We start from the raw sequence: 56,772 nt of genomic DNA, 5'->3' as shown, positions 1-56,772 counted from the left end.
CGAAAGAGACATCGGCTTGAACCCCAGATGTTGGGGGGCAAAGGCCGAGCGGACGCGATGGGAATCCGGCGGACGAGCCGCGGAAGTGCCAGCGCACCACCGGGACACCCCGCCCAGGGACGTTACATGCTGTCGCGGCAGGTCTCCTGGCTCGCGGGTCAATGCCTCCGTCCGGCCTTCCCGAACCGTTGCGGGTTCAGTGACGCGGAATGGACGTCGGCTCGCCGCTTACAGTTGCGGGGGCAGCTCCGGTTTTGCCTGGTCCCCAGACGCAGGACCGATGGCGCACCGAATTCCCTCTTAGCTCGCGAACCCCATGGATTCGAGAGACCGTGACCCCTAGATATAGATGTGCGACCTCAGTTCATGTCAATGGGTTGGGTCTCATCTTCGATCGAGACCAAGAATGGGGTCAGACGCGCCCGGCGCGCCACGAGGGCGCGCTCCCGCTTGCTCCTTGGCAACATGCGGCGCGCGAGTGGCGGATTCCGTTGGGAGGAACCCCGGCATCGCGCCATAATCGCGGCGCGCGCCCTCCCCCGCGGCGTGCCGAACTCCCGCTGAACTCCGTGCCGAGCGCGCATGCGACATTTCCTGCCGACACCCTTGGTTCACCGGCGCGGCGCGTGCCCCCGCGCCCGCCAACCGATTTCCGGAGCGGCGGAATGACCGGAACGGCCGCCGCCGCGGATGGCTGGGCTCTCGGCGGCGGCGCCGAGCCGGTGGTGATCGGCTTCTATCTGGTTCCCGGCTTTCCGCTTCTTTCCTTCTCGGCGGCGATCGATCCGCTGCGGCAGGCGAACCGCCTGAGCGGGCGCGCGCTCTATCGCTGGGTGCTGATCTCCGCCGACGGTGGACCGGTGCGCAGCAGCGCGGCGGTCGACGTGGCGGCGGATGGCTCGATCGACACCGCCCCGCCCTGTCACCTCGTCATCGTCTGCGCCGGTCTGGACACGACGGCCCATTACAGCCGCCGGCTGTTCAGCTGGTTTCGCCGGCTCCGGCGGCAGGCCTGCCGCCTCGGGGCGATCAGCACCGGCGCCTATCTGCTCGCCCGCGCGGGGATGCTGGACGGCCGGCGCTGCGCGGTCCATTGGGAGGCGGCGGCGGAATTCCAGGACGCCTTTCCCCGCTGCCTGCTGACGCGCGACATTTTCAGCGTCGACGGGCCGTTCATCACCTCGTCCGGCGGCACGGTCACGCTGGACATGATGCTCTACATCGTCGAGGCGGCGCATGGCCGCCCGCTGGCCGCCGCCATTTCCGAACAGCTCAACCACTCGCGGATCCGCCTCAACGACGAGGCGCAGCGCATGCGCCCGCAGGCCAAGTTCGGCATCACCCACGCCAAGCTGTGCGAGGTGATCCGCCTGATGGAGGAGCATATCGACGCGCCGCTCGACCTCGCGACGCTGGCCGGGCGCGTCGCGCTCTCGCGCCGCCAGCTCGAAAGGCTGTTCGGCACCCATCTCAAGGACACGCCGTCCGGCTTCTATCTCCGGCTGCGCATGGAGCGGGCGCGCGCACTCATCACCCAGAGCACGCTGGGCCTGCCCGAGATCGCGCGGAACTGCGGCTACGAGACCCTGGGCCCGTTCGGCCGGATGTACCGGCGCCAGTTCGGCAGCACCCCGGCGCAGGCCCGGCGCGGTGCCGGCCTGTAGCCGCCGCGCCGGGCCGGCGATGCGCTTGCGCGCATGTCGCGTCAGGAATGTTGGATGTCGCGTTACAGCATATCGGCACGGGTGCGATTCGTCTTAATTGCCCGCACAGATCGGCACCCCGAGCCACGCTGCCCGCTCCGCGGACGATGCCGGTGAAAGAGGGCCGAGATGGCCGCCAGCCTGTCCATTTCCGCTTGTGAAAGCCGGCATTCTCCATGTCGAGGCGTCTCGCGTCCGCAGATTTCGGCCCGATACGGGCCATCCTCCCGCTCGTGCTCGCCATCGCCATCGTCACGGCCGGCAGCGGCCTGCTGACCACCCGCACGGCGCTGGAACTCTCCCTCGCCAAGGCCAGCGTGGGGGCGATACGAAGCGTCATCACCGGCTATCCCCTCGGCTTCCTGCTGGGCTGTGCCTTGGCGCGGCCGCTAATCGCCCGCATCGGCCATGGCCGGGCCTTCCAGCTGATGGCGGCGCTGACCGGCCTTGCGACGATGCTGTTCCTCGCCTCGTCGGAAGTGTGGGTCTGGACCGGGCTGCGCATCGTCAACGGCTTCGCCATGGCGGTGATCTTCACCGTCGCGGAAAGCTGGATCAACCTCGATTCCGGGCCGCGCAACCGGGGCTCGCTCATCGCCTTCTACATGATCATGAGCACGCTCGGCCTTGTCGCGGGCCAGTCCATGATCAATCTCGGCGACCCGACCGGCGCCGGCCTGATCCTGCTCGCCGCGTTGATCTGCCTGGCGGCCGCCCTGCCCTTCGCGGTGGACGGGCGCATGCGGCCGGCGGGCTATGATCCCTCCCGCGCCGAGCCGGCCACCGACGAGGTCGTCTCCTTCGGCCGGCTGCTGCGCATCACCCCGCTCATCGTGGTGCTCGCCGTGCTGCAGACCGGTATGACGAACATGAATTTCGGTGTGCTGGCGCCCATCTACGCCACGCATACCGGCCATCCCGCCGGCACCGCCGCCGCGCTGGTGATCGTGTTCAGCCTCGGCGGCTTCATCGCGCAGTTTCCCGTGGGCTGGCTTTCCGACCGGATCGACCGGCCGCTGATCCTCGCCGGCGCGGGCCTCATCGCCGCGCTGTGCTGCCTGGCGACGGCGCTGTTCGGCCATCTGTCGACGCCGCTGCTGTTCGTCCTGCTATTCGTCTATGGCGCGACGACGCTGTGCATCTATCCCGTCGCCATCGCCTATGCCGGCGCGACGGTCGAGCGGCGCTTCGTGGTGGCGGTTTCCGGCCGGCTGCTATTCGTCTATTCGATCGGCGCGGTCATCGCCCCGCCCCTGTCCAACGAATTGATGGCCCGCATCGAGCCGGCGGCGCTGTTCCTGTTCCTCGGCGCCATCTCGCTTGTCGTCGGCGTGGGCGGCGTGGCGGAATTCGCGCGCTCCCGGCGGAGAACGGCCCGATGAACGGCCATGCGACGCCTTTCACCGACCTATGGACGCGATAGCGCCCCTTTGGGAGACCGACGCATGAGCGTGAACGATGGCAGAACCGGCGGCCCGCCGCGCGACTATGCCGGCTATGGACGCTTCGCGCCCAAGGTGCGCTGGCCGGGCGGCGCCAAGGTCGCGATCAATCTCGTGCTGGTCTACGAGGAAGGCTCGGAAATCGACTTCGCCACGGACGGCGTCAATGACAGCTGGGGCGAATATGGCCTGCCCTCCATCGACAGCGGCCGCGACCTCGGCACCGAGACGCATTTCGAGTTCGGTTCCCGCGCGGGCGTGTGGCGGCTGACGCGGCTGTTCGACCGTTATGATGTGCCCATCACCGTCTCCGGCACCGCGGTGGCGCTGGAGATGAACCCCGGACTGGTCGGCTGGATCCGGCAGCGCGGGCATGACGTGCTCGGCCACGGGCTGCGCTGGACCGAATACTGGACGCTGCCGCGCGAGGAAGAGCGCCGGCAGTTGCAGGAGGCCATCGCGCTGTACACGCGCGTGCTCGGCGCACGCCCGCTCGGCTGGAACTGCCGCTCGCGGCCGAGCATCCATACGCGTGATCTCCTCGTCGAGGAGGGCGGCTTTCTCTATGATTCAGACCCCTGCAACGACGAACTGCCCTATTTCGTCGACGTTCGGGGCAACCGCCTGCTGGTGGTGCCCTATTCCAAGACGTTCAACGACAGCCGCTATCTCATCGCGCCGGGCTATTCCAACCCGGGCGATTTCGCGCGCGACTGCTGCTGCGCCATCGACTATCTCGCCGACGAAGCCGAGGAGATCGGCGGGCGGATGATGACCATTGCCGTGCATGCGCGCTGGACGGGGCAGCCGAACCGCGCCTCGGGCCTGCGCGATGTCATCCGGCACGTGCGGACACGCGGCGACGTCGCCTTCCTGCGGCGCGCCGACATCGCCTCCTTCTGGCTCGATCATCACGCGGACGGGCCGGCAACATGAGCCCGGCCCGATGACGCGCGTCGATCTCCTGCTGGCCGGCGCGCGGGTCGTGCATGCCGACCGGGTCGCGGCGGCGGATGTCGCCGTCGCGCACGGGCGGATCGTCGCCCTGCTGCCGCCGGGCACGCCGATCGCGGCGGGCCATGTCGTCGACCTCGCGGGGCGGCTGCTGTTTCCCGGCCTCGTCGACGCGCATGTGCACCTGCGCGAGCCCGGCCTGACGCACAAGGAAGACATCGCCTCCGGCACGCGCGCGGCGGCAGCGGGCGGCGTGACGACGCTGCTGGTCATGCCGACCGACGAGCCATGGACGCAGGCGCCCGAGCACCTCGAACAGAAGACGGCGCTGGCGCGGGCGCGCGCCCATGTCGATCTCGGCTTTCAGACGACGCTCGCCCGCGAGGGCACGGATCCTTCGGAGCTGGCCGGGTCGGGCGCCGTCTCCATCGAGCTGTTCACCGCCGATGTGCCGGCGCTGTTCCTGCACGACACGCTGGCGAGCCTCATCGCCGCGCTCGCCCGGATCGGTCCGGCCGGCGTCGTCGCGGGCATCTCGCCGGGGGACCAGTCGGTGCTCGACGCCGCGGAGAGGCTCGGCGGGGCGTCGATCGAGGCGTTCGGCGCCAGCCGTCCGCCGGCCGCCGAGGCGATGGGCGTCGCGCGGGCAATCACCGCGGCGGCCGCCACCGGTGCGCGCGTGCACATCCGGCAGGTCAATTCCGCGCTCGGCCTCGCCACGCTCCGGGCAATGAAGCCGCTCGCCGACGTGAGTGCGGAGACGACGGTGCAGAACCTGCTGTTCACCGCGCAGGATTATGTCCGTCTCGGTGCGGCCATCAAGGCCTCGCCCCCGTTCCGCCAGCCGGCCGATGTCGAGGCCCTGCGGGCGGCGGTGCGCGATGGCACGATCGACATGGTCGCCACCGACCATGCCCCGCACAGCCCGGCCGAGAAGGCGGCGCACTACCCGCGCTTCGGCGACATTCCCGGCGGCATGCCGGGCGTGCAGACCCTGCTGCCGATGATGCTGCATCTCGCCGCGACCGGCGTGCTCGCCCTGCCCGATATCGCCCGGCTCTGCGCCGCCAACCCGGCCGCCCGCTTCGGCCTCGGCACGCGCAAGGGCCAGATCGCCGAGGGCTTCGACGCCGACATGGTGGCGGTCGATCCCGCGCGGGCGAGCACGATCCGTTCGGGCGACCAGCTCAGCAAGGCGGCGGCGACGCCGTTCGACGGCGTGCGCGTGCCCTATCATGTCGAGAGCGTGTGGCTGGCCGGACGGCGGATCGCGCAGGATGGCGTGCCGCTCGGCCCGGCTCTCGGCCGGGTGGTCACGCCCCGGCGGGACGGGCGGCCCGCGTGAGCGAGGCGCGGATGAAATCGGCGGCGCGGCGCCGGCCGGACAGGCTCGGCTCGATCACCACGATGTGCCGGGCATAGGCCGTGCCGGAAGGCGGGGCGAGAAGCGTCACGCCCTCCCCCGGCAGCCCGGCCCAGGCCGGCACCAGCGCGTTGCCCAGCCCTTCGGCCACCAGCAGTGCGATGGCCTCCAGCGCATCGAGATCGCACAGGACGGGCGGCGCGATCCCCATATCGGCCATGTAGCGCGCCACCAGCCGGCCGCCGAAGCTCGACGGCTCGTAGCGGATGAAGGGATGGGCCGAGGCGTGGCGCGCGATGGCCTCCGGCGGCAGTTCGTCCCGCGTCATGTAGACCAGCGGCTCGCTGCGGATCCGCGTGCTGGCCAGCGTCTTGGGCAGGGCGAAGGGTGGCTCGACCAGGATCGCCATGTCGAGATCGCCGGCGATCAGGCTCTCCAGCAGGGCGGAGGATGACCCCGGCACCAGCCGCAGCCGGAGCCGCGGCGCCCGCGCCGCCGCATCGCGGATGGTGGCCGGCAGCAGGCCGGTAAGCGCGGTGGAGATGGCGCCGATGCGCAATTCGCCGGTCGGCTCCTCCCCCGCGACGTCGGCCCTCAGCGCTTCGCTTTCGCGCAGGATCCCGCGGGCGCGCGGCAGCAGGGCGAGACATGCCTCGGTGGGCCGCACGGTATGGGCGCCGCGGGCCAGCAGCGTGCAGTCCAGTTCGCGCTCCAGCGCCTGGATGCGCTGGCTCAGGGCGGCGGCGGTCAGCTTCTCCCGCCGCGCCGCGCCGGCGATGGAGCCGGTTTCCACCACGGCGATCAGGCTGCGGAGAAAGCGCGTATCCAATGGTTTTTCCTGTGCTCAGACCCAGATGGACGGCGGTTTTTCTTGAGGTGGCATGCTTTAGCATGGGGTGAACGCGTGCAGGAGGCCCCATGAAATCGCTGTTCCACCTCGCCTATCACGTCACCGATCTGGATGAGGCGCGCGCCTTCTATGGCGGCGTGCTCGGCTGCACCGAAGGCCGCAGCACGCAGACCTGGGTCGATTTCGACTTTTTCGGCCACCAGATCTCGCTGCATCTGGGCGAGCCTTTCGCGGTGACGCGCACCGGCAAGGTCGGCGACCATATGGTGATGATGCCGCATCTGGGCGTCGTGCTGCCGCTGGAGGGCTGGCTCGCGCTGGCCGAGCGGCTTCAGGCAGGCGGCATCGCCTTCGACATCCCCCCGGTGATCCGCTTCGAAGGCGAGCCGGGCGAGCAGCGCACCATGTTCTTCTTCGACCCGAGCGGAAACCCGATCGAGGTCAAGGGCTTCAAGGATTTCGACAGCGTCTTCGCCCATTAGGGCGCCGCGTCCCCGGCCCGGCCCCGCGACTCCATGCCGCCGGGCCGGGAATTTCCGCCGGCCCGGTCAGGCGCGCAGCCGCGCGCCGGCCGCGTCGAAGGGCGGCGCGTCGAGCAGCACCGCCGCGTGATCGCGCCCGAGAATGGCGACGGTGAGCCGATCGCCCGGCGCCGCGCGGCCCGCCTCCACATAGCCGAGCGCCAGCGACATGCCGACCGAATAGCCATAGGCACCGGAACTGACATGGCCGACCGGCGTGCCGTCGGCGAGGAAGATCGGCTCGCCCCCGGTGGCGTCGGTGCCCGCGGCCTCCACCTTCAGCATGACAAGGCGCGAGCGCGCCGGCTTGTCGGCGATGGCGAGATAGGCATCGCGGTTGAGGAAGTCGCCCTTGTCGAGCTTGACCAGCCGGTCGAGCCCGGCCTCCTGCGGCCAGTATTCCGGCGAATATTCGCGGCCCCAGCTGCCATATCCCTTCTCGATGCGCAGCGAGGCCAGCGCCCGCCCGCCAACCGGGCCGGCCCCCAGTTCCCGCCCGGCATCCAGCAGCGCGCCGTAGAGCGTCGTCTGGTCGGCCTCGGCGCAATGCAGTTCCCAGCCGAGATCCCCCGTGAAGGAGACCCGCAGCGCGGTGACATCGACCCCGGCCACCTTCATCCGGCGCGATTGCGCGAAGGGAAAGGCCTCGCTGGACAGGTCCTGGTTGGTCAGGCGCTGCAGCCATTCGCGCGAGCGCGGGCCGGCCACGCTGAAACCGCTCATCGTCTCGGTGATGGAGCGGAAAGAGGTGCCCTCCGGCAGTGGAACGGCCTTGAAGAAGCGCTGGTGGTAACGCTCGGCCATGCCCGAGCCGATGACGAGATAATCGTCCTGCCCGATGCAGGTCACGGTGAAGTCGCCAGCAATGCCGCCGCGCTTGCCGATCAGCGGCGTCAGGCAGGAGCGGCCGGGCGCGCGCGGCATGCGGTTGGCGAACACCGCGTCGAGCCAGGCTTGCGCGCCCGGGCCCGTCACCGCGTAGCGGGCGAAGTTGGAGATATCGATGATGCCGGCGCTCTCGCGCAGCATGCGGGCCTCGCGCCCCGCCGGCTCCCACCAGTTCTGCCGTTCGAAGCCCGTCGTCTCCTCCCGCGCCTCGCCCTCGGCCGCGAACCAGAGCGGGTGCTCCCAGCCATAATTGAGGCCGAACACGGCGCCGAGCGCCTGCTGCATCGCATAGGCGGGCCGGGTGCGGACGGGGCGCCCGGCGGCGCGTTCCTCATTGGGAAAATGGATCTTGAAGCGGTGGCTGTACTGGTCTTCCACCCGCGCCTTGGTGAAGGCCTTGCCGGCCCAGGCACCAAAGCGCGACAGGTCCCAGCCGAACATGTCCATCGAGGGCTCGCCCTCCACCATCCATTCGGCGGCGAGCCGGCCGAGGCCGCCCGATTGCGAGAAGCCGGGGATGATGCCGTTGCAGCAGAAATAGTTGCTCAGCTCGGGCACCGGCCCGAACAGGGCGGCGCTGTCCGGCGACCAGATCATCGGGCCGTTGATCACGCGGCGGATGCCGACCGCGCCGACGGCGGGCACCCGGTCGATGGCGCGCATCATGTTGGGCTCGATGCGGCCGAGATCGTCGGGGAACAGTTCGTGGCCGAAATTCAACGGCGTGCCGTTCTCCGCCCAGAAGCGCATGTCGCGCTCATAGGCGCCGACCAGCAGGCCGAGGCCCTCCTGGCGCAGATAATATTCGCCGTCGCGATCGGCGACCGAGGGCAGGCGACGGCCGAGGCCGGCGATTTCGGGGATCGTTTCGGTGACGAAATACTGGTGCTCGGTCGGGATCAGCGGCAGTTCGAGCCCCGCCATCGCGGCCACCTCGCGCGCCCACAGGCCGGCGGCGTTGATCACCCATTGCGCGCGGATGTCACCCTTTTCGGTGCGCACGATCCAGCCGCCATCGGCCTGCGGCTCGGTGCCGATGACGGGGGTGAAACGGTGGATCTCCGCCCCCATCTGCCGCGCGCCCTTGGCATAGGCATGGGTGACGCCGGAGGGATCGACATTGCCACCCTCGGGCTCGAACATGATGCAGCGAATGCCGTCGAAATCGACCAGCGGATGCAGCCGCTCGGCCTCGTCGCGGCTGACCTCGTGGAAATTCATGCCGTAACGCCGGGCCTTGGCCGCCTGCAGGCGCAGCTGGTGCTCGCGCGCCTCGGTCTGGGCGAGATAGAGCGAGCCGGGCTGGAAGATGCCGCAGCTCTGCTCGGTCTCGATCTCCAGCTCCCGGTAGAGCTTCATCGTGTAGTGCTGCAGCCGGCTGATATTGGTGGAATCGTGCAGGCCGTGAATATTGGCCGCGGCATGCCAGGTCGACCCGGAGGTCAGTTCGCTGCGCTCCAGCAGGACGGAATCGGTCCAGCCGAGCTTGGCGAGATGGTAGAGGATCGAGCAGCCGACCAGACCGCCGCCGATCACCACAGCCTGTGCATGAGTGCGCATGGAGGAACGTCCTTGTTGGATCGAGAGTCGCACCGGGCGGTGCCGGCGTGGTGTCATCCGGTGCGACGCGCGCGGGCGCGCCCGGCTTGCGTTCGGTCTCAATAGCCGCGCTGGGGATCGACGACGTTCGCCAGCGCCTCGCCCCGGCGATAGGCGGCGAGATTGCGGGAAAACCGCTCGAAGGACCGCGCCGACCATTGCGCATCCGCCGATGAGCAATGCGGGGTGACGAGCACCTTCTCGTGCGTCCAGAACGGATGTCCGGGCGGCAGCGGCTCGGTGAGGAAGACATCGAGCGCCGCCCCGCGCAGGCGCCCGCCATCGAGCGCGGCCAGCAGCGCCCCTTCATCGACCACCCCGCCGCGCGAGACGTCGATCAACACCGCCGTGGCGCGCATGGCGGCGAAGGCGGCGGCATCGACCAGCGCGCGCGTCGCGGGCGTCAGCGGCAGGCAACAGGCAATGTAGTCGGCGCGGCCCCACAGGTCGGGCAGGTCCGCAGCGGCGTGCACCTCGTCGAATGACGCGGCTGGCGCGGGCCGGGCACGGACGCCGAGCACCTTCATGCCCATCGCCTTCGCCCGCTGCGCAATGGCCTGCCCCGTGCCTCCCATGCCGAGCACCAGCAGCGTGCGGCCCTGGATGGGCTCCGGCTGGTGCGACGCCCATGCCTGTGCGCGCTGCGCGCGGGCGAGAACCGGAAGGCCGAGCGAGAAGCTCAGCATCATGCCGAGGATGTATTCGGCCATGAGATCGGCCGCCACGCCGGCCGCGTTCGTCACCGTTACCCGCGCCGGATCCCAGCTGTGGAGGTGATCGGTGCCCGAGCCTCCCACCGAAATCCACCGCACGCCGGCACTGCCGAGCAGCGCCGCGCGGGGAAAGGGTTCGTCGCGCATGAACCGGGTGGAATAGACGACCTCGGCCTCGCTCGCGCGGATCGCCTCGGCGAGGCCGTGATGGCTGTCGCAGATGGCAACCGGCAGGCCGGGGTGCTCGCGGGCGAGAATTTCCCGCCCGATGGCCGGCTCGTCGCTATGGATCAGGACGGACGGACTGCGCATGAAGACCCCGCTCACGCCGCGCGGCCGGGGCGGCGCCCGGCAATGACCGCCGGCCGCCGCCGCGCCGCCGGCGGGGGCGGAAGGTGACGGGCGGTGGGCTCATCCCGACGGAGGGCCGATTTCAGGAGACCGAAGACCATCTCACGCTCTTGTCGTCGAGAAGGCGCGGCGAGCCTGCCGCGTCGGCGTTTCTCGATCGTCATGCTCCGACCCGGGGCACCGGCCCCGCGCCACACCTGGCTTCTGCACACATGAACTCTAGGCGCCGGAAAGGTGGCGATCACGCAAGATCGCCGGGGGCTATGGCCTCGAAATAATCGTGGGAGGCGTGGCAGCGTCCACGGCATGCCCGGCCTCACGATCCACGCGGGTGAGAACGCTCAGCCATCGAACGCGATCACGAACGCCGTCAGCAGCGCGATGGCGGCGGCGAGATCTTCCATTTCCATGGCCTCGTCGGGATTGTGGCTACCGTTCCGGTTGCGCACGAAGACCATGGCGGTCGGCACGCCGGCTTCGGCGAAGGCGGCGGCATCGTGGCCCGCGCCGCTGGGAATCGGGGGCGCGGCAAGCCCACAGGAGGCGGCCGCGCGCGACAGCCCTGCCATCAGCCCCGCATCCATCGCCGCCGCGTTCCAGTGAAAGATCGGACCCAGTTCGAAGCTTACGCCACGGCGGGCCGCGATGTCGGCGCAGATTTCGCCGATGCGGCGCTCCAGTCCTGTCAGGATCGCCGCGTCGATGCTCCGCAGATCCAGCGTGAAACCGAGATCGCCGAGCACGCGGCTGCCGCCATGCTGGGCGGGATCGGATTCGACACGGCCGAAGGTGATGGTCGCTTCGCCCCCGCGCTGCTCGATCGCGTCCCATTCCCGCTCCAGCGCGGTGACGAAATCGTTGAAGCCGAGCACCGCGTCGTGCCGGGCGAAACGCGGCTCGGCGCCGGAATGGGCATAGCGGCCGACGCAGCGCGCCGCCGTGTAGCGCAGCCCGCCGGCAATGCCGGTGACGATGCCGATGGGCGCGCCGGCGGCGACAAGCCGTGGGCCCTGCTCGATGTGAAGCTCGATGAAAGCGGCGATGTCGCGCGGGGCGATCTGCACGATGCCCCGCCGCACCGGCTCGGGATCGAAACCCGCCTGCGCCATGTGGTCGGCGAGGCTGCGGCCGGTATCGCTGCGCAGTGCCTCCAGCGCCTCCGGCGGCAGACGGCCGAGCGCGGCGAGGCTGCCGGGATAGGCCAGCGGAAACCACGCGGCCTCTTCGGCGCGGGTGATCAGCACGGTCAGGTCACGCGGCAATCGGGCGCCCTGCGCGACGAGGTTCGCCATCACCGCGATGCCGCCGGCCACGCCCGCCGCGCCGTCGAAATTGCCGCCATGCGGCACGCTGTCCGCATGCGAGCCGATGAGGAGAGCGGGAAGCTGCCGCTGCCGTCCCGGCAGCGTCAGGTAGAGATTGCCGAACGCGTCGACGCGCCGCTCCGCCCCCAGCGCGACCACCGCCGCGCCGAGCCGCGCATGGGCATAGTGCTCGCCCTCCCCGAACGCGGCGCGGGTAATGCCGGGCGGATCGGCCGTGGCGCTGGCGAGATCGGCGAGGAGTTCACCGGCAAGGCGCACGCCGGCGAGGCGCGCGCTGGAATCGGCAACACGCTGGGTCATTGGCACATTGCCCGCCACGACTTCGGTGATGGGACGCGCGCAGGCGCCCCTTGGAGCGCCCGGCGTGGCGGCCCGGGCGGGCCGCGACGCCGGGCGGGAAGCCGCGTCAGGACATCCAGACCTTGACGATGTCGATCTCGCGCGAGGGATGCGCGGCATAGCCATGCACCTTGGCGCTCGACAGGTTGTAGACCGGCCGCCAGACCGGCTGCACCATCACCGCGTCGTCCTGCAGGATCTTCTCCACCTTCTCCATCTTCGCCTTGCGCGCCTCGACCCCGACGGTCGATTCCGCGTCCGCCAGCGCGGCGTCGAAAGCCGGGTTGGAATAGTGGCTCTCGTTCCACGGCACGCCGCTGCGATAGGCGAGGCCAAGCGTCATCGTGCCGAGCGGGCGGTGGCTCCAGGAGGTGATGCCGAACGGCGTATCCTTCCAGATCTCCCAGTAGCGGGTGGTCGGCACGACATTCACCGCCAGCTTGATGCCGGCATCGGCCAGCTGGTCGCGCAGCGCCTCGCACACGGCCTGATGCCACGGGCCATCGGTGTTGCCGCAATCGATGGTGATCGCCAGGCCGTCGGCATGGCCGGCTTCCTTCAGCAGCGCCTTGGCGCCCGCGACATCCCGCTTGAGCGGCGGCAGCGGGAAATATTCCGGATGGACCGGCGCGACGTGGAAATTATAGGCGGGCACACCGCCTTCCGGGAACAGCAATTGCTGGATCGCGTCATTGTCGGCCGCCTTCACGATCGCCTGCCGCACGCGGATATCGTCGAACGGCTTCTTGTCGTTCTGCATGCGGCAGCACACGGTCTGCGCCGACACGGCGGAATAGATCTTCACGTCGGGCAGCGACTTGGCCAGTTCGAGCTGGTCCGACGTCAGTTCATAAATGGCGTCGACCGTGCCGGAGGCCAGCGCCGCGGTCTGGTTCTCCAGATCGAAATTGAAGAAATGCACCTCGTCCAGATAGACGTCGCCGCCCCAGTAGACGAAATCCTTGCCATCCGTGGTCTTCTTCACGCGCTGGAGAATGCAGCGATCGCCAACCGCGAGTTGCTTGAGCGTGAACGGGCCGGTGCCCAGAGGCGCGTCCGAGAACGGCGCCTTGAAGGAGGGGTGCACGATCTGGGTGGGGTATTGCGCGCAGTCCTCCGGCACCGACAGGACCGGCCGCGCGAGGTTGAGCTTCACCGTGTGCGTATCGATGACTTCGATGCCATTGGCGATCGGCCGGCGCATGGCCTTGCCCTTGGCATCCTTCTCGCCCGTCTCCTCGGAGAGCGAACTGAAGGTCGACAGGCCGATATTGGACGAGCCGAGCTTGGAATCGCACCAACGGCGCAGGTTGAAGGCCACGTGCTCGGCCGTCAGTTCCTCGCCATTGTGCCACATCACGCCCTTGCGGACGCGCAGCACCCAGGTCTTGAGGTCGTCGGAAGGCTCCCAGCCCTCCAGCAGCATCGGCCGGGTGATGTTGTCGGGCCCGAGCAGCGCGAGGTGCTCGATGATCGGGCGGGTCTGGTTGGACATCTCGTTCCAGCTGTAGAGCGCGGGGTCGTCCAGCTTGGCCACCCGCTGGCCGATGCGCAGCACGCCGCCGGCCTTCGCATCGGGATCGATCTTCGGCCATGGCATGGCGACGGGCGCCGTGTTCGCGGCCATGGCGGGGCTGACGAGGCCGGCCATGGATCCGGCGGCGCCTACCGACACGCCGAGCAGCGCCGCCATCCGGACGAAGCTGCGACGGTCCATCTGGCCATCATCGAGCTGACGCTTGAGTTCGCGGATGAGCGGCTTGTCCTGAAACCCGGTCATTTGTTCCCCTTTTTCATCTGATTGCGGAAGGTTCATGCGACGCGTGGACGGCCGGAACGATGGTTGCCGCGGAGCCTGCATCGACACGGAAGGCGGACGATGCGCGGCGCGGACGCACCACGCCGACATGTTACCGCGATCGCGATCGACCAACCGACCGCGCGCCCCGCACGCCGGGCGCGCCGAGCCTTCCAGATCGTCCGGATTCCGCGTCGTTGCGTCTTTTATGGCTCGATTGACCCAAGCCTATCGTGGGCAAGCGCGCAATCACGCAAGAAATTTACGGCCATTGCCCCGCTTTTTTTTGCGCTGCGAAAGGGATGCGCATTGCCGGCGGGGAATGCCATCACTAGGCTCGCACGGATGGCCTGTCACCCGGATACCACATGAAGCCGCCGGCTCCCCTGAACTATATCCGCTCCTTCGAGAGCGCGGCGCGCCATCTCAGCTTCACCGCCGCCGCGCAGGAGCTGGGCTATACGCAGGCGGCGATCAGCAGCCATGTGCGGGCGCTGGAGCAGTATATCGGGCGCCAGCTGTTCATCCGCTACCCGCGCAGCCTCAAGCTCACCGACATGGGCGAGGCGTTCCTGCCCACGCTGCGGCAGGCGCTGGCGGAAATCGACAATGCCACCGAGGCCATCGTCGCCAAGGGGCGCAACCGCACTGTCGTCGTCACCTGCCCCGTCAGTCTCGCGGAAAACTGGCTGGCCGCCGTGATGGCGCCTTTCCACGGCGTGCATCCCGCCATCGAGGTGGTGCTGCAGGGCACGGTCTGGGAGGACACGGACGAGCAGCTCTCCGACCTCACCATCGCGATCCGCCGCTTCGACGACCAGCCCTCTTCCGGCACCTTGCTGTGGGATGACGAACTCGTGCTGGTCTGCTCGCCCAGGCTGCTGGCGGGCGATGCGCCGCTGCGGACCGGCGCCGATGTGATGCGGCAGCCGTGGATCCAGGTGCTGGGGCGGCAGGAATGCTGGCAGATCATGGCCGAGGCGCTGCATCTGGGCACCGCCGAACGCCCGCGCAGCCTCGCGGCGAACTCCACCAATGTGGCACTGGAACTGGCCGCCCGCGGGGCGGGTATCGTCGCCACGCAATGGTCGCTGGCGCAGGTCTATATCGAGCGCGGCCTGCTGGTGGAGCCGCTGCCGGTGCGGCGGCCGAGCCCATGGGCGTATTATCTCGTCGAAAATCCGCTCTCCAAGGGCAATTACTGCCGCGCGGTGCGGGAATGGATCGTCGCGCACGCCGCCGCGAACAAAGCCAACCCGCCGCGGGCCTGACACAGACTTAGCAGGCAGTTATTTTCTGATTCCTTTATTGTATTTCGTACAATTCGCTGCGAAAATAATGAAGTCGTGAATACACGACTGATGTCGAATGCAAAATCGAGCGAAGCACAACAATTACATTGCGATTCTATGTTAAAGAATAATATTTGATAGAAATTGCGATATAAAATCATATCTCTTAAAATTGAGAGAATTAAATGATTAATATTGAAATGTTATTAATCATATTATTGATTATCATTGGTTCTGTGTGCGCATTCCTTATTATTCTTATAAAAATATACTCAGATAAGATAATTGTCTTAAATAAAGAAAAATCTACAATGGTGATAAATAATGTTTCATCTGAGTTTAAGCATCAAAATAATGACATAGAAATACCTAAACTGTACTACGATTATGTTCGAGATGAAATAGAACATGAAGATAATATTACAAATCAACGATTAACATGGGCGATTACGTTCCAGGGTTTTCTTATCGGAGCCATCGGCGTTCTTGTTGGCTTCAATTGGACAGGCGGGGATGCCGTCATCGCCCTACGTAAAGTTATTCTGGCCGTGCTTCCCGTTATGGGCATCTCGTTTGGGATCATCGCGCTTGGCGGAATATGGGCATCTCGAAAGGCCATCGAAAAAGTCAAAGAAGATTGGGAAGAGCGAAACAACGTTTGGGGTCTTTACCCGAACCGCGTGCCGCAAGCCTATGGTCAAGGGAGCGCCTTCAACGTTGGCACGGGTTACGCTGTCTGGATCGCAAAGCTGTTCATTGTCACATGGCTGGTCATCCTGCTGGCGCAGATTATGTTCATCCTGAAGATCACGATCCCACATTGCGAGACCCAGTCCGTTGATGTCCTACGGTGTATTTTCACCGATGTAGGTTCGCATGAAGCCCGGTTGAACCTATAGGCGCGAAGTTGCGCTGATGTGGCCCCGCGCCCTACCCGCCCCCCGTATCCGGGAAGGCGGGGCCGCCGGCGCCGAGCCGGGCGGCGACGCGGTCCATTGCCTCGGCGGGCCCCACTGTCACCCTCAGGCAGTGGCCAAGCCCGTAGCCGTCCATGCCGCGCAGCAGCAGTCCCTCCGCGCGCAGCGACCTATCGGCGGCGCGGCACGCGCGCGGGCAGTCAAAGGGAATGAGCAGGAAATTGGCGTGGCTGCGGGGCGGCGCGAAGCCGGCAGCCCGCAGCGCGGCGGCAAGCGCCTCGCGCGCCCGGCGGGTCTCGGTGACGATGGCGCGCATATGCGCCCCGTCGCGCATCGCCGCCGCCGCCATGGCCTGGCTCACCGCGCCGATATTGTTGGGGTTGAGCAGCTTGCGGGCTTCGGCGCCGATCGCCGGGGGAAACAGTCCCCAGCCGACGCGGGCACCGGCCAGCCCATAGGCCTTGGAAAAGCTGCGCAGCAGCACCGTGCCGCCGCCGGCCACGAGATCGAAAACCGGACGCCCCTCCTGGTCATCGAACTCGCCATAGGCCTGGTCGACCACCAGCAGCACCCGCGCGGGCAGGCCGGCGCGCAGGCGGACAATCTCGGCATTGGCGATGCGCGTGCCGGTCGGGTTGCCCGGATTGCAGACGAAGACGATCCGCGTGTCGGGCCCGACCGAGCGCAGGAGGGCATCGACGCACACCGTGTAATCCGTCTCGTCGGCACAGACATAGCGGGCGCCGGACTGCCGGCAGGCGGTGGCGACGAAGAGATAGCCGAAGCGCGAGCCGAGCACCGTGTCTCCCGGCCCGCTGAAGGCCCGGATCACCGCGCCGATCAGCTCCATCGACCCCGCCCCGCAGAGAATGCCCTCGCCCGGCACGTCATGCACCGCGGCGATGGCCGCGCGCAGGTCGCTCCAGTCCGGGTCGGGATAGAGCGCGCCGCAGGCCAGCGCCGCCGCCCCCGCCGCCAGCGCCTGCGGGCTCGGGGGAAAGGCGCTCTCGTTCTGCGCCAGCGAGATCGCCCCCTCCGGCACCGGATCGGCCAGCGGATAGGGCGCCATGGCGGCCACGGCCGGGATTGGTGCGATCATGCGCGAGACATTTCCGCGAGCGAGACTGAAGCGGCGAGGATCAGCCGATGGTGATGGCGAGATCCGTGACCGGCCAGCTGGAACAGGCGAGGATATAACCCTCGGCCTCCTCCTCCGGCGTGATGCCGCCATGATGGCGCAGCGCCACGCTGCCGCGATCGAGCTTGACCATGCAGGTGCCGCACAGGCCCTCGCCGCAGCCGCAGGGGATGATGACGCCCTGGCGCAGGCTGGCCTGCAGCACCGTCTCGTCCGCGCGTATCGCCAGTTCCCGCCCGGCCGCCCGGAGATGGAAATCCCCCGCCGGGTTCCCGCTTGCCGAAACCTCCGCAGGGATCGCCGGCGCGGCGACGCCCCCGCTCTCCGTGTGGAAGCGTTCCGTGTGGAAGCGCTCCGTGTAGAAGCGTTCCTTGCGTCCGCCCTCCGCCGCGTGGATGAGCCGGACTTCCTGCATGAAGGCGGCGGGCCCGCAGCAGAACACCTCGCGCACGGCGAAATCGGGCACCATGACCGACATCAGGCGCCGGTTGACCCGTCCGCGATAGCCGAACCAGCCGGCACCGGGATGGCTGACGGTGATCGACGCCGCGAGGTTCGGCATGCGCAGTTGCAGGTCCGCCAGCGCCGGCGCGAACAGGATGTCGTCCTCGCGGCGGGCGGCGTGGACCCAGGCGACATCCGCCTCGGGATCGGTCCGCGCGAGTTCGCGCAGCATGGCGATCAGCGGCGTCACGCCCGAGCCGGCGGAAATGAAGGCAACCGGCCCGCCGCTGCGTGCCGCCAGCGTGAAGGCGCCACGTGCCGCCCGTGCCGGCAGCGTCATGCCGGGCGCCAGCCGCTCATGCAGCCAATGGGTGGCCCCGCCGGGCGCCTGCGCCTTGATGGTCATCTCGACGGTGCCATCCGCGCCCGCCCCCGAGATGGAAAAGCTGCGCCAGTGCCTCTCGCCGGCCAGTTCGATGGCGAGCATCATCGCCTGTCCCGGCACGACGGAAACCGCGACGCCCTCGCCGGCGCGGAAGCGGAAGGTCTTCACCCCGGGCGTCTCGGGGCGGATGTCGATGCAGGTGAGCCTGAGCCCGGCCGTCCCGGCCGGCATGTCGATGGTCATGCGGCTCACTCGGCGGCGATGCGGTGCGCGGGGCCGTGCACGTAATCGGACATCTTGCCGTAGTACCATTCCGCGAAATTCTTCAGCATGAACTCGGACGGCGCGAAGGGACCGGGGCGGTAGGCCCGCGACTGGATGCCCTGGTGATTATGCTCGGCGAGGATGCGGTCCTCGTCATTGGTCTCGGTCCACACCTCGGTCAGGCGATTGATGTCGTAATCGACACCCTCCACCGCGTCCTCATGCACCAGCCACGTGGTCTTCACCGCGGTGCGGTTGGGGCCGAGCGGCAGCACGCGGAAATGGATGATGTGGTCGGCGAGGAAGTGGTTCCAGTTGTTCGGCACGCGGAACATGCGCACCGAGCCGAGATCGGGCTCGGTGAAATCCGCCAGCAGCTTGTTGCAGGCCGGCGCGCCGTCACGGGTGAAGGACACGCAATCCTCGTTGAACGGCAGGCGGATGCAGCGGAACTCGACGCCGCCATCGGCCGGTTTGTGCGGCAGGGCGAGGCGATCCCAGCGCGCGGTCGAGGTGTCCATCAGGTTCTTGAACGTGGCATTGGCCGCCGGGTCGTCCGGCAGGGCGAACTCCACCAGCGTCACCAGCAGCGCCGGGTGATTGCCGGCGCAGTGATAGCATTCGCGATTATTCTCGATGACCAGCTTCCAGTTCGCCTCCTCGATGATGGTGGAGGAAAACGCCACCTTGGTGCGGTCCGGCTGGTGCGGCGCGATATAGGGCGTGACGGTGTCGCGGAAACGCGCGAGCGAGGGCGGGTTTTCGGCGACGTTGACATAGACCATGCCGCAGATCACCTCGACGTGCACCGGCACCAGCGCGTAGCCGCTCTTGTCGAAATCCGCCGGCATCTGCCGCGCGTTGATGAGGCGGCCGTCAAGTTCGTAGACCCATTGATGATAGGGGCAGACCAGCCGGTTGGCCCGGCCGCTCTCCTTCAGGCAGATACGCGAGCCACGATGGCGGCAGGTGTTGAAATAGGCTTTCACCTCGCCGTCGCGATCCCGCAGGATCACCACGGAATCGCGGCCGATTTCCATCGTCACATAGTCGCCGGGCCGCTTGATCTCCGCCACGCTGCAGGCGAACAGCCAGTCCGAGGCGAAGACCGCCTCGAGGTCCGCCTGAAAGATCTCCTCGTCGACATAGAAGGCCTGCGGCATGGAGAAGCCGGAACGGCGTTCGTTCAACAGGCCGGCAATTCGCTGTTTCAGCATTCAACCCCCATCGGACTGGGACCGCATGGAACCGGACCCCCGCACGGCGAGCGGGTAGGCTCGGGGCCGGATATCGCTCATTCGCCGGCAGCATAACGCCGCGCCGGGGAGGCCTCGCAATCAAATAGGGCGGGGGCAATGACCCGGATTTAATTGAGGCAACCGCTGTCCGGCAAGACACTCCTTGTTCGGCATGACCCGCCTTGTCCGGCACGACCCGCCTCCGTGCGGCGAGGCCCTGCCGGATCCGAGCCGGCGGGTGCCAGAGGCCATGCGAGCGGTCGCGCCGCGCTCGGCGCCGCGCCGCTTGCCAACGGATCAACCGGAAGGGCGCACCGGTAGGCGGTATCCGCTTGATCCTGCATGAACGACCGCGAGCCACGGGGAAGCAGGGGGCGGGAGGGCATGAGGCGCCACGGCTGCGGGCTGGCCAAAGATTCAAGGGTCAATGACGACGAATTCCTCGCGTGATCAGCGATGAAGCACAGCCTAATTTAACGCCATGAGAATCGGAATTGCCGCCATGGCCCGGAATTTTCGCGCGTCAGACGTTGAGCGCCCCTGCCCCGCGCCGCATCTGGCCAGCGGGTCGCGCCGCGCGCTGAAACAGGCTGGCCGGGCATGAGCGAGGTGGCACACGCGGATGTGGTGATCATCGGCGGCGGCATTGCCGGTGCGGGCGCCGCCTATGAGATCGCCAAGACCCGCTCGGTCATCCTGCTGGAGCGCGAGAGCGTCTGTGGTTATCACTCCACCGGCCGCTCGGCCGCGAGTTTCACGGAGAATTACGGCACCGGCCTGATCCGGCGCCTCGCACTCGGCAGCCGGCCGTTTCTCGCCTCTCCGCCGGCGGGCTTTTGCGATCATCCCCTGCTCACCCCGCGCGGCATGCTCACCATTGCCCGCGCCGACCAGATGGAGCAGCTCGGCGCCGAGCTGACGCGGGCGCGGCTGCTGGTGCCCAGCATCGTGCCGGTTTCGGTCGACGACGCGCTCGCGCGCGTGCCGGTGTTGCGGCGCGACTATCTCGCCGGCGCGATCCTCGAGCCGCATTCGATGGATATCGATGTCGACGCGCTGCATAACGGCTTCCTGCGCAGCGCCCGCGCGGCCGGCGCGCGCATCGTCACCCGCGCGGCGGTGCGCGCCATCGCCTGCCGCGAGGGTGAATGGCAGGTGGAGACGCCGGCCGGCCTGTTCGCCGCGCCGGTCGTGGTCGATGCGGCGGGCGCCTGGGCGGACGAGGTGGCGCAACTGGCCGGCATCGCCCCGCTCGGGCTGCAGCCGCTGCGCCGCACCGCCTTCAACATCCCCGCGCCGGAGGGCCACTCCATCGCGCATTGGCCGCTGGTCAACGATGTGGGCGAGGAATTCTACGTCAAGGTTGCCGGCGGGCAGCTCATGGTGTCTCCGGCCGACGCCACACCGAGCGCGCCGATGGACGCGTGGGCGGACGACATGGATGTTGCGATCGGCGCCGAGCGGCTGGAGCGCGCGACCCATCTCACGGTCACGCGCGTCAGCCATTCCTGGGCGGGCCTGCGCACCTTCGCGGCCGACAAATCGCCCGTGGTCGGCTTCGACCCGCGGGCCGAGGGGTTCTTCTGGCTGGCCGGACAGGGCGGCTACGGCATCAAGACCTCGTCCAGCCTCTTGCGCATCGCCGCCGCGCTGATCGGCGGGCAGGACCTGCCCGCCGATCTCCGGCGGCTCGGCATATCGGCCTGCGACCTGTCGCCCGCGCGGTTCGCGCCCGCGCCGCAGGTGTCTTCCCCGTCCACCACCAAAGGAGCGGCCTGATGACGATCAACCGCATCGAGAACGGCACCCGCTTCTGCCGGGTACTCACCCATAACGGCACCGTCTACCTCGCCGGCATGACCGCCGACGACACGTCGGGCGACGTCGTGCAGCAGACGCGCGACACGCTCGCCAAGATCGATCATTTTCTCGGCCTCGCCGGCAGCGACCGCTCGAAGCTGCTCAGTGCCACCATCTGGCTGCGCGACATCGCCGATTTCGACCGGATGAACGGGGTGTGGGACGATTGGATCGACCGCTCGGCCATGCCGGTGCGCGCCACCGTGGAAGGGCGCCTCGCCGGTGACGCCTACCGGGTGGAAATCATGGTCATCGCGGCGCTCTGACATCACGCGCACCGCGCGGACCGCCGGCCGACACACTGTCCCGCCCCCCGCCCCGACGCGAACCGAAGAGAGACCGATCGATGGCGAGGCTCATCGCAAAGCGGCTGGGGCAGATGCTCCTGATCATGGGCGTGACCTCGCTCCTGCTCTTCGCGATCTTCGATACCGACCAGTTCCGTCGCCAGATTGCCGTGTCCGAGCTGGGCGGCTTCGGCGTCGCCACGCTGAACGCGGCGGATTACGAGGGGTGGCTGGAAAAGAAGGGGCTGAACGAGCCGTTCCTGTCGCGCTATGTCACCTGGGTCGGCGATGTGATGCAGGGCGACCTCGGCCGCTCCATCGAGAAGAACATGGCGGTGTCGACGCTGCTGGCGGACCGGCTGCAGCGCACCGCCATCCTGGCCTCCTGCTTCTTCGTGCTCATGGTGCCGATCTCGCTCACGCTCGGCGTGCTGGCCGGCATGCGCGAGGGCGGGCGGCTGGACCGGGTGATCTCCATCGTCGCCGTCGTCACTACCTCGATCCCGCAGATCGCGACGGCGGTGCTGCTCACGGTGTTCCTCAGCCTGGGGCTGGGCTGGGTGCCGGCGAAATCCGCCATGGTGGGCGGCTTCTCCTTCCGCGAACTGGTGCTGCCGCTGCTGACGCTGCTGATCTACGACATTGGCTACGTCGTGCGCATGACCCGCGCCTCGATGGCGGAGGTGATGTCCGCCAACTACATCCGCACCGCCGTGCTCAAGGGCCTCGCCGGCTCGCACGTCATCATGGGGCACGCGCTGCGCAATGCGCTCATCGTGCCCTTCACGCTGATCTTCCTGCAGCTCAACTGGCTGCTGTCGCATGTCGTCGTGGTGGAAGTGTTCTTCCAGTATTCCGGCTTCGGCCGGATGCTCTACGAGGCGGCGATGTTCGGCGATATCGCGGTGCTGCAGGCCGCCACGCTGGTGGCGGTGGCCGTCGCGGTCATCTCGCAGCTTCTGTCCGACATCACCTATATCCTCCTCAACCCGCGCGTGGGAGCGGCCGGATGACGCTTTCCTCCCCTCCCGTGCCGACAACCCATCCCGAACGGGCATCGTGGCGCCCGACAATCGCCCGCCTGCCGGTGGTGGTGGCGCTGCTCGCGCTCGTCTGGTGCTCGCTGGTCGCCTATGTGGTGTTTCCCGATGCGCTGGGCCCGGCCCATGCCGCCGCGCTGATCCCCTCGATCCCGGCGGCGCTGGTTCTCTATGGGCTCGGCATCGTGTCGTGGCGGGAATCGGCCATTGCCCGCATCGGCCTCACGCTGGTGATGTTCTGGATCCTCATGGCGGTGGCCGCGCCCTACCTGCCGCTGGTCGATCCGAACCGCCCGATCGCCCCCTTCACCCCACCCTTCACGGCGAAGGCGGGGCACTTCTTCTGGCTCGGCGCGGACATGCGCGGACGCGACATGCTCTCGCGCACCCTGTGGGGCGGGCAGCGGGTGATCGTGTGGGGCATCACCGCCACCGCCTGCGCCTATGTCGTCGGCGTCGCCTTCGGCCTCATGGCCGGCTACCTGCGCGGCTGGTGGGACGAGATCCTGTCCTTCATCGCCAATATCCTGCTGTCCTTCCCGGTCATGGTGCTGCTCATCCTGGTGCTGAACTTTCTCGGCCAGAGCGGCTTCTCGATCATCCTCGCCGTCACCTTCTCCTCCGCGCCGGGCATCATGCGCATCGTGCGCGGGCTGGCGCTGGTTGAATCCACCCGGGACTACATCCAGGCCGCCCAGACGCGTGGCGAGAGCGCGCCGTGGATCATGGTGGTCGAGATCCTGCCCAATGTGCGCGGGCCGCTCATCGTCGATGCCTGCCTGCGGCTCGGCTACACCACGGTGGCCATCACCACGCTGACCTTTCTCGGCCTCGGCCTGCAGCCGCCCGATCCCGACTGGGGCCTGATGATCAAGGAGGCCGCCAGTTCGGCGCTGCTGTGGAAGTTCGCCTACATGATGATCGTGCCCTCGGTGGCGGTCAGCAGCCTGATCCTCGGCTTCAACCTGATGGCCGACGGATTGCGCGAGATGAGCCTGAGGGATTGAACCGATGGACACGCACCCCCCGCAGGCCGCGACGGCCGGTCCCTCCCCGATCCTCGAATGCCGCAATCTCTCGGTCTCCTACGAGACGCGGGCGGGCCTGGTGCCGGCGGTGGTCGACTTCAATCTCACGCTCATGCCCGGGGAGGCGCACGGGCTGGTCGGCGAATCCGGCTGCGGCAAGTCCACCATCGCGCTCGCCATCATGCGCTATCTCGGCCGCAACGGGCGGATCACCGGCGGGCAGGTATTGTTCGATGGACGCGACCTGCTGACCCTCTCGCCGGCGGAACTGCGGCGCGTGCGCGGGGCCGACATCGCGATGATCTACCAGGAGCCGATGGCCTCGCTGAACCCGACCATGCGCATCGGCCGCCAGCTCGCCGAAGTGCTGACCGTGCATCAGGGCCTCGACCGGGCAAGCGCCCTCGACCGCGCCGCCGCCATGCTGGAGCGGGTGCGGCTCGCCGATGCCGGGCGCATCCTCGCGGCCTATCCGCACCAGCTCTCGGGCGGGCAGCAGCAGCGCATCGTCATCGCCATGGCGCTGCTCGCCAACCCGAAGGTGCTGCTGCTGGACGAACCGACCACGGCGCTGGACGTGACGGTCGAGGCCGGCATCGTCGACCTCATCCGCGACATCTCCGCCGAGTTCGGCACGGCGATGCTCTATGTCTCGCACAATCTCGGCCTTATCCTGGAGACCTGCCAGCGCCTCACCGTGATGTATTCGGGCGAGGCGGTGGAGACCGGGCCGGTGGACGAGGTGTTCCGCCAGGTCCGCCATCCCTATACGCGCGGGCTGTTCGCCTCCATCCCCGTGCCCAGCGCGGACAAGGCCAGCCGGCCGCTCGTCACCATTCCCGGCCAGCTGCCCTCGCCGACCAACCGTCCGCGCGGGTGCTATTTCGGGCCGCGCTGCACGTTCTTCGAGCCGGGGCGCTGCGATGACGCCGCCGTGCCGATGGCGCAGGTGTCGCGCACCCACGCCTCGCGCTGCCGGCGCATCGCCGAGATCGACTGGGACGCGCCGCCGGCCGGCGCGGTGACGCGCGAGGAGACGACGATCGGCCGCACCGTGCTGCAAGTCGAGGGGCTCTCGAAGCGCTACCACACGGTGCGCGCCAACGAGGACCTCACCTTCGAGGCGCGGGAGGCCGAGACGCTGGCGATCGTGGGCGAATCGGGCTGCGGCAAGTCGACCTTCGCGCGCATCCTCATGGGGCTGGACCAGGCCACCTCCGGCTCGATCTCGCTGATGGGCGAGGAACTTGCCCGCCTGCCGGTGACGAAGCGCGACCGTGTCACCATCCGCAGCCTGCAGATGGTGTTCCAGAACCCGTTCGACACGCTCAACCCCAGCCAGACGGTCGGCTTCCAGATCGCCCGGGTGCTGCGCCGGTTCGGCGCCCGCATGAGCGAGACGCAGATCCGCGAGCGGGTGCTTGAGCTGCTCGACATGGTGAAGCTGCCGCGCGACTTCGCCGGGCGCCGCCCGCGCCAGCTCTCCGGCGGGCAGAAGCAGCGCATCGGCATCGCCCGCGCCTTTGCGGGCGACCCTGCGGTGGTGGTGGCGGACGAGCCGGTCTCGGCGCTCGACGTCTCGGTGCAGGCGGCCGTCACCGAACTGCTGATGGACATCCAGCGCCGCAACGGCACGACGCTGCTATTCATCAGCCACGATCTCTCGGTGGTGCGCTATCTCTCCGACCGCGTGGTGGTGATGTATCTGGGCCGCATCATGGAACAGGGCCGCACCGGCGACATCTTCGCCCCGCCCTATCATCCCTATACGGAAGCGCTGCTCGCGGCAGTGCCGATCGCCGATCCCACCATCACCAAGCGCAAGGTGGTGATCTCGGGCGAGATGCCCTCGCCCAGCAACCCGCCCGCAGGCTGCCCGTTCTCCACACGCTGCCCCTACGCCATCGAGGACCTGTGCGAGCGGACCGTGCCGCCCGCCCAGATCTTCGGCGAGGGCCACGCCATCGCCTGCCACCTTCCCCGCGAGACGCTGCTGGCGATGGAACCCATCATCATCGCCGCCGACAGCCTGAACGAGGCACACACCCATCATGCATGAACGGGTCATCACCAATGGCCGCGTCGGGCTTTCCGACGGCTGGGCCGATTGCGACATCGGCATCGACGGCGGCCGCATCACCGCGCTGGGCGAGGGCCTGAAAGGGGCGGAGATTCTCGACGCGGCGGGCCTCTGGGTGCTGCCGGGCGGCGTCGATGCCCATTGCCACCTCGACCAGCCCAGCTGGGGCGGCACCGAGGGGGCGGACGGGTTCGGCACCGGCAGCCTCGCCGCGGTGTTCGGCGGGACCACGACCATCGTCCCCTTCGCCATGCCGGCGCCGGGCACCACCATGCCGCAGGCGGTGGAGCGCTCGCTGGCGCTGGCCGAGGGCCGCAGCTTCGCCGATTACAGCCTGCACGCCATCGCCACGGAGGCGACCGGCCCCGCGCAGGACCAGATGGACTGGCTCTGCGCGCAGGGCATTCCCTCGGTGAAGGCGTTCATGACCTATGAGGGCTTCGCCGTCTCCGACGAGCGGATGCTGGAGCTGATGGATGGCGCCCGCGCCCGCGGCATGACGGTGATGATCCATGCCGAGAACGATGCGATCATCCGGCACAGCCGCGACAAGCTGCTCGCCGCCGGCCGCACGGCGCTGCGCTATCACCTCATCGCCCACAGCGCGGCCGTGGAACGCGAGGCCATCCACCGGGTGGCGACGCTGGCGGAGGTGACGGGCGCGCGCGTGCTGATCGTCCATATCTCGTCGGCGCAGGGGATCGAGGAACTGACGCGGGCCCGGCTGCGCGGCACGGACGTGACCGGCGAGACCTGCCCGCAATATGTGCTGGTGCCGCCCGCCGCGCTGGACGGGCCGGCGGAGGACGCCGCGCGTTTCCTGTTCTGCCCGCCCGGGCGGGAAGCCGCCAGCCATGCCGCGCTGTGGCAGGCGCTGGAAGCGGGCGACATCGCGCTATGGTCCTCCGACCATTCGCCCGGCCCGCTGGCCGACAAGGTGGCGGCGGAGGATTTCGACAAGGCGGTGAGCGGCATACCGGGACTGGAGACCCGCCTGCCGCTGCTGTTCTCGGAAGGGCTGGCCAGCGGGCGCCTGTCGCTGCCGCGCTATCTCAGCGTCGCCGGCGCGGCGGCGGCGCGCTATTACGGGCTCGAGGGCAAGGGGGCGATCGCGCCCGGCTTCGACGCCGATCTCGTATTGTGGGATCCCGCCGCGCGCTGGCAGGTCCGCGCCGCCGAGCAGCGTTCGCGTGCCGGCTACACGCCTTTCGAGGGGCGCTGGCTGACCGGCCGGCCCCTCACCGTGCTGCTGCGCGGCCGAACCGTGGTCGCCGACGGCCGCCTCGCCGAGCGGCCGCCGCAGGGCCGCTTCCTGCCGCGCCGGCCTCTTGATCCCTCCACCTTCCGCCTGCCCATCGAGGACACCACGCCATGGCTCGCCGCCTGAACGTCGCCGTCTGCCAGACCGGCCCGATCGCCCGTGCGGAGAGCCGGGCGGACGTGGTGGCGCGGCTCATCGCCCTGCTGGAAACCGCCGCGACGGGAGGCGCCGAACTGGCGGTATTCCCGGAAATGGCGCTCACCACCTTCTTTCCCCGCTGGGAGCTGACCGATCCGGACGAGATCCGTGCCTTCTACGAGCACGAAATGCCCGGCCCGGACACCGCCCCGCTATTCGCGGCGGCGCGGCGTCTCAAGGTCGGCTTCGCGCTCGGCTATTGCGAGAGCGTGGTGGAGGACGGACGCGAACGGCGGTTCAACACGATGGTGCTGGCGGGGCGCGACGGTGCGGTGATCGGCCGCTACCGCAAGATGCATGTGCCCGGCTCCGAGGAGCCGGAAGAAGGCGTGACCGTGCATCTCGAACGGCGCTATTTCGAGCCGGGCAATCTCGGCTTCCCGGTATTTTCCTTCGAGGGGGTGCGGATCGGCATGGCGATCTGCAACGACCGGCGCTGGCCGGAGACCTACCGCATGCTGTGCCTCAACGGCGCGGAAATGGTGCTGATCGGCTACAACACGCCGCTCCTGCTCAGCGAGACCCCACGGCTGGCGCATCTGCGCATGTTCCACAACCATCTGCCCATGCAGGCCGGCGCCTACCAGAACACGGTGTGGATCGCCGCCGCCGCCAAGGCCGGGGTCGAGGAGGGACAGGCGCTGATCGGCGGCTCCTGCATCATCGCCCCCAGCGGGGAAATCGTCGCGCTGGCCAACTCGCTCGGCGACGAGGTGATCGTTCACCGCGCCGACCTCGCCATGAATGACGACTGCGCCAAGGCGGGCTTCGACTTCGCGCGCTATCGCCGCCCGACCGAATACGCGCTCATCGCGCAGACCGCCGGGCCACGCCTGCCACCCGCCGGCGGCTGAATCCGCCCGTGCTTCTGCTCCTGCCCGCAACGAAAAAGGCGCCGCATGTCGCCCGCGACCTCCGCCCTTGTCCTCATCGACCTGCAGAACGAGTACCGCCCCGGCGCCACCTGGGCGATCGTCGGCTATGACAGCGTCCTCGCCAACGCCGCGCAGCTGCTGGCGACGGCCCGGAAAGCCGGCGTCTGTGTCGTGCACGCGCAGTTCTACGTGCGGGACGAGGAACGCGGCGACTATGCGCTACACGATGAAGCGGTCGGCGAGACGTTCCGCTCGGCCGTCGCGGGCCAACCGGGCGCGGAAATCTGTGCGGAGGTCGCGCCACAGGATGGCGATATCGTCCTCCACAAGAACTGGCCGAGCGCGTTCCGCCATACCGATCTGGAGGAGCGGCTGAAGGCGCGCGGAATCGAGACGCTGGTGGTGGCCGGCGTGCTCACCGACAGCTGCGTGACGGCGACGACCTTCGACGCGGTCTATCTCGGCTTCCGCGTCTTCCTGGTGAAGGAGGCCTGCGGCAGCATGAGCGAGGCGATGCACCGCACCGGCATGCTCGACATGGCCAACCGGCTCTATGGCGGGGGCATCCTCAGAATGCCGGAGGCACTCAAGGCGCTGGAGGGCGAGGCTTTCGGGGGCTGGCGCTGCACCCGCCCGGTCGAGTTCGCCTATGCGCTGGACGATGTGAACGCACTCTACGACAGCCTGTGAACGGGGCGCCACCCGGCGCCGGCGCTCATTCGGTACCGCCGTTCGCGCGAATCCGTCGGGGTCTTTGCCCCGCAACGCCCGGCCCAGCCGCCGGCCACCGGCCACCGGACCGGCCCGGGCCTGACGGGCCGGCGTTTCTCTCCGGCACCGACGGGCTTGATCCGATGCGCTCACCATGCAAGTGATACATTATATCACTTTACGCATGGAGCGCGCGCCTATGTCCGATTCACGCCTTCCGGTCACGGTGCTGTCCGGCTTTCTCGGCGCCGGAAAAACCACCCTGCTCAACCATGTCCTCGCCAATCGCGAGGGGCTGCGCGTGGCGGTCATCGTCAACGACATGTCGGAGGTGAACATCGATGCCGAGCTGGTGCGGGCGGGCGGGGCGAACCTCTCGCACACGCAGGAGAAGCTGGTCGAAATGACCAATGGCTGCATCTGCTGCACGCTGCGCGACGATCTGCTCGCCGAGGTGCGCCGGCTCGCGGCCGAGGGGCGCTTCGACTATCTGCTGATCGAATCCACCGGCATCGCCGAGCCGCTGCCCGTCGCCGCCACGTTCGAGTTCCGCGACGAGGACGGGTTTTCACTCTCCGACGTCGCCCGGCTCGATACGATGGTGACGGTGGTGGATGCCGCCAACCTGCTCAAGGATTTCGGCTGCCGCGATTTCCTGCGCGATCGCGGCGAGACGGCGGGCGAGGAGGATGAGCGCACGCTGGTCGACCTGCTGACCGACCAGATCGAGTTCGCCGACGTCGTCGTGCTCAACAAGGTTTCGGACGTCGTCCCCGCCCGCCGTGCGGAAGTGCGGGCCGTGGTGAAGGCGCTGAACCCCGACGCGCGCCTCATCGAGACCGATCAGGCCCATGTGCCGCTCAAGGACATTCTCGGCACCGGCCGGTTCGATTTCGAGGCCGCCCATGAACACCCGACTTGGTTCAAGGAGCTGAACGGCTTCAAGGACCATGTGCCGGAAACCGAGGAATACGGCGTTTCCAGCTTCGTCTATCGCGCCCGCCGACCGTTCCACCCGGAGAAGTTCGACGCCTTCCTCGCCCGCACCTGGCCGGGCCTCGTGCGGGCCAAGGGCCTGTTCTGGCTGGCGACCCGCCCGCGCCGGGTGGGGGAAATGTCGCTGGCCGGCGCCATCTGCCGCACCGGCTCGATCGGCCAATGGTGGGCGGCGATCCCCACCGAGCACTGGCCGACGCAGCCGGACTGGCGTTCCTGGCTGCGCCAGCACTGGACGCCCGGCTATGGCGACCGGCGGCAGGAACTGGTCTTCATCGGCGTGAACCTGGACGAGGCGGCGATCCGCGCCGCGCTCGACGCCTGCCTCATCGGCCCGATGAAGCCGAACGTGTTCGACCCCGAGCCGTTCAAGCACCTGCCCGACCCGTTCCCGACATGGGAACGCGTGCCGGCCTGAGCGGAGCGGAAAGTGGCAGAAGCGGCCGGGTCCATTCCGGCCCCCGCACTCCCTCTCCCCCCAAAGCTCTCCAAAGCTCTCCAAAGCACACCAAGGCGCGCCGCGCTGCCGCCCCGCGCGGCCTCAGGCGCGGTTCAGGCGGTCTCCGGCTGCCATGGCGTCATGGCGAGCACATTGCCGCCGAGCCGGGAAAAGGCCCGCTGGCGGCAGGAAAAGACCAGGATCTGCTGGTCGCGCGCCTGCAGGTGCAGGGCGTTGAACATGCGCTCGATGCGGTCATCGTCGGAATAGACCAGCGCATCGTCGAGGATGACCGGCGCCGGCCGGCCATCGCGCGCCAGCAGCCGGGCGAAGGCGAGGCGCGTGAGCACCGAGAGCTGCTCGCGCATGCCCCCGCTCAGCCGGTCGATCTCCTCGTCCTGTCCGTTGCGACGGATGGTCTGCGGCAGCAGGCTCTTCTCGTCGAACACGATGGAAATATCCTCGAACAGCAGGCCGAGCAGCGGCCGCAACTCGGTCAGCACCGGCTTGAGGTAGAGGTCGCGCGCCGCCGAGCGCGAGGCTTGCAGGGTCGCGCGCAGCCGGTCGAGCGCCGCGACCTCGGCGGCAAAGGCCCGGACGCGGCCGCGCGCGGCTTCCAGCGCCTCGGCCGTCTCGCGCCATGCCTCCTCCACCGCGTCGTCGGCGCGGGTGCGGATCTGCCCGTTCAGCTCGGCGAGTTCGCGGCCAAGCCGGCCCTCTTCCTGCGCCGCCGCGTCCTCGGCCGATTTCGCGCGGCGCAGCGCCGCCTCGGCGGAGGGAAGATGGGGCGCGGCCTGCCGCAGGGCCACCGCCAGCGCTTCGTGCCGCGCGAACAGCGCCTCGCGCTCCTCGCGCGCCTGCGCCAGAAGCTGCGCGCGGGCGGGGCGCTCTGCCGCGTCACCGAGAAACGCGTCGAGCCGGGCGAGTTCGCCGTTGAGCCGCGCCACCGCCGCTTCCGTGGCGACGAAGGCGTCATTGGCCCGCCCCTGCTGCGGCTGCGCCTCACGCACGCCATTGCGCGCGGCGCCGACGCGCAAGCCGGCCTGCGCCAGCTTCAGCCGCGTCTCCTCGGGATCGGCCTTGAGCTCCAGCACTTCCGGCGCAAGGGCGGCACGACGCGCCACCTCCTCGCGCAGCCGCGCCAGCCCATCGGGCGCCACATGGCGCAGTTCCAGCCGCAGCCCGTCAAGCTCGGCGCTTTTCGCGCGGGCGGCAGCCTGCCGGCCGCGTGCCTCCGCGAGGTCCGCCACGCCCAGCGTCGCCAGCTGGTCGGCACGCTTGCGCTCCGCCGCGCGGCGGGCGCGGTCGGCTCCGTCCGGGCGGTGCGAGCGCAGGGTCAGCGTGCCGATGCCGGGAATATCCAGCTCCGACAGGTCGCGGATCGGCCGCTCCTCGCCCTCGCTGAGCGGCGCCCCGTCCAGAACCAGCGGCGCGCCGGCGGTGGGCGCATAGGCCATGCGCAGCGTCGGCAGTGCCGCCTCCTCGGCCGCGCGCAGCCGGGCAATCTCGATGTCGAGCAGCTGCAGGCCGTCGACCGCCGCATCGGCAATCGCGATGAGCGCGAGCGCGGCCTCGCCCTGCTCCAGCCCGGCCCGCAGCGCCTCGCCCTGCCGCAGCCGCGCGTCGAGCGCGCTCAGCTCCTCCGCCGCCTGCCGGGCGCGCAGCGCCGCATCCAGCCGGCCGAGAAGGTCGCGGATCGCCTGTTCCTCGCTCTCCGCGGCCACCACCGCGGCATTGGCCTGTTCGATCGCCGCCACGGCCACGCCGCGCCGCGCCCTCGCCTCCTCGCGCGCCGCATGGGCGGCCTCCAGCTCGCCGCCGAGCCGCCCGGCCTGCTCCAGCGCCTCGCGGAAGGCGGAAACCTCGCGCACCGCCGCGTCGCGACGCTCGCGGGCGAGCGCGGCTTCCGCCTCGGCCGCCTTCAGCTTCTGCGCATGCGCCTTGGCCGCCTCGAAAGCCGCCTCCGCCTGCTCCACGGCGGCGCGGCGGGCGGCCTTCTCCTCGGCATGGCCGAGCTCGGCGAGGCGTTTCAGCGCCCCCGCGCGGCGGTCCAGCGCCTCGCGCAGCGCCCTCACCTCGGCGGCCAGACGCCGCTCCTCCTCATTGAGGCGCGCTTCCTCCTCGGCGGCGGCGGCATAGGGCCCGCCGCCCTTGGGCCGCAATGTGGCGGTGACGAGCCGGCCCAGTTCCTCCTCGCAGGCCGCCATGATCTGCGACATGCGCCGTCCGCCGGTGATCGCCTCGACCTCGCCCTGCACGGAGGCGAGCAGGCTCTCGCGCACGCGGCGTTCATCCTCCTCCTCGCTCTTCTTGCGCTCTTCGAGGCCGGTAATGCCCTGGCGCACCCATAAAAGCCCCGCCGGGCCGGCGCTGCCGCCGCGGATCAGGCCGGCGATGAAGCCCTCGGCCTCGTCGGCCTGGGCGACCAGATGCGCGCCGCCGAAACCATCGAGCCGCTCGACCTGCGCGCGCTTGCCGCCGAGGAACTGCTTGGTGAGGCGGAACCGGCCTTGCGCCACCTCGATCTCCGCCTGGACGATCGGGTTGCCGCCGCTATAGGGCTTGAGCCGCTGCACATCCTTGGCGACGCTGGTATGCGGCAGGAAGAACAGCGCGTGCAGCGCCTCGAAACTGGTCGACTTGCCATATTCATTGGCGGCGCACAGCACGTTGACGCCATCGCCGATGCCCTCGATGGCGACGCCCTGCCGCGCGAAGCGCTTGACATTGTAGAGCCGCAGCGCCGCGAGCTTCATGAGGCGATCTTCTGGCAATAGGAGAACAGCCGTACCAGCGCGGCGCGGGCGGTGTCCCGCTCGCCCGCCGACGCCGACGGATCGAGGCTGGCGGCACTCAGCGTCTCGGCCGCCTCGCGCAGCGCGCCGGCGCGGTCGATCAGGTCGAGATCGGTCGCCTCGCACTCGGTGGCGAGGTCGCCATCGTCGAATTCGAGCAGGGCGAATTCCGGCGCGGCATGCTGCACGGCGGCGGCCAGCGCGGTGCGGCCGGCAAGGCTCGCCCGGCCCGTGGCGGCGATGCGCAACAGGCTTTGGCGCCGCTGCGGGCCAGCCGGCAGCAGCCCCGCCAGTTGCGCGGGGCCGTCATCTCCCGGCAACAGATGCAGCGGCACGATCCGCCAGTCAAACGAGCCGGTGGGGAACGGCGTCACTTCCGGCAGCGCGCCGGCGGCGGCGACATGGACAAGTAGCGCCTCGCCCGGCCGGCCATGCTTGAAGCGGTCCGGCTCCGGCGTGCCGCTGTAGCGCGTGCGCGCATCCACCGCGATGGCGCCATGCCAGTCGCCGAGCGCGAGATAATCGAGGCCGGCACGGGCGGCACGGTCGGGTGCGAGAACCTCCGCGGCGTTCCCCTCCTCCGAGAAATCGCGGATCGCGCCATGGGCGAGGCCAAGCCGGAGCGCGCCCTCGGGCGTCGGCGCGCCGCTCATCCATTCGGTAAGGTCGCGGCCGGGCCGACGCGTCGTGCAGGGCGCCGGAAGCAGGCTCACGCCGGGCGCCAGCGTCAGCGGCACGGGCTCGGTGGCGAGGATCACATTGGGTGGCGCACCCTCGCGCAGCGCGCTCCACAGCGAGGTGGCCTGCAGCGAATCATGATTGCCCGGCAGCAGCACGAAGGTCAGCGGCGCGTGATGGCCCATTTCGGCCAGCGCCTGACGGCGGATTTCCGGCGAGGGCGTCTCGGTGTCGAACGTGTCGCCGGCCAGCAGCACCACGCCGGCTCCGTTCGCCCGCGCCGCGCCCGCCAGCCGGCCGATCACGCCATGGCGCGCCTCGCGCAGCCGCCCGCGCAATTCCTCGGGCAGGTTGCCGAAGCGCTTGCCGAGATGGAGGTCGCTCGTATGGATGAAACGGAACACGGACACGCTGATTTTCGGGCTCGGGGGTACAGGATAGCCGCTCTGCCGCCGGGGTCCAGCATCCGGCGTGCCTAGAACGGCTCCGGCAGGGGATCGACCGCAACAATCTCGGCGGTTCCGGCCGGCAGGCGGATCTCGTCGCCCACCCATTTGCCCATCAGCGCGCGGGCGACCGGGGAAATCCAGGCGATGCGCCCTTCGCGCGGGTCCGCCTCGTCCTCGCCGACGATTCGGTAGGTGCGGCGGCGGCCCGCCTCGTCCTCGATCGTGACCGCCATGCCGAAAGTGATCGCCTCGCCGCTGGCCGGCGGGTCGACCGGCTCGGCATTGGCGCGGCGCGCGCTCCAGTAGCGCAGCTCGCGCGAGGCCGCCGCCACGCGGTCGCGCTCACCCGCCGCACCGGCGGCGGAGAGTGCCTCGCGCTGGCGCGCGCCCTCCTGCTCGATGAGCGCCAGCCCGCGCCGGGTGACGAGATTGCGCTCAGGGCTGACCGGGCGTTCGGGCAGCGCCTCGGCGCCGCTATCTTCCTTGACGAAGGCACGGCTCATGGCGTCTCCAGCCCCCGAAAGGGCGTCGCTGGGCAAAAATGCCCGTACAAACCCTTGACATCGGTAAACTTCGTTGACTTTCCGGGCTTTATCCGTATGGTGCAACGCGTCGTCCGACCATACCCGACTGATGCGTTCCGCGCGACGACGATGCAGCCATCCCCGGTTACGGCTCGGGGCTCCGGTGAGCGGTGCGCAGCCGCAGAATTGACCCCAGATGCTTTTTAACGAACTGGGCCTGAGCGACAAGGTGCTCTCGGCCGTTGCCGACACTGGATACACCGAGCCGACGCCGATCCAGGCGCAGGCCATTCCGCATGTGCTGGCGCACCGCGACGTCCTCGGTCTCGCGCAGACCGGCACGGGCAAGACGGCTGCCTTCACCTTGCCGATGCTCACCCTGCTGGAGCAGGGCCGCGCCCGCGCGCGCATGCCGCGCACGCTGATTCTCGAGCCCACGCGCGAACTCGCCGCGCAGGTGGAAGAGAATTTCATCCGCTACGGCAAGAATCACAAGCTCAACGTCGCGCTGCTGATCGGCGGCGTCTCATTCGGCGACCAGGATGCCAAGCTGGTGCGCGGCGTGGACGTGCTGATCGCCACGCCGGGCCGCCTGCTCGATCATGTCGAGCGCGGGCGCCTGCTGCTGTCGGGCATCGAGATCCTCGTCATCGACGAGGCCGACCGCATGCTCGACATGGGCTTCATCCCCGACATCGAGCGTGTCTGCAAGCTGGTTCCCTTCACCCGGCAGACACTGTTCTTCTCGGCCACCATGCCGCCGGAAATCCAGCGCCTCGTCTCGCAGTTCCTGTCGAACCCGGTGCAGATCGAGGCTTCCCGTCCCTCCTCCACCGCCTCGACCATCACCCAACTGCTGGTCGCTTCCTCCAAGGAGGATTTCGCCAAGCGCGAGACCCTGCGGCGGCTGATCGACAATGCGGAAGCGTTGCAGAACGGCATCATCTTCTGCAATCGCAAGAGCGATGTCGCCATCGTGCACAAGTCGCTGCTGCGCCACGGCTACAAGGCCGTGGCCCTGCATGGCGACATGGACCAGCGCTCGCGCATGCAGGCGCTCGACCAGTTCCGCACCGGCGAGGCCACGCTGCTGGTGGCCTCCGACGTCGCCGCGCGCGGGCTCGACATTCCCGCCGTGAGCCACGTGTTCAACTATGACACGCCGCACCACGCGGAAGACTATGTCCACCGCATCGGCCGCACCGGCCGGGCCGGCCGCGCCGGTGCCGCCTTCACCATCGTCACCCCGGCCGAGACCAAGTCGGTCGCGGCGATCGAGAAGCTGATCGGCCGCTCGATCGACTGGATGGAAGGCTCCTCGCTGGAGACCCTGCCGCCGGTCGAGCCGCGCGCGCCGCGCCGCGAGGGCGGCAGCGAACGCCGTGGCAGCGAGCGCAGCCGCGGTGGCGGCGGTCGTGGCGAGCGCGGTGGCGAACGTGCCCGCGAGGAGCGCGCGAGCGAAGAGCGCCGTGGCGCCCGTCCGGCCCGTCGCCGGGTGGAGAAGGCCGCGGACGAGACGGCCGTCGAGGCCCCCGCCGAGGTGGCAAGCGCGGCCGTTGCCGAGGATCACGCCCCCGCCCCGGCCCGCAAGCCGGCCCGTCGCGCCGCCAAGGCTTCGGCGGCTCCGGCGGCCGATGCGCCGGCATCGGCACCGGCGCCCCGCGCCGCCAAGCCGGCGGCGGGCTCCGAGCCCAAGCGCGCACCCGCGCCGTCCCGCGCGCCGGTGACGCCGTTGACGCATCACCGCCAGGACCGCCACCAGGCGGACGAGCCGGCCGATACCTCGCACCTGCCGGCCTTCCTGCTGCGTCCGGTGAAGATCAAGGCGGGCTGAGCCCCGCCTCGCGAGGTTCGCCTCGCCTGCCGCGCGAACGCCCTCAGGCGTTCGCCATGCTCGGGCTCCTGGGGGACGTGGCGGGCGTCGCGTCCTTCAGCACGCCGCGCAGATGGCGGATCAGATCGCCGCGCACCGCGCCGGCATCTCCCGCCGCTGCCCAGCCGGAAAAGGCGATTTCCACGCGATCAAGCGCCATCCGTGAGATGGCGGCCGTCGGTCCCGGCTGCGTCTGCACGCGCGAATCCGCCGTGAGGAAGTCCAGCCCCTTGGCCAGCACCGCCTCGATATCGGCATCCGGCTTCAGTTCCAGCGCGAACGAGAAGCTGCGCGCGCCATAGACCGACTTGTTGACGATCGGCGCGCCCCACACCTTTCCATTCGGCATCAGCACCTGAACATTGTCGCCGGCGGCCAGTTCGGTGATGAACAGGGTCAGCCCCTTCACCGTGCCGGCCATGCCGCCGATCTCGACCTGATCACCGAGCTTAAACGGGCGGAACAGCAGCAGCATCACCCCCGCCGCGACATTGGACAGCGTGCCCTGGAGGGCGAGGCCGACCGCGAGGGAGGTGGCGCCCAGCACGGCGATGATGCTGGTGGTCTGGATGCCGAAGCGCTGCAGCACCGCCACGCCGACAAAGACCAGCACGCCATAGCGCGCGATCGAGGCGAGGAACACGCCCACCGTGGGATCGACCCGCCGCGCCGCGCCGAAGGCGCGCAGCACGAGCCGCTCCACGACGGAGGCGGCATACCAGCCCAGAACCAGCAGGCCCAGCGCGTAGAGCGCGTTGAGCCCATAGAGAATGAACAGGTCGGCGAGCGTGCCGCGTTCGCCGGTCGCGCCGAAAGTGTCGAGATTCATGCCGCATCACTCCATGGGGTACCCATGGAAACGGCTGGACGGGGGCAAGGTTCAATGGCGCGGCGGCTTCATCGCCTTTGCGGCGAGCGCCAGCCCCAGCGCGCGCATGGCGTAGTCCGCCGCGGCCTCGGCATCATCCAGCGCCGCATCCGGCAGCGACCAATAGGCCACCCTTACCTGCCGCCCCCGCGCCGCATAGACAAAGGGCACGGCGCCGTGCCGCGCCAGTTCGGCGGCAAAGGCCGGGTCGGTCTTGAGATAGATGCGATCACCGGCGACGAGGCCGAACATCACGCCCTCGGCATAGAGACCGAGGCCGCCGAACGTACGCCGGCAGCGCACCGGCCGGAAGGCGGCGAAGACATCGCCGATCGCCGCCTCGTCCATCGGGGGCGCCTGCGTTCAGGCGTGCGCGTCGGCGAGGTCCGCGCGCACCGGGGTGATGGCAACCGATTCACCGCAGCCGCAGGCCGAGGTCTGGTTGGGATTGTTGAACACGAACTGGGCCGAGAACTTGTCGGCCTTGAAGTCCATCTGCGTGCCGAGCAGATAGAGGATCGCCTTCGGGTCGATCAGCACCTTCACGCCCTTGTCCTCGACCACCTCGTCGAAGCGCCCGGGTTCTTCCGCGAATTCGATCGTGTATTCCATGCCGGCGCAGCCGCCATTCTTCACGCCGACGCGCAGGCCCGCGACGGGTTTTTCGGAGCGGGCGATGATGGAACGCACGCGCTCCGCGGCGGCATCCGTCAGGCTCATAACGGCGGGACGTGGGCGGGCTTGGCTGGTCATGTCGATCGTCTCCTAATCGACGCCGGTTAAAGGCCGGCGGATCGGTCCGCTTAAAATGGGGCACTCCGTCGCCGGACACAAGATCAGGCGACGCGGATCAGCCATCCCGCAGCGAGGAAGAGGGATTCGGCCGAAGAGTCTTGCGCTGGATCCCGGATCGGCGTTCCGCCTGCGGCGTCACTTGTCCGGGAAACGAAGACCTACTGTTTCCCGGACCAGCTGCGCGCAGCGCAGCGCCGATCCGGGATCCAGCGCAGGACTCTTCGGCCATATCTCCTTCCGGCGCACCATCTCAGTAATTCAGCCACAGCCCCGGCGTCGCCAGCTCGACCAGATTGTCGTCGGGATCGCGGAAATACAGGCTCACCCCACCGCCCTTCCACTCCACCCGGCTCTCAAGGGCGACGTGGTGCGCGGCCAGATGCGCCACCCAGTGCTCGACCGAACTTTCCGGGATCGCCAGCGCGAAATGCAGCGGGCCGTGGCCGTCATGCGGGGGAATGACGCCGCCCGGCAGGGTCAGCGGCTCCAGCGTCGCGCCGCGCCGGAACAGCAGGAGCACGCTGGCCGGACCGGCATTGTAGGCGCAGAAGCGCTCATCGGCGACCATGGGCCTGAGGCCGAGCACGCCCTCGTAGAAGGCGCGGGCGCGCGGCACGTCGTCGACATAGAGCCCGGTCTCCAGCACGCCGGCGATCGGCGGCGCGGCATTCCGGCCGGAGGGCTGCGCCATGGCGCTCACCAGAGATTGAGCGCGAGCCGGGCTTCTTCCGACATGCGGCCCTGATCCCATGGCGGATCGAAGGTGAGGTTGACCGCCACGCCCGACACGCCGCCGACGCTCGCCACCGCGCCTTCCACCATGCCGGGAAGCTCGGCGGCGGAGGGGCAGTTCGGCGTGGTCAGCGTCATCTCGACGGCCACCTGGCGATCATCCGCGATGTCGACCTTGTAGATGAGGCCGAGTTCATAGATGTCGACCGGAATTTCCGGATCGTAGACGGTCTTCAGCGCCGCGACGATCTCGTCGGTCAGCCGGTCCAGCTCTTCCTGGGGAATGCTGGAATCGATCGCGGGCACATTCGGTTCAACGGACGTCGGGGTTTCGCTCATGCGAACAGATCCTGAGCCTTGATGAGGGCGTCGGCGAGGGCGTCGACTTCCTCATGCGTGTTGTAGAGCGCGAACGACGCCCGGCACGTCGCTGTCACACCATATCGCCCCAGCAGCGGCATCGCGCAATGGGTACCCGCGCGCACGGCGACGCCGGCGCGGTCGATGACGGTGGCGATATCATGCGGATGGGCGCCCTTCACGTCGAAGGCGAAGATGGCGCCCTTGCCCGGTGCATCGCCGTAGATCTGCACCGAGTTGATGGCGGAGAGCCGCTCCCGCGCATAGGCGCCGAGCGAGGCCTCGTGCGCGGCGATGCGCGCGCGCCCCAGGCTTTCCATGTAGACCAGCGCCTCGCCGAGGCCGATCGCCTGCACGATGGGCGGGGTGCCGGCCTCGAAGCGGTGCGGCGGCTCGCCATAGGTGACGCCGGCCTCGGTGACGGTGCGGATCATCTCGCCGCCGCCCTCGTAAGGCGGCAGCTTGTCCAGCAGCGCGCGCTTGCCGTAGAGAACGCCGATGCCGGTCGGCCCATAGAGCTTGTGGCCGGTGACGCCGTAGAAATCGACGTCGAGATCCTGAACGTCGACCGGCATGTGCACCGCCGCCTGCGCCCCGTCCACCACCACCACCGCGCCGACCTCATGGGCGAGGCGGGCGATTTCCTTGATCGGCGTCACCGTGCCGAGCACGTTCGACATATGGGTGATCGCGACGATCCGGGTGCGCTCCGTGAGCAGGCCCTTGAACGCCTCCATGTCGAAGGCGCCGTCTTCCGTCACCGGCGCCCATTTGATCACCGCGCCCTTGCGCTCGCGCAGGTAGTTCCACGGCACGATATTGGAGTGGTGCTCCATGATCGAGAGCACGATCTCGTCGCCCTCGCCGATCGACTGGCCGAGCGAGGACGCCACGAGATTGATGGCGCCCGTCACCGAGCGGGCGAAGATCACTTCTTCCAGCGTCGGCGCATTGAGAAAGGCGCGGCAGCGCTCGCGGGCCTGCTCATAGGCTTCGGTCATCGCATTGGCGAGGTAATGCAGGCCGCGATGGACGTTGGAATATTCGTTCTCATAGGCGAAGCGCATGCGGTCCAGCACCTGCACCGGCTTCTGCGCCGAGGCGGCATTGTCGAGATAGACCAGCTTCTTGCCGTAAACCTGTTTGGCGAGGATCGGAAAATCCTGCCGCACGCGGGCGACGTCATAAGTGCCGTCGATGACGGCGGGGTGGAGGGTGGTCATGGCCGGACCTTTCTGACAACCGCACGCAGTTCCCTCTCCCCGCCGGGGAGAGGGCTGGGGTGAGGGGTCTTCACCGCTCCGCAATCGTGCGGCCCCTCACCGACCCGCTTCGCGGGCCACCTCTCCGCAGAAGCCGGATATTTCCGGCTTCTGTCTCGCCGAAACCGGACTCGGCAACAGCCGAGTTCGGGTGGGGAGATTGAATTCTCGTCATCCCGGCCTGAGCGGCGAGCAGGGATGACGACATCAATGGCCGGCGGCGCGCGCCTCAGCCCCGCGCCGCGAGCCAGGCTTCCGCCCGCGCCACCAGCGCCTCGCGCAGCCCGTCATGCTCGACGGTCTCGATCGCCTCGCCGACAAAGGCCTGCACGAGCAGGCTCTGCGCGTCCTTCAGCGAAATGCCGCGGGCGCGCAGGTAGAACAGCAGGTCGTCGTCGATCGCGCCGCAGGTGGCACCGTGGCCGCACTGCACGTCGTCGGCGAAGATCTCCAGTTCCGGCTTGTTGTCCATCTCCGCATCGTCGCCGAGCACCAAGGCGCGGCTCATCATCCGCCCATCGGTCTTCTGCGCCGCCTGCCGGACGACGATCTTGCCCTGGAACACGCCGCGGGCGCTGTCGTCGAGCACGGTCTTGAACAGTTCGCGGCTCTCGCAACCCGGCACCTGATGGTCGAGAAACAGCGTCGCGTCGGCGTGCTGGCGGCCCTTGAGCAGCGAGGCGCCGTTGAAGCCGACCTGGCTGTCCTCGCCCGCGAGGTTGGCGTAGAGCGTGGTACGCGCCACGCCCGCGCCGATGCCAAAGCTGAACGCATGCACCTTCGCGGCGCGGCCGATCTCGAACAGCAGGGTCGACAGGTGAAGGGCGCTGGCGCTGTCCTCCTGCAGACGCACCACGTCGAGATGCGCCTCATCGCCGACCACGAACTCGGTGGCACTGTTGACCTGATAGCCGAGGCCGGCCGGACCCTCGAAGCTCTCGGCATAGGTGAAATGCGCGCCGGCGCCGACCACGACGAGGCTGCGCGCGAAGCTGGCCGCCGGCCGGTGGCCGGAGACCACATGCGCGACATGCACCGGCCGCGCGATCTGCGCGCCCTCCCCGACCTCGATCACCACGCCATCGGTGGCGAGCGCGGTGTTGAGCGCCAGAGCCGCATCGTAGCGGCCGGGCTCCAGCGTGCCGAGCCGGGCGAGCGTCTCGCCGGCGCCCGCAAGAGCCTGAGCCAGGGTGAGGATGGACAGCCCCGGCTCCAGATCGGCGAGATCGGACAGTTCGGGCACCACCGCGCCATTGGCGACGACGATGCGGCGGGCGCCGGTGTCGAGCAGCAGGCCCTGATGCGCCTCCACCTGCGCCACGGCGGCGGGCGTGGCAAGCGGCAGCGCCTCGCGCATCAGCGTGCGCAGATCGGTGTATTTCCACTCCTCCACGCGGCGGTGGGGCAGGCCGTTATCGTTGAAAGCCTGGGCAGCGGCCGTGCGCAGCGCGACGATGCGCGGGCCGCCGGCGCGGGAGAGAGCTTTCAGCTCGCCCGACAGGCCCTGTTCGGCCGGGGTGCGGATCGGACGGATCTCGGCGTTCATCTCAGCCTCCTCACGCCGCGTCCTGCTGATACTCGGCATAGCCATTGGCCTCGAGTTCCAGCGCCAGTTCCTTGCCGCCCGAGCGCACGATGCGGCCCTTGTTCATCACGTGCACGAAGTCCGGCACGATGTGGTTGAGCAAGCGCTGGTAGTGGGTGATGACGATCATCGCGCGGTCGGGCGAGCGCAGCGCGTTGACGCCTTCCGACACCACCTTGAGCGCGTCGATGTCGAGGCCGGAATCCGTCTCGTCGAGGATGCACAGCTTGGGCTGCAGGATGGCCATCTGCAGGATTTCGGCGCGCTTCTTCTCGCCGCCGGAGAAGCCGACATTGACGCCGCGCCGCAGCATGTCCTGGTTGATGCCGAGATGGCCGGCGCGCTCCTTCACGAGGCGCAGGAAGTCGGGCGTGGAGACCTCGGCCTCGCCGCGCTTCTTGCGCTGGGCATTCAGCGCCGCGCGCAGGAAGGTCATGGTGGCGACGCCGGGCACCTCGATCGGGTACTGGAAGGCGAGGAACACGCCCTTGGCGGCGCGCTCGTCGATTTCCATGTCGAGCAAATTCTCGCCGTCGAACGTCACCGCGCCGTCGGTGACCTCGTAATCGTCCTTGCCGGCGAGGATATAGGACAGCGTCGACTTGCCGGAGCCGTTCGGCCCCATGATGGCGTGCACCTCGCCCGGATTCACGGTGAGCGAGAGACCCTTGAGGATCTCCTTGCCGTGGTCGCCGCCGATGCGCGCGTGGAGGTTGTCGATGTCGAGCAGGGCCATTAGTCAGCACTCCTTTGAATCCAAGTGACGACTGCACGAGCCATCTGCTGTTTGCTATAAATAATTTCGACAGAGCTACCGCTCAGCTCTTTTAAAATTCCACGTCCACTATCGACTTTAAGACGAAATTCGTCACTAGACTCACAACATACGTATATATGTTCGCCATTATTAGTTACGGTTATTAAATTCCCCTGCGTCACAACTTCGATTTTATTCTCGGTCAAATTCGGCAAATCTCGAACTAGCTGCCCCGCAATTGCACGAGCTACTTGCTCTTGCGAGGCCTTCAATGCCTCTTCTCGCCGAAGCTGATCGGCCGCTTCCTTCAGAAGCACCTGCTTGGCTTCATCAAATATGCCCATCGAACGCCTCCTCAGCCCACCGAGCCTTCGAGGCTCACCGAGATCAGCTTCTGCGCCTCGACGGCGAACTCCATGGGCAGCTGCTGCAGCACGTCCTTGACGAAGCCGTTCACGATCAGCGCCGTCGCCTCCTCGGGGTCGAGGCCGCGCTGGCGGCAGTAGAACAGCTGGTCGTCGGAGATCTTCGAGGTGGTGGCCTCGTGCTCGAACTGGGCGCTCGAATTCTTCGATTCGATATAGGGCACGGTATGCGCCCCGCATTTGTCGCCGATCAGCAGGCTGTCGCAATTGGTGAAGTTGCGCGCGCCGGTCGCCTTGCGGTGCGCCGAGACGAGACCGCGATAGGTATTGTCCGAGCGGCCCGCCGCGATGCCCTTGGAGATGATGCGGCTGGACGTGTTCTTGCCCAGATGGATCATCTTGGTGCCGCTATCGACCTGCTGGCGCCCGTTCGAGATGGCGATCGAGTAGAACTCGCCCTGCGAATTGTCGCCGCGCAGGATGCAACTCGGGTATTTCCAGGTGATGGCCGAGCCGGTCTCGACCTGGGTCCACGAGATCTTGGAGCGGTCGCCACGGCAGTCGCCGCGCTTGGTGACGAAGTTGAAGATGCCGCCCTTGCCGTCCTTGTCGCCGGGATACCAGTTCTGCACCGTCGAGTACTTGATCTCGGCATCGGCCAGCGCCACCAGTTCGACCACCGCCGCGTGCAGCTGGTTCTCGTCGCGTTGCGGCGCGGTGCAGCCTTCGAGATAGCTCACATAGGCGCCTTCATCCGCGATGATCAGCGTGCGCTCGAACTGGCCGGTATTGCGCTCGTTGATGCGGAAATAGGTGGAGAGCTCCATCGGGCAGCGCACACCCTTCGGCACATAGACGAAGGAGCCGTCCGAGAACACCGCCGAGTTCAGCGTGGCGAAATAGTTGTCCGTCACCGGCACCACGGAGCCGAGATACTTCTTCACCAGCTCGGGGTGTTCGCGGATCGCTTCCGAAATCGGCATGAAGATGACGCCGGCCCTGGAGAGCTCTTCCTTGAAGGTGGTGGCCACCGAGACGCTGTCGAACACCGCGTCGACCGCCACCTTGGTGCCGCCGCTGGCGATGCCGAGCAGCGCGTCGCGCTCGCGCAGCGGGATGCCGAGCTTCTCGTAAGTCGCGAGAATCTCCGGGTCGATCTCGTCGATCGACACCGCCGCCTTCTTCTTCGGCGCGGAATAGTAATACAGGTCCTGATAGTCGATCGCGGGATAGCTCACCCGCGCCCAATCCGGCTCGCGCATGGTCTGCCAGCGGCGGAAGGCCTCGAGCCGCCATTCCAGCATCCATTCCGGCTCGTCCTTCTTGGCCGAAATGAAGCGGACCGTGTCTTCGCTGAGGCCCTTCGGCGCCTTCTCGGATTCGATATCCGTGAAGAAACCGTACTTGTACTGATCGACATCGATGGAGCGGACCTGGTCCACTGTCTCTTGTACGGCCGGCATCGTCTCATCTCCTCTCCCGCGCGGGTTCAAGGCCCGCGGGTCAGGTCAACTCGTCACGTGCGCGGGCATCGATGGGCGATGCCGCTCCGATCCATCGTCTGCACGATCGATCGGCCTTTGACCCATGCCCACGAGGCGGCAGGGGCCCTGTAAATGTGCCGCTCACGCGGCGTTTGCCATTACGCCGCGCGGCGACGCAAAAGGCCCGGCATCACCCGGCGGAACGCGCCGAGTGCCCGGTGGGCATCTTCTTCGCCGCTCGACCAGCCGAAAGACAGGCGAAAGGCCGAACGCGCAATGCGCTCCGGCACGCCCATCGCCGCGAGAACGTGCGAGGCGGCCACCTTGCCCGACGAACAGGCCGAGCCGGCGCTCACCGCAAGGCCCGCGAGATCGAGAGCGATGACCATGGTCTCGGCCGGCACGCCCGGGAGCGACAGGCAGGACGTGTTGGGCAGGCGATCGACATCCCCGACGAGCAGGACAAGCTCCGGAAATTCGCACCTTAGAGCGCTTTCAAGCCTCGCGCGCAAGGCGGCGATACGTATTTGTTCTGATTCCAAACTGTCCCGCGCGCTCATCGCCGCCGCGCCGAAAGCCGCGATGGCCGGCACGTTCTCGGTGCCGCCGCGCCGCCCCCTCTCCTGCCCGCCGCCGGCCAGCAGCGGCGCGGGCCGCAGGTCCGGGTCGGCGATGACGAGCGCGCCCGCGCCGGGAGCGCCGCCGATCTTGTGGGCGGACACCGACATGAGGTCGACGCCCAGCGCCACCATGGAGGCCGGCATGCGCCCGGCGGCCTGCACGGCATCGGTATGCATCAGGGCGCCATGGGCATGGGCACGCTGCGCCGCCTCGGCCACCGGCTGGATCACGCCCGTCTCGTTATTGGCCAGCATCAGCGAGACCAGTGCCCGGTGCCCGGCGGCGTGATGCCGGGCAAGCGCCTCGTCCAGCGCCTCCAGCCGAAGCCGGCCGCGCGCGTCCACGGGCAGCACCTCGACCCGCTCGGCGGAGAAGCGATGGCCCCGCAGCACGGCCGGGTGCTCCACCGCGCTGGTGATCAGGACATCGAGCGCGATCGGCTCCTCGCCCCGGCGGTAATCGGGCGTCAGCGCCAGCGCATTCGCCTCCGTCCCGCCCGAGGTGAAGACCACGCCGCCCGCATCACCCTCGACCAATGCCCCCACCCGGGCGCGCGCCAGATCCATCACGGCGCGCGCCGCCCGCCCCTCGCCATGCACGGAGGAGCCATTGCCTGTCGTGTCCAGCGCCTCCATCAAAGCGCTGCGCGCTTCCGGGCGCACCGGCGCGGTGGCGTTGTGATCGAGATAGATGCGTTCGTTCATTGTTGCGTCTGCGGGCTCGAATTCCGGCGTTCGCGATCTATATAGTCAACCAATGTCCGTTCCGCCTGCCTCTTGCTCGATTTGCTTGCAAAATAAGGCGGCCTCCTGCATAGCTTGGCTTCCGTCATCTCTGACAAAGGCGCCGGATCCGCAGGTTGTGGGCGCAACCACTGCAACCCGACGTAGAATATTAGAACTATTCTAATAAGTTAGGGTTCGCATCCCGTCTCGTCAAGGCGCCTGCGGTAGACTGCCGCTCTGCGAACGCCGCGCAAGGCCCTGCCGCCCGGCCGCGTTCGCGACGGAGAGCACACCGGGCGCGCCAATCCAAGGTCTCGAACTTCATGCCTGAAGTCATTTTCACCGGCGAGAAGGGGCGGCTTGAAGGCCGCTACCAGCCGGCCAAGACGCGCCACGCGCCGATCGCCATCATCCTGCATCCGCACCCCCAGTTCGGCGGCACGATGAACAATCCGGTCGTCTACAACATGTACTACCAGTTCGTGAATCGCGGCTTCTCCACGCTGCGTTTCAACTTTCGCGGCGTGGGCCGCAGCCAGGGGTCGTTCGACCATGGCCAGGGCGAACTGGCCGATGCCGCCGCGGCGCTCGACTGGGCGCAGTCGATCAACCCGGATGCGCGGGCCTGCTGGATCGCCGGCTTCTCCTTCGGCGCCTGGATCGGCATGCAGCTGCTGATGCGCCGCCCGGAGGTGGAAGGCTTCATCTCCATCGCCGCGCCGGCGAACCTGTATGACTTCTCGTTCCTCGCGCCCTGCCCGTCCTCGGGCCTGTTCGTGCATGGCGACAAGGATGCCGTCGTGCCCTTCTCCGCCGTCACCGGCCTCGTCGAGAAGCTGAAGACGCAGAAGGGTATCGTCATCGAGCAGCAGACCGTGCCGGAGGCCAACCATTTCTTCGACGGCAAGACCGAAGAGCTGATGGAAGTGGTCGGCACCTATCTCGACAAGCGCCTGCCGGGCACCAACGCGAAGAAGATCACCGCCGCCTGAGCGGTCGGCGCGTTGCGGGACAACCTGTCCTCTCCATGAAAAAAGGCCCGGCGCTCACCACGCCGGGCCTTTTTGTTGGGATGAGGGTGCCGTGTCAGTTCAGCACGAGCCGCGAGGGCTCGTTGACGGTGATCACGTCGCCGCGGCGCACGATCTCGACCGCGCGGGTCACCCCGTCCACAGAGCCGGGCACGGAGAAGCTGACCGCCTGCTCCGGCTGCAGCGTGGCGGCGACGCGCACCGGCGCGCCATCGGCAACGCTGAGCGTGGCGATGACATGGAAGCCATCGCGTTCCTGGGTGTAATAGGCGGTGCCCTTCACGTAGCCGAGCTGGATGCTCTGCGCGGTGGCCGGGCGGAGGCCCGCGGCCTTGTCGGCGGCACGGACCGGGGCGATGACGGCGACGGCGATGAGCCCGCCCGCGACGGCGAGGGGCAGAAGGTCTCGAATGAGGCTGCGCATGTCGACTGCTCCAAAGTTCTGTCCAGGCGTGTTGATAGGAAGCTGCCTGCCTGGCGAGCCGGACTTCCGGGAGCCCTCAAGATAGCCAACAATTGCTGCGGCGCATCATTCGCTTCTGCATTGCACCAATGCATTTCAGGAATACTGCGACAATCGTGTCTGAATTTCAGATAAATTGAATGTCGCCTTCAGCTTTCCTATCGTTAACGGTTACTGGGCACCGTTTGGCAGTGCGATAACGCCGCCCGTCAGCGCCCGGGCAATGCCGGTGGTGGTGGGAAAGCTGATCGGCAGCCCGCGCAGTGCCCGCACGGCGAGAAAAGCGAAGGCCTGTGCTTCCAGCGCATCACTCGACCAGCCGACATCCTCGGCGGTAAGCACGCGAATGCCGGTTCGCGCGGCCAGCATGGCGAGGAGCGTGGGATTATGCGCCCCGCCACCGGCCGCAATCGCCAGCGCCGGGCGGCGCGGCAGATGCGCCAGCACCGCGCCGACCGTGGCGGCGGTGAGCGCGGTCAGCGTCGCCGCGCCGTCTTCCGTGCTCAGGCCGTCGAGGCCGCCCCGCGCGGCGACCCAGTCGCGAAATGCGTTGCGGTCCAGCGACTTGGGCGGCCGCAGCGCGAAGAAGGGATGATCCAGGAGCCGCGCGATCGCCGCCTCGTCGACCCGCCCGGCCGCCGCCGCCGCGCCATCGCGATCGATCGGGGCGCCGGTGCGCGCCGTCATGAAATCGTCGATCAGCGCATTGGCCGGGCCGGTGTCGCAGGCAATCGGATCCGCGTCGCCGTCGAGATAGGTGATGTTCGCCACCCCGCCGAGATTGAGCACCAGCACCGGCCCGGCCTGCGGCAGGCTCCGCACCAGCGCCTGATGGTAGACCGGCACGAGCGGCGCCCCCTGCCCGCCCGCCGCGACATCGGCGGCGCGCAGGTCGTGGACCAGCGCCGGCCCCGGCGGACCGGTCAGCGCGCGCAGGCCCCGCGCCAACGCCGGCCCGTCGCCGATCTGCACGGTGAGGCGCATCTCGGGCCGGTGCAGCACGGTCTGGCCGTGGAAGCCGACCACGGACACGTCGCGATGCTGGGGAAACGCGTGGAAGAAAGCGGCCAACGCCTCCTCATGGCGCACGGTGAGCCGCTGCTCGGCTTGCCCCAGCACGCCGGGGCGGGCCAGGCGGTCGGCCAGCCCCCGGGCATCTTCCAGCGCGCGCGCCAGCAGCGCCCGATCCGCCGCGTCATAGGGATAGGTGCGACCGGGCCCAAAGACGGCGACGGTCTCGCCATCGGTCTCGATCAGCGCCACGTCGACGCCGTCGAGCGAGGTGCCGCTCATCAGGCCGATCGCCTTCACGGTTTTCGCCATCGGATTCGTCTCCCGGGGCGGCGCCGGGCCCGGCGGGCGCAATGCGCGCATCCCGGGATGCTTTCGCCGCATGGAACTGATACATGACCGCGATCCAGACGGCTTCCCATGGGGCCGATTGGTTCGCCCGATCATGATCTAATTTGCCGTTCCTAACATGGCGTTGATGCCGGCAGGCCCGAGATGAGCACGTTCCGATCCGATTTCCTCCGCACCCTCGACGAGCGCGGCTTCATTCATCAGATTTCCGATGAGGAAGGCCTCGACAAGCTGTTCGCGACGGAGACCGTGACGGCCTATATCGGCTTCGATCCCACCGCGCCGAGCCTGCATGCCGGCGGCCTGATCCAGATCATGATGCTGCACTGGATGCAGGCGACCGGCCATCGCCCGGTCTCGCTGATGGGCGGCGGCACCGGCATGGTGGGCGATCCCTCCTTCAAGGATGACGCCCGCCAGCTGATGACGGTCGACACCATCGAAGCCAACATCGCCTCGATCAAGAAGGTGTTCGCCAACTATCTCAGCTATGGCGAGGGTCCCCGCGACGCCTTGATGATCAACAATGCCGACTGGCTGCGCGATCTCAACTACCTCGAATTCCTGCGCGACGTCGGCCGGCATTTCTCGGTCAACCGCATGCTGTCCTTCGACAGCGTGAAGACAAGGCTGGATCGCGAGCAGTCGCTGTCCTTCCTCGAATTCAACTACATGATCCTGCAGGCCTACGACTTCGTCGAGCTGAACAAGCGCTACGGCGTGCGCCTGCAGATGGGCGGCTCCGATCAGTGGGGCAACATCGTCAACGGCATCGATCTGGGCCACCGCATGGGCACTCCCCAGCTCTACGCGCTGACTTCGCCGCTGCTCACCACGGCGTCGGGCGCCAAGATGGGCAAGTCGCTGAATGGCGCGGTGTGGCTGAACGCCGACATGCTCGGCGCCTACGAATTCTGGCAGTACTGGCGCAACACCGAGGATGCCGACGTCCCGCGCTTCCTCAAGCTCTACACCACGCTGCCGATGGACGAGATCGCCCGGCTCTCCTTGCTTGCCGGCTCGGAGATCAACGAGGTCAAGAAGATCCTTGCCACGGAAATCACCGCCATGCTGCACGGCCGCAGCGCCGCGGAAGCCGCCGCCGAGACGGCCCGCAAGACCTTCGAGGAGGGCGGTCTCGCCGCCGACCTGCCGAGCGTCGAGGTGGGTTCGGGCGAACTGGAAGCGGGCATCGGCGTGCTCGCCGCCTTCGCCGAGAAGGCCGGGCTCGTTGCCTCCAATGGCGAGGCGCGCCGGCAGGTCAAGAGCGGCGGGCTCAAGGTGAACGACGTCGTCGTCACCGACGACAAGCAGGTGCTGACCCTTCGCGACCTTACGCCGGAGGGGGTGATCAAGCTCTCCTTCGGCAAGAAGAAACACGTGCTGCTGCGGCCTGCCTGAACGGCGACGTCCGGTATTTCCCACCGGCGGGCCGCCCGCTTGCGGTCTGGAAACGTGTTCACTTCCAAGACCTTCGGGAGTTTCTCGGCGAGATCGATTCAATCGGTCGACATCAACCGCAAGCGGCCGGCCGGCGCTCCCGCACGTCGCGACATCGGGCATCATCCCCGCGATGACCCGCCCAACGGGGGTCTGCCGGCGGCGCCCCGCCTCGAAGCGCTCGCGCACTTCACAGGAAATTCCGGTTCACCGGAAATGCTCCGGATGAAGGGTTTGACGCGCTTTCTTCACGCGAACCGGAACCCTTTCGCTCGAAAACGCTCTACCGGGTCGGCACCGGCACGAGCGCTGGCGGCGTCGGGTCGGGCGCCTGGCGGAATTCGAAGATCTTGCGCAGGAAGCCCGGCGCAACAGCCGAAATCGGGTTTACCCGCAGGGTCGGCCCGTTGAGCGGCCCGACCACCTCATAGGTCACGCCGACCAGCCCCTCATTGGGCCCGCCGCCCAGCAGGAAGCCGAGCACCGGCAACCGGCTGAACAGGTTGTTCAGGCCATAGGCCGGCACATAGGTGCCGCGTACCGAGATCCGGTCATTGGCGAAATCGAGGTTGCCGTCGAAGGTGGAACCGATGGCCGGGCCCCAGATGGCGCCGTCGCGAATGTCGAGTTGCTCGGCCGTGCGGGTGAACTCCACCTGCAGCTTCTGGAAAGCGATGGCCGAGCCCGGCGAAGGCCGCCCGTCGCCGCGCGCAGGGGCGGCGGCGATCAGCCGGTCGAGCCCCGGCTCACCGCGAATCACGAAGTCGCGCATGTTGATGACACCGGCCTGTGGCGCGCCATCGCCGCGCGGCGCGTCGACATCGAGCCACAGGTCGCCGCCATAGATGCGGGGATAGAGATTGACGAAGCGCAGCAACGCGCCGGCATCGCTGGTCGCCACGCGCAGCCTCGGCTGGCCGCCATTGGCGATGAGATCGCCGTTCACCGCCCCGCCACGCCCCACCAGGGCACCCAGCGAGAAGGCGGTGAGGTTGCCGCCGCGCCGCGACAGCTTGAGCACGGCGTTGCGCAGCGTCTCACCGCTATTGCCGACCACGACGTCGAGATTCACGTCGAGATCCACGTCGAATGGCTTGTCGTTCTTGCGCCCGGCGATCGGTGCCTGCAGCAGGTTCTTGAGGAAGGCGCGCGCCTCGATGATCTCGCCGCGCACGGTGAGGCGCAACACGCCGTCCGAATTGTCCGCCTTCACGCTGGCCTTGTCGCCGTCGGAAAGCTGGAAGGTGGGGAGATAGGCGGAGACGAGCCCCGCCTTGGCATCGAGTTCCAGCGTGCCGCGAATATCGACGCCCTGCCCGCTGATCACCAGATTTTCGAACTTGGTGCCGTTGCTGGTCGAGGAGGCCTTGGCGGTCAGGCGCGCCGGACGTCCCGGCGGTTTGGACCAGCCGGGCACGAGTTCCGCCAGACGCGCACCTGTGAGATCGACATCGACATCCGCGACCCGACTCTTCGGGCCGATCGTCCCGGTGAGCTTGACGCCGATCGAGCCCGACACGCCGGCCAGTTCAAGGTTGAGCTTGGTGCGCGCGGCGTCATCCAGCGTCGCCGCCAGCACGAAGGTGGGATCGCCGGTCTTGGGCCGGGTGAACTCGAAGCTTGCCGGCGCGCCGCCGATCTTGCCTTCGCCGCGCAGCACCGTGGCCGCGGGCGTCATGAAGGCCCTGACGGTCGCGTCATCCAGCGTCTGGCCCAGAAACACCTTGTCGGCGGTGAAATTGCTGAGATCGGCGTCGAAGGCGTAGTCGACATCGGCGGGGGTGATGTGGTCCGACAGCTTGATGTTGACCTGCGCGGTGCCGGTGAGCGTGCCATGCACCGATTCAGGATCGATCTGCTCGTTCGACACCCCCCGCAGGGGCGGCATCGAGGCCAGTTCGACCGCGGCGGAGGCGGGGCCGTCGAGCGACACCACCACCTTCGCGGGCGGAAACAGCATCGCCGTCTCCGGCACGTCGAACACCACGTTGGAGAGATTCATGTGCCGGCCTTCGGGCGTGTCCACCGTGCCGTTGGTCGCCGTGACATGAGCGCTGCGGGCATCGACGCGCACCGCGACGTCGGCGCCGCGGATCGCCGGCAGTTCCGGGACCGGCCGCAGCATGGCGCCGGTGCCCTGGATATTGATGGCGATCGATTCGGGCGGCAGCTTGATCTGCGGGTTGCCGATGGCGCGCAGCGGCATGTTCAGCGCGATGTCGGCCTTCGCCACGTCGCCGGCGATGACATGGTCGCCCACCCATTTGCGCACATCCGGCGCCGCGGTGATCGGCCACATGCGCTTGAGCGCATTGACCGGCAGCGGCGTCATGTTGGCGGTGAGCGAAAAGAACGGATCGGCCGCGCCGAGGTCGAGCACAAGGCCCAGCGTCATGCCGCCCTGCGGCCCCTTGAGCGTGCCGGGCAGCACGGTGAAGCGGCGGTTCGCCAGATCAATCTCGCCTTCGAGCGCAACATTGTCGAGCACGAAGGGCCGCTCCTTCTCCGCGAAGGGACCGCCGCCGGCGAAATTCGCGGTCGCCGAATCGATCTTGATCCGCCACACGCCGTCATCCGTACTGCCGTTGACGACGGCGACGATCTGGGTGGTAAACGGCCCCGCCTTGATGCTGACGGGCTGGAGATTGATCACATGCAGCGCCGGATCGAAATGGAAGGCCACCGAGGCCTCGTCGAGCCGGAACCGGCTGGCCTTGTCGGTGCCAAGCTGCACGTCACCGGCGCCGATGACGGCCCGTCCCTCGCTGGAAAGCAGCGTGCCGGCGGCATCGATATGCGCGGCAATGTCCAGCGACAGCGGCGAGGTGGCGACGAGGTCCGCGTCGGCCTTGCCCGCCGCGATCAGCAGATCGCGCGGCGACAGGTCGCGCAGGCGCAGGGCAACCGCGCGCTGCCCGTCCGCGAGCCCGCCGACCGTCGCTCGCGCCGACCAGCGTCCGCCGGTGCCGCCGGAGCCGAGGTCGAACGCCACGCCCCCCTCGGCCGGGCGCGAGACCGAGATATCGATGTCGTCGAAGGTCCACTGGCGGCCGCTGATCTCGCTGCGCACCAGCAGGGTGCCGTCCTTGAGGCCGATCTGGTCGAGCACGCCACCATCGAAGCCGCCGCGGTCGATGCCATCGGCGATAGCGGCCAGCGCGGCAAAGCGCAGCGGACCGCCGGCGCTCTCCATGGCCGCTTCGCCGGCGCGCTTGCCGCCCGCATCATCCGCCAGGGGCGCGGGCGCGGGCAAGGTCGGCTTGCCGGGCTCGGCGCCCAGCGGGCGTCCGCCTTCGGTGGAAATGGCGACGGCGCCGTCCTTGTCGATGACCACCGTGACCTTGACGCCGACCAGATCGACGCGGCGCGGACGCATGATCCAGGGCAGCAGCGAGTTCTGCATCTCCACTTCGGCCTGCGGCGCGAGAGCGATCACCTCGCCGGCGGGATCGCGCACGACGATGTTGCTGGCCTGCAGCAGCATGCCGCCATCGCTGGCGCGCTCAGCCGTGATCGCACCGATCTGCACGGTCTGGCCCGGGCCGAGGCGGGCTTCCAGCGCGCGCTCCACATAGGGCCGCGCCATGTCGACGGTAATGATGCCGGTCAAGAAGAGGGCATAGATCACCAGGCTCGCGGCCATGGCGAGCCCGAACATACCGCCGGCCGACCAGCCGCAGACGCGCAGCCAGCGCGGCGCGCGCCGGGCACGCGCGGCACGAAGGGCCTCGCCGGGGCGACGAACCCGGAGCCGCTTGACGCCTCGCTTCGGGCGAGCATCCACTTTCCGCGACGTCGGCTCTTTCATGAACGGCTCGATTCCCCGCACGCTACGCCATCATGCCCACAGGCCATCGCCAGCCGCGACCCTTTTCAGCACCCGGCGCGATGCCGGGCGGTCAGCCGCTTGCCGGTGGCCAAACCAGCCGATCCATTTAAAACCCGCCGAAAGGAAGGCAAATGACAATCGCTGTCGGCAGTACCGCACCCGACTTCTCACTTACCACCGATACGGGGGAGAGCGTAGATCTCGCCGGATCGTTGGGTCACAAGCTCGTGCTGTATTTCTATCCCAAGGCGGGAACCCAGGGCTGCACCATCGAGGCGCATGACTTCAACCGGCTCAAATCCCAGTTCGACGCGGCGGACACGCGGGTCATCGGGGTCTCGCCTGATTCGGACAAGGCGCTGGCGCGCTTTCGCGCCAAGGAAGGGCTGGGCTTCGCGCTCGCCGGCGACGAGACGCACGGGCTGCTCGAAGCCTATGGCGTCTGGACCGAGAAGAGCATGTACGGCAAGAAATACATGGGGGTGGAGCGCACCACCGTGCTGATCGGCCGCGACGGCCGCATCGCCCGGATCTGGCCGAAGGTGAAGGTCGCCGGCCATGCCGAGGACGTGCTGGCCGCGGCGCAGGCGCTGTAGCACCCGCACACCGGCGGCGGCGGGAGCGCCGCCGCAAGGCCGGGCGGCATGGCTCAGTCGACGTCGTCGATGCTCGCCGGGCCGCCGCCATAGGCACGCTGGGCGAGCGCCGCCTCCATGAACGGGTCGAGATCGCCGTCCAGCACTTCCTGCGGGGTGCCTGACGTGACGCCGGTGCGCAGGTCCTTCACCAGCTGATAGGGCTGCAGCACATAGGAGCGGATCTGGTGGCCCCAGCCGATATCGGTCTTGGCGGCCTGATCGGCGGCGGCCTGCGCCTCGCGCTTCTTCAGCTCCATCTCGTAGAGCTTGGCGCGCAGCATTTCCCACGCCGTGGCGCGGTTCTTGTGCTGCGAGCGATCGCCCTGCGCCACCACGGCAATGCCGGTGGGGATATGGGTGAAGCGCACCGCCGATTCGGTCTTGTTGACGTGCTGGCCGCCGGCGCCGCCCGAACGCATCGTGTCGATGCGCAGGTCGCTTTCCTTGATGTCGACCACGATGCGATCGTCGATGACGGGATAGACGTCGACGCTGGAGAACGAGGTCTGGCGCCGCGCATTCGAATCGAAGGGCGAGATTCGCACCAGCCGGTGCACGCCGCCCTCGGTCTTCAGCCAGCCATAGGCATTGTGGCCCTTCACGAGGATGGTGGCGGACTTGATGCCGGCGGTTTCACCGCCCGATTCGTCGACGATCTCGACCTTGAAGCCGCGCCGCTCGGCCCAGCGCGTGTACATGCGCAGCAGCATCAGGGCCCAGTCCTGGCTGTCGGTGCCGCCGGCGCCGGCATGGACTTCGAGATAGCTGTCATTGGCGTCGGCCTCGCCCGAAAGCAGCGCCTCCAGCTGGCGGCGGGCGACCTCGGCCTTCAGCTTGGCGAGCGCCGCGGCGGCCTCGGCGACGATGCCCTCGTCGCCCTCCATCTCGCCGAGCTCGATGAGTTCGACATTGTCGTTCAGCTCGCGCTCGATCCGCTCCAGCGAATGGAGCCCATCCTCCAGCGTGCCGCGCTCCTGCATCAGCTTCTGCGCGCGCTCCGGGTCGTTCCACAGGTTCGGGTCCTCGGCGAGCGCGTTGAGCTCGGCGAGGCGGGCCTTGGAACGGTCGAAATCGATGTGCTGCCGGAGCAGGCCGGCCGCTTCGCGGATTTCGTCGACGCTCGTGGCGAGCTCGGCGCGCATATTGGACACTCTCGGTGAGAACGGCAGAAGGCGGCGGAAAATAGAGACGTTGCGGGGGGCTGTAAACGCCCGCCATGCATGGACGCCCGATGAGGCGCGCGATTACGCCGCGATCACGCCCCGCCCGCGCCCCGCCCGAGCGTTTTGCGCGGGAGCGGATCGACCTTCGGGATGGGAAAGCGGCTCAGCTTATTGAAACCATAACGTTTTCTCATCGATCCGGTCATTCCGTCCGATGAACAGGAGCTCTAGGAGACCGACTCATAACTCCGCAACCAGATGCGGATTGACGCGAGTTGGATTGAGGCGAGGAAATTGTCGTCTCGTTTGTCATAGCGGGTAGCGACGGCCCTGAAGTGTTTGAGTTTGTTGAAGAAGCGCTCGACGGCGTTGCGTTGGCGGTAGACCCAGGCACTGAAGGGGAAGGTTTTGACCCTGTTGGGCATGGCGCGGACATTGGCCCACGCGCCGCGCGCGCTCATCTTCTCTCGCAGGGCGTCACTGTCGTAAGCCCTGTCGGCGAGCAGGATGTTTCCCGGCTGGATGGTGTCCAGCATGTCGGCGGCCGAGCGCCCGTCGTGAGCCTGGCCTTCGGTCAGCTTCAGGCGGATCGGGCGGCCTTCCGCATCGACAAGGGCATGGATCTTGGTGGTCAGGCCGCCGCGTGAGCGACCCATGCAACGGGATCGCTCCTC

At 68.2% G+C, this 56,772-nt stretch carries 48 protein-coding genes and 1 riboswitch (1 of these 49 only partly in view); of the genes, 20 read left to right on the top strand and 28 right to left on the bottom strand.

The genetic code is table 11. The features are described 5' to 3' along the window. Positions 1–12, bottom strand: the beginning of a protein-coding gene (locus QOZ99_RS15810; protein WP_306890964.1) for a ribonucleoside-diphosphate reductase subunit alpha. 2,883 nt of this gene lie to the left of the window's left edge; 12 of the gene's 2,895 nt are visible here — the first part of the coding sequence; the start codon lies at positions 10–12; its stop codon lies off the left edge, out of view. 107 nt (positions 13–119) lie between these two features. Continuing rightward, positions 120–350, bottom strand: a riboswitch (cobalamin riboswitch). Positions 351–665: 315 nt separating this feature from the next. Between QOZ99_RS15810 and QOZ99_RS15805 the strand changes: the two genes are divergently transcribed. The 4 genes from QOZ99_RS15805 (at position 666) to QOZ99_RS15790 (ending at position 5,444) form a co-directional block, all read left to right on the top strand. Next, the gene (locus tag QOZ99_RS15805) at positions 666–1,664 is read left to right on the top strand and encodes a GlxA family transcriptional regulator (RefSeq protein WP_306890963.1); all 999 of its coding nucleotides are present in this window, start codon (positions 666–668) and stop codon (positions 1,662–1,664) included. A 215-nt stretch (positions 1,665–1,879) separates the two neighbouring features. Continuing rightward, positions 1,880–3,085 (top strand): MFS transporter, encoded by a 1,206-nt coding sequence (locus QOZ99_RS15800; protein WP_306890962.1) that lies wholly within the window; start codon positions 1,880–1,882, stop codon positions 3,083–3,085. 63 nt (positions 3,086–3,148) lie between these two features. Next, positions 3,149–4,081: a polysaccharide deacetylase family protein gene (locus tag QOZ99_RS15795; RefSeq protein ID WP_306890961.1), complete on the top strand. Its 933-nt coding sequence runs from the start codon at positions 3,149–3,151 to the stop codon at positions 4,079–4,081. 10 nt (positions 4,082–4,091) lie between these two features. After that, entirely contained in the window at positions 4,092–5,444 is a 1,353-nt protein-coding gene (locus tag QOZ99_RS15790; protein ID WP_306890960.1) for a dihydroorotase, read from the top strand. Here the strand turns inward: QOZ99_RS15790 and QOZ99_RS15785 are convergent. Then, complete coding sequence (locus QOZ99_RS15785) at positions 5,413–6,291, bottom strand: LysR substrate-binding domain-containing protein (protein WP_306890959.1); 879 nt, start codon at positions 6,289–6,291, stop codon at positions 5,413–5,415. The genes QOZ99_RS15790 and QOZ99_RS15785 overlap by 32 nt on opposite strands. An 89-nt stretch (positions 6,292–6,380) precedes the next feature. On the opposite strand from QOZ99_RS15785, the gene QOZ99_RS15780 reads away from it, so the two are divergent. Beyond that, entirely contained in the window at positions 6,381–6,794 is a 414-nt protein-coding gene (locus tag QOZ99_RS15780) for a VOC family protein (RefSeq protein WP_306890958.1), read from the top strand. Between the two features lie 66 nt (positions 6,795–6,860). Here QOZ99_RS15780 and QOZ99_RS15775 read toward each other — a convergent pair whose 3' ends face one another. The 4 genes from QOZ99_RS15775 to QOZ99_RS15760 all read right to left on the bottom strand — a co-directional run bounded on the left by QOZ99_RS15775 (position 6,861) and on the right by QOZ99_RS15760 (position 13,828). Beyond that, positions 6,861–9,281 carry a GcvT family protein gene (locus QOZ99_RS15775; RefSeq protein ID WP_306890957.1) on the bottom strand — a complete coding sequence of 807 codons (2,421 nt, stop codon included), beginning with the start codon at positions 9,279–9,281 and terminating at the stop codon, positions 6,861–6,863. Positions 9,282–9,379: 98 nt separating this feature from the next. After that, positions 9,380–10,345 carry a D-2-hydroxyacid dehydrogenase gene (locus tag QOZ99_RS15770; protein ID WP_306890956.1) on the bottom strand — a complete coding sequence of 322 codons (966 nt, stop codon included), beginning with the start codon at positions 10,343–10,345 and terminating at the stop codon, positions 9,380–9,382. Between the two features lie 380 nt (positions 10,346–10,725). After that, on the bottom strand, positions 10,726–12,009 hold the full coding sequence (locus QOZ99_RS15765; RefSeq protein ID WP_306890955.1) for a Zn-dependent hydrolase: 1,284 nt from the start codon (positions 12,007–12,009) through the stop codon (positions 10,726–10,728). Positions 12,010–12,115: 106 nt separating this feature from the next. Then, complete coding sequence (locus QOZ99_RS15760) at positions 12,116–13,828, bottom strand: ABC transporter substrate-binding protein (RefSeq protein ID WP_306890954.1); 1,713 nt, start codon at positions 13,826–13,828, stop codon at positions 12,116–12,118. Between the two features lie 386 nt (positions 13,829–14,214). Here QOZ99_RS15760 and QOZ99_RS15755 point away from each other — a divergent pair, with 386 nt between their 5' ends. After that, the gene (locus tag QOZ99_RS15755; RefSeq protein ID WP_306890952.1) at positions 14,215–15,117 is read left to right on the top strand and encodes a LysR substrate-binding domain-containing protein; all 903 of its coding nucleotides are present in this window, start codon (positions 14,215–14,217) and stop codon (positions 15,115–15,117) included. Positions 15,118–15,323: 206 nt separating this feature from the next. Further along, a complete protein-coding gene (locus QOZ99_RS15750) occupies positions 15,324–16,037 on the top strand; it encodes a hypothetical protein (RefSeq protein WP_306890951.1) in 714 nt (237 codons plus the stop codon). A gap of 31 nt (positions 16,038–16,068) precedes the next feature. Here the strand turns inward: QOZ99_RS15750 and QOZ99_RS15745 are convergent, their stop codons facing one another. The 3 genes from QOZ99_RS15745 to QOZ99_RS15735 are packed head-to-tail and all read right to left on the bottom strand — an operon-like array spanning position 16,069 to position 19,503. Then, positions 16,069–17,154, bottom strand: coding sequence for a pyridoxal phosphate-dependent aminotransferase (locus tag QOZ99_RS15745; RefSeq protein ID WP_306890949.1), 1,086 nt, complete (start codon positions 17,152–17,154; stop codon positions 16,069–16,071). Positions 17,155–17,194: 40 nt separating this feature from the next. Then, entirely contained in the window at positions 17,195–18,265 is a 1,071-nt protein-coding gene (locus QOZ99_RS15740; RefSeq protein ID WP_306890948.1) for an FAD-binding oxidoreductase, read from the bottom strand. Positions 18,266–18,270: 5 nt separating this feature from the next. Next, entirely contained in the window at positions 18,271–19,503 is a 1,233-nt protein-coding gene (locus tag QOZ99_RS15735) for an aromatic ring-hydroxylating oxygenase subunit alpha (protein WP_306890947.1), read from the bottom strand. A 621-nt stretch (positions 19,504–20,124) separates the two neighbouring features. Between QOZ99_RS15735 and QOZ99_RS15730 the strand changes: the two genes are divergently transcribed. From QOZ99_RS15730 to zigA, 9 genes are all read left to right on the top strand, one after another. Continuing rightward, the gene (locus tag QOZ99_RS15730) at positions 20,125–21,303 is read left to right on the top strand and encodes an NAD(P)/FAD-dependent oxidoreductase (RefSeq protein WP_306890946.1); all 1,179 of its coding nucleotides are present in this window, start codon (positions 20,125–20,127) and stop codon (positions 21,301–21,303) included. Beyond that, a complete protein-coding gene (locus QOZ99_RS15725) occupies positions 21,303–21,650 on the top strand; it encodes a RidA family protein (RefSeq protein WP_306890945.1) in 348 nt (115 codons plus the stop codon). The genes QOZ99_RS15730 and QOZ99_RS15725 overlap by 1 nt, the downstream gene beginning before the upstream one ends. Positions 21,651–21,730: 80 nt before the next feature. Further along, the gene (locus tag QOZ99_RS15720; protein ID WP_306890944.1) at positions 21,731–22,684 is read left to right on the top strand and encodes an ABC transporter permease; all 954 of its coding nucleotides are present in this window, start codon (positions 21,731–21,733) and stop codon (positions 22,682–22,684) included. Continuing rightward, the gene (locus QOZ99_RS15715; protein WP_306890943.1) at positions 22,681–23,718 is read left to right on the top strand and encodes an ABC transporter permease; all 1,038 of its coding nucleotides are present in this window, start codon (positions 22,681–22,683) and stop codon (positions 23,716–23,718) included. The genes QOZ99_RS15720 and QOZ99_RS15715 overlap by 4 nt, the downstream gene beginning before the upstream one ends. A 4-nt stretch (positions 23,719–23,722) precedes the next feature. Continuing rightward, a complete protein-coding gene (locus QOZ99_RS15710; RefSeq protein WP_306890942.1) occupies positions 23,723–25,798 on the top strand; it encodes a dipeptide ABC transporter ATP-binding protein in 2,076 nt (691 codons plus the stop codon). Then, entirely contained in the window at positions 25,791–27,206 is a 1,416-nt protein-coding gene (gene hydA / locus QOZ99_RS15705) for a dihydropyrimidinase (RefSeq protein WP_306890941.1), read from the top strand. Before QOZ99_RS15710 ends, hydA begins: the two co-directional genes overlap by 8 nt. Further along, positions 27,191–28,132 carry a nitrilase-related carbon-nitrogen hydrolase gene (locus QOZ99_RS15700; protein ID WP_306890940.1) on the top strand — a complete coding sequence of 314 codons (942 nt, stop codon included), beginning with the start codon at positions 27,191–27,193 and terminating at the stop codon, positions 28,130–28,132. The genes hydA and QOZ99_RS15700 overlap by 16 nt, the downstream gene beginning before the upstream one ends. A gap of 45 nt (positions 28,133–28,177) precedes the next feature. Continuing rightward, positions 28,178–28,843 (top strand): cysteine hydrolase family protein, encoded by a 666-nt coding sequence (locus QOZ99_RS15695; protein WP_306890939.1) that lies wholly within the window; start codon positions 28,178–28,180, stop codon positions 28,841–28,843. Between the two features lie 220 nt (positions 28,844–29,063). Then, complete coding sequence (gene zigA, locus QOZ99_RS15690) at positions 29,064–30,278, top strand: zinc metallochaperone GTPase ZigA (RefSeq protein WP_306890938.1); 1,215 nt, start codon at positions 29,064–29,066, stop codon at positions 30,276–30,278. Positions 30,279–30,412: 134 nt separating this feature from the next. Here the strand turns inward: zigA and QOZ99_RS15685 are convergent, their stop codons facing one another. The 3 genes from QOZ99_RS15685 to greA all read right to left on the bottom strand — a co-directional run bounded on the left by QOZ99_RS15685 (position 30,413) and on the right by greA (position 34,724). Further along, a complete protein-coding gene (locus tag QOZ99_RS15685; RefSeq protein WP_306890937.1) occupies positions 30,413–33,055 on the bottom strand; it encodes an AAA family ATPase in 2,643 nt (880 codons plus the stop codon). Continuing rightward, positions 33,052–34,176 (bottom strand): metallophosphoesterase family protein, encoded by a 1,125-nt coding sequence (locus tag QOZ99_RS15680; RefSeq protein WP_306891034.1) that lies wholly within the window; start codon positions 34,174–34,176, stop codon positions 33,052–33,054. The genes QOZ99_RS15685 and QOZ99_RS15680 overlap by 4 nt, the downstream gene beginning before the upstream one ends. Positions 34,177–34,247: 71 nt before the next feature. Next, the gene (gene greA / locus QOZ99_RS15675) at positions 34,248–34,724 is read right to left on the bottom strand and encodes a transcription elongation factor GreA (protein WP_306890936.1); all 477 of its coding nucleotides are present in this window, start codon (positions 34,722–34,724) and stop codon (positions 34,248–34,250) included. A 217-nt stretch (positions 34,725–34,941) separates the two neighbouring features. Between greA and QOZ99_RS15670 the strand changes: the two genes are divergently transcribed. Then, positions 34,942–36,579 (top strand): DEAD/DEAH box helicase, encoded by a 1,638-nt coding sequence (locus QOZ99_RS15670; protein WP_306890935.1) that lies wholly within the window; start codon positions 34,942–34,944, stop codon positions 36,577–36,579. A 43-nt stretch (positions 36,580–36,622) separates the two neighbouring features. On the opposite strand, the gene QOZ99_RS15665 is transcribed toward QOZ99_RS15670, so the two are convergent. From QOZ99_RS15665 to QOZ99_RS15615, 11 genes are all read right to left on the bottom strand, one after another. Further along, complete coding sequence (locus tag QOZ99_RS15665; protein ID WP_306890934.1) at positions 36,623–37,447, bottom strand: mechanosensitive ion channel family protein; 825 nt, start codon at positions 37,445–37,447, stop codon at positions 36,623–36,625. Between the two features lie 51 nt (positions 37,448–37,498). Continuing rightward, positions 37,499–37,834 carry a TfoX/Sxy family protein gene (locus QOZ99_RS15660; RefSeq protein WP_306890933.1) on the bottom strand — a complete coding sequence of 112 codons (336 nt, stop codon included), beginning with the start codon at positions 37,832–37,834 and terminating at the stop codon, positions 37,499–37,501. A 15-nt stretch (positions 37,835–37,849) separates the two neighbouring features. Beyond that, the gene (gene sufA, locus QOZ99_RS15655; protein ID WP_306891033.1) at positions 37,850–38,206 is read right to left on the bottom strand and encodes a Fe-S cluster assembly scaffold SufA; all 357 of its coding nucleotides are present in this window, start codon (positions 38,204–38,206) and stop codon (positions 37,850–37,852) included. A 325-nt stretch (positions 38,207–38,531) separates the two neighbouring features. Further along, entirely contained in the window at positions 38,532–38,972 is a 441-nt protein-coding gene (locus tag QOZ99_RS15650; RefSeq protein WP_306890932.1) for a VOC family protein, read from the bottom strand. A 5-nt stretch (positions 38,973–38,977) separates the two neighbouring features. Then, positions 38,978–39,352: an SUF system Fe-S cluster assembly protein gene (locus QOZ99_RS15645; protein WP_183188450.1), complete on the bottom strand. Its 375-nt coding sequence runs from the start codon at positions 39,350–39,352 to the stop codon at positions 38,978–38,980. Beyond that, positions 39,349–40,596 (bottom strand): cysteine desulfurase, encoded by a 1,248-nt coding sequence (locus QOZ99_RS15640; RefSeq protein WP_306890931.1) that lies wholly within the window; start codon positions 40,594–40,596, stop codon positions 39,349–39,351. Before QOZ99_RS15640 ends, QOZ99_RS15645 begins: the two co-directional genes overlap by 4 nt. A 268-nt stretch (positions 40,597–40,864) precedes the next feature. Then, positions 40,865–42,181: a Fe-S cluster assembly protein SufD gene (sufD, locus tag QOZ99_RS15635; protein ID WP_306890930.1), complete on the bottom strand. Its 1,317-nt coding sequence runs from the start codon at positions 42,179–42,181 to the stop codon at positions 40,865–40,867. Between the two features lie 10 nt (positions 42,182–42,191). Further along, on the bottom strand, positions 42,192–42,956 hold the full coding sequence (gene sufC / locus QOZ99_RS15630) for a Fe-S cluster assembly ATPase SufC (protein WP_183188447.1): 765 nt from the start codon (positions 42,954–42,956) through the stop codon (positions 42,192–42,194). After that, positions 42,956–43,321, bottom strand: coding sequence for a hypothetical protein (locus QOZ99_RS15625; RefSeq protein WP_306890929.1), 366 nt, complete (start codon positions 43,319–43,321; stop codon positions 42,956–42,958). The genes sufC and QOZ99_RS15625 overlap by 1 nt, the downstream gene beginning before the upstream one ends. Positions 43,322–43,332: 11 nt before the next feature. Then, a complete protein-coding gene (sufB, locus tag QOZ99_RS15620; RefSeq protein ID WP_306890928.1) occupies positions 43,333–44,805 on the bottom strand; it encodes a Fe-S cluster assembly protein SufB in 1,473 nt (490 codons plus the stop codon). A gap of 179 nt (positions 44,806–44,984) precedes the next feature. Then, positions 44,985–46,151, bottom strand: coding sequence for a cysteine desulfurase family protein (locus tag QOZ99_RS15615; RefSeq protein WP_306890927.1), 1,167 nt, complete (start codon positions 46,149–46,151; stop codon positions 44,985–44,987). A gap of 344 nt (positions 46,152–46,495) precedes the next feature. On the opposite strand from QOZ99_RS15615, the gene QOZ99_RS15610 reads away from it, so the two are divergent. Next, positions 46,496–47,164: an alpha/beta hydrolase gene (locus QOZ99_RS15610; RefSeq protein ID WP_306890926.1), complete on the top strand. Its 669-nt coding sequence runs from the start codon at positions 46,496–46,498 to the stop codon at positions 47,162–47,164. Positions 47,165–47,258: 94 nt separating this feature from the next. On the opposite strand, the gene QOZ99_RS15605 is transcribed toward QOZ99_RS15610, so the two are convergent. Both QOZ99_RS15605 and QOZ99_RS15600 read right to left on the bottom strand, forming a co-directional pair. Next, on the bottom strand, positions 47,259–47,627 hold the full coding sequence (locus QOZ99_RS15605; RefSeq protein WP_306890925.1) for a hypothetical protein: 369 nt from the start codon (positions 47,625–47,627) through the stop codon (positions 47,259–47,261). 210 nt (positions 47,628–47,837) lie between these two features. Further along, positions 47,838–48,989, bottom strand: coding sequence for an anhydro-N-acetylmuramic acid kinase (locus QOZ99_RS15600; RefSeq protein WP_306890924.1), 1,152 nt, complete (start codon positions 48,987–48,989; stop codon positions 47,838–47,840). Between the two features lie 183 nt (positions 48,990–49,172). On the opposite strand from QOZ99_RS15600, the gene tyrS reads away from it, so the two are divergent. Then, positions 49,173–50,429, top strand: a complete 1,257-nt coding sequence (tyrS, locus tag QOZ99_RS15595) for a tyrosine--tRNA ligase (protein ID WP_306890923.1) — start codon at positions 49,173–49,175, stop codon at positions 50,427–50,429. Between the two features lie 322 nt (positions 50,430–50,751). Here the strand turns inward: tyrS and QOZ99_RS15590 are convergent, their stop codons facing one another. Then, on the bottom strand, positions 50,752–54,111 hold the full coding sequence (locus QOZ99_RS15590) for an AsmA-like C-terminal region-containing protein (protein ID WP_306890922.1): 3,360 nt from the start codon (positions 54,109–54,111) through the stop codon (positions 50,752–50,754). Between the two features lie 317 nt (positions 54,112–54,428). On the opposite strand from QOZ99_RS15590, the gene QOZ99_RS15585 reads away from it, so the two are divergent. Continuing rightward, positions 54,429–54,893 (top strand): peroxiredoxin, encoded by a 465-nt coding sequence (locus tag QOZ99_RS15585; RefSeq protein WP_306890921.1) that lies wholly within the window; start codon positions 54,429–54,431, stop codon positions 54,891–54,893. Positions 54,894–54,946: 53 nt separating this feature from the next. Here the strand turns inward: QOZ99_RS15585 and prfB are convergent, their stop codons facing one another. Together prfB and QOZ99_RS15575 are read right to left on the bottom strand one after the other, a co-directional pair. Then, positions 54,947–56,077, bottom strand: a complete 1,131-nt coding sequence (gene prfB / locus QOZ99_RS15580) for a peptide chain release factor 2 (RefSeq protein WP_306890920.1) — start codon at positions 56,075–56,077, stop codon at positions 54,947–54,949. Between the two features lie 248 nt (positions 56,078–56,325). Then, a partial coding sequence (locus tag QOZ99_RS15575; protein WP_306890919.1) for an IS5 family transposase occupies positions 56,326–56,772 on the bottom strand: 447 nt, incomplete at its 5' end.

This window comes from Ancylobacter amanitiformis, assembly GCF_030814815.1.
Taxonomy (GTDB): domain Bacteria; phylum Pseudomonadota; class Alphaproteobacteria; order Rhizobiales; family Xanthobacteraceae; genus Ancylobacter; species Ancylobacter amanitiformis.
This window is presented reverse-complemented; position numbering and strand designations above follow the sequence as displayed.

What these genes read in the sequence shown, in the direction of transcription:
- sufD (WP_306890930.1), bottom strand. Translation starts at nt 42,181, where the DNA reads ATGAACGCCGAGATCCGTCCGATCCGCACCCCGGCCGAACAGGGCCTG.
- QOZ99_RS15695 (WP_306890939.1), top strand. Translation starts at nt 28,178, where the DNA reads ATGTCGCCCGCGACCTCCGCCCTTGTCCTCATCGACCTGCAGAACGAG.
- QOZ99_RS15775 (WP_306890957.1), bottom strand. Translation starts at nt 9,281, where the DNA reads ATGCGCACTCATGCACAGGCTGTGGTGATCGGCGGCGGTCTGGTCGGC.
- prfB (WP_306890920.1), bottom strand. Translation starts at nt 56,077, where the DNA reads ATGCGCGCCGAGCTCGCCACGAGCGTCGACGAAATCCGCGAAGCGGCC.
- QOZ99_RS15720 (WP_306890944.1), top strand. Translation starts at nt 21,731, where the DNA reads ATGGCGAGGCTCATCGCAAAGCGGCTGGGGCAGATGCTCCTGATCATG.
- QOZ99_RS15710 (WP_306890942.1), top strand. Translation starts at nt 23,723, where the DNA reads ATGGACACGCACCCCCCGCAGGCCGCGACGGCCGGTCCCTCCCCGATC.
- QOZ99_RS15670 (WP_306890935.1), top strand. Translation starts at nt 34,942, where the DNA reads ATGCTTTTTAACGAACTGGGCCTGAGCGACAAGGTGCTCTCGGCCGTT.
- QOZ99_RS15660 (WP_306890933.1), bottom strand. Translation starts at nt 37,834, where the DNA reads ATGGACGAGGCGGCGATCGGCGATGTCTTCGCCGCCTTCCGGCCGGTG.
- sufA (WP_306891033.1), bottom strand. Translation starts at nt 38,206, where the DNA reads ATGAGCCTGACGGATGCCGCCGCGGAGCGCGTGCGTTCCATCATCGCC.
- QOZ99_RS15740 (WP_306890948.1), bottom strand. Translation starts at nt 18,265, where the DNA reads ATGACCATCGACATGCCGGCCGGGACGGCCGGGCTCAGGCTCACCTGC.
- QOZ99_RS15585 (WP_306890921.1), top strand. Translation starts at nt 54,429, where the DNA reads ATGACAATCGCTGTCGGCAGTACCGCACCCGACTTCTCACTTACCACC.
- QOZ99_RS15730 (WP_306890946.1), top strand. Translation starts at nt 20,125, where the DNA reads ATGAGCGAGGTGGCACACGCGGATGTGGTGATCATCGGCGGCGGCATT.
- QOZ99_RS15735 (WP_306890947.1), bottom strand. Translation starts at nt 19,503, where the DNA reads ATGCTGAAACAGCGAATTGCCGGCCTGTTGAACGAACGCCGTTCCGGC.
- QOZ99_RS15755 (WP_306890952.1), top strand. Translation starts at nt 14,215, where the DNA reads ATGAAGCCGCCGGCTCCCCTGAACTATATCCGCTCCTTCGAGAGCGCG.
- QOZ99_RS15760 (WP_306890954.1), bottom strand. Translation starts at nt 13,828, where the DNA reads ATGACCGGGTTTCAGGACAAGCCGCTCATCCGCGAACTCAAGCGTCAG.
- QOZ99_RS15640 (WP_306890931.1), bottom strand. Translation starts at nt 40,596, where the DNA reads ATGACCACCCTCCACCCCGCCGTCATCGACGGCACTTATGACGTCGCC.
- QOZ99_RS15805 (WP_306890963.1), top strand. Translation starts at nt 666, where the DNA reads ATGACCGGAACGGCCGCCGCCGCGGATGGCTGGGCTCTCGGCGGCGGC.
- QOZ99_RS15765 (WP_306890955.1), bottom strand. Translation starts at nt 12,009, where the DNA reads ATGACCCAGCGTGTTGCCGATTCCAGCGCGCGCCTCGCCGGCGTGCGC.
- QOZ99_RS15665 (WP_306890934.1), bottom strand. Translation starts at nt 37,447, where the DNA reads ATGAATCTCGACACTTTCGGCGCGACCGGCGAACGCGGCACGCTCGCC.
- QOZ99_RS15645 (WP_183188450.1), bottom strand. Translation starts at nt 39,352, where the DNA reads ATGAGCGAAACCCCGACGTCCGTTGAACCGAATGTGCCCGCGATCGAT.
- hydA (WP_306890941.1), top strand. Translation starts at nt 25,791, where the DNA reads ATGCATGAACGGGTCATCACCAATGGCCGCGTCGGGCTTTCCGACGGC.
- QOZ99_RS15590 (WP_306890922.1), bottom strand. Translation starts at nt 54,111, where the DNA reads ATGGCCGCGAGCCTGGTGATCTATGCCCTCTTCTTGACCGGCATCATT.
- QOZ99_RS15600 (WP_306890924.1), bottom strand. Translation starts at nt 48,989, where the DNA reads ATGGCGAAAACCGTGAAGGCGATCGGCCTGATGAGCGGCACCTCGCTC.
- QOZ99_RS15700 (WP_306890940.1), top strand. Translation starts at nt 27,191, where the DNA reads ATGGCTCGCCGCCTGAACGTCGCCGTCTGCCAGACCGGCCCGATCGCC.
- greA (WP_306890936.1), bottom strand. Translation starts at nt 34,724, where the DNA reads ATGAGCCGTGCCTTCGTCAAGGAAGATAGCGGCGCCGAGGCGCTGCCC.
- tyrS (WP_306890923.1), top strand. Translation starts at nt 49,173, where the DNA reads ATGAGCACGTTCCGATCCGATTTCCTCCGCACCCTCGACGAGCGCGGC.
- QOZ99_RS15780 (WP_306890958.1), top strand. Translation starts at nt 6,381, where the DNA reads ATGAAATCGCTGTTCCACCTCGCCTATCACGTCACCGATCTGGATGAG.
- QOZ99_RS15795 (WP_306890961.1), top strand. Translation starts at nt 3,149, where the DNA reads ATGAGCGTGAACGATGGCAGAACCGGCGGCCCGCCGCGCGACTATGCC.
- QOZ99_RS15800 (WP_306890962.1), top strand. Translation starts at nt 1,880, where the DNA reads ATGTCGAGGCGTCTCGCGTCCGCAGATTTCGGCCCGATACGGGCCATC.
- QOZ99_RS15610 (WP_306890926.1), top strand. Translation starts at nt 46,496, where the DNA reads ATGCCTGAAGTCATTTTCACCGGCGAGAAGGGGCGGCTTGAAGGCCGC.
- QOZ99_RS15790 (WP_306890960.1), top strand. Translation starts at nt 4,092, where the DNA reads ATGACGCGCGTCGATCTCCTGCTGGCCGGCGCGCGGGTCGTGCATGCC.
- QOZ99_RS15715 (WP_306890943.1), top strand. Translation starts at nt 22,681, where the DNA reads ATGACGCTTTCCTCCCCTCCCGTGCCGACAACCCATCCCGAACGGGCA.
- QOZ99_RS15685 (WP_306890937.1), bottom strand. Translation starts at nt 33,055, where the DNA reads ATGAAGCTCGCGGCGCTGCGGCTCTACAATGTCAAGCGCTTCGCGCGG.
- QOZ99_RS15770 (WP_306890956.1), bottom strand. Translation starts at nt 10,345, where the DNA reads ATGCGCAGTCCGTCCGTCCTGATCCATAGCGACGAGCCGGCCATCGGG.
- QOZ99_RS15605 (WP_306890925.1), bottom strand. Translation starts at nt 47,627, where the DNA reads ATGCGCAGCCTCATTCGAGACCTTCTGCCCCTCGCCGTCGCGGGCGGG.
- zigA (WP_306890938.1), top strand. Translation starts at nt 29,064, where the DNA reads ATGTCCGATTCACGCCTTCCGGTCACGGTGCTGTCCGGCTTTCTCGGC.
- sufB (WP_306890928.1), bottom strand. Translation starts at nt 44,805, where the DNA reads ATGCCGGCCGTACAAGAGACAGTGGACCAGGTCCGCTCCATCGATGTC.
- QOZ99_RS15745 (WP_306890949.1), bottom strand. Translation starts at nt 17,154, where the DNA reads ATGATCGCACCAATCCCGGCCGTGGCCGCCATGGCGCCCTATCCGCTG.
- QOZ99_RS15650 (WP_306890932.1), bottom strand. Translation starts at nt 38,972, where the DNA reads ATGGCGCAGCCCTCCGGCCGGAATGCCGCGCCGCCGATCGCCGGCGTG.
- QOZ99_RS15625 (WP_306890929.1), bottom strand. Translation starts at nt 43,321, where the DNA reads ATGGGCATATTTGATGAAGCCAAGCAGGTGCTTCTGAAGGAAGCGGCC.
- QOZ99_RS15750 (WP_306890951.1), top strand. Translation starts at nt 15,324, where the DNA reads ATGATTAATATTGAAATGTTATTAATCATATTATTGATTATCATTGGT.
- QOZ99_RS15725 (WP_306890945.1), top strand. Translation starts at nt 21,303, where the DNA reads ATGACGATCAACCGCATCGAGAACGGCACCCGCTTCTGCCGGGTACTC.
- QOZ99_RS15615 (WP_306890927.1), bottom strand. Translation starts at nt 46,151, where the DNA reads ATGAACGAACGCATCTATCTCGATCACAACGCCACCGCGCCGGTGCGC.
- sufC (WP_183188447.1), bottom strand. Translation starts at nt 42,956, where the DNA reads ATGGCCCTGCTCGACATCGACAACCTCCACGCGCGCATCGGCGGCGAC.